The organism is Roseomonas acroporae (assembly GCF_023223525.1).
GTDB lineage: Bacteria > Pseudomonadota > Alphaproteobacteria > Acetobacterales > Acetobacteraceae > Roseomonas_E > Roseomonas_E acroporae.
In genome coordinates this window covers 57,672-113,515 of sequence record NZ_JALPRX010000006.1, presented here as the reverse complement: position 1 = coordinate 113,515, position 55,844 = coordinate 57,672, and the positions used below count along the sequence as shown (strand labels likewise).

The 55,844-nt window shown below is 75.9% G+C and carries 46 protein-coding genes and 1 riboswitch (1 of these 47 only partly in view); of the genes, 21 read left to right on the top strand and 25 right to left on the bottom strand.

Going from position 1 to position 55,844, the window contains the following annotated elements:
• Nucleotides 1-959 carry the 3' portion of an RluA family pseudouridine synthase gene (locus tag M0638_RS01635; RefSeq protein WP_248665202.1) on the top strand. Its footprint begins 19 nt before the window's first position, so only the last 959 of its 978 coding nucleotides appear in the window; the start codon falls outside the window, past its left edge; it ends in the stop codon at nucleotides 957-959.
• A gap of 327 nt (nucleotides 960-1,286) precedes the next feature.
• Here M0638_RS01635 and M0638_RS01630 read toward each other — a convergent pair whose 3' ends face one another.
• From M0638_RS01630 to M0638_RS01620, 3 genes are all read right to left on the bottom strand, one after another.
• Nucleotides 1,287-2,384: a TRAP transporter substrate-binding protein gene (locus M0638_RS01630; RefSeq protein WP_248665201.1), complete on the bottom strand. Its 1,098-nt coding sequence runs from the start codon at nucleotides 2,382-2,384 to the stop codon at nucleotides 1,287-1,289.
• Nucleotides 2,385-2,647: 263 nt separating this feature from the next.
• Entirely contained in the window at nucleotides 2,648-3,853 is a 1,206-nt protein-coding gene (locus M0638_RS01625; protein WP_248665200.1) for a pyridoxal phosphate-dependent aminotransferase, read from the bottom strand.
• Nucleotides 3,854-3,879: 26 nt separating this feature from the next.
• Entirely contained in the window at nucleotides 3,880-5,382 is a 1,503-nt protein-coding gene (locus M0638_RS01620) for a gamma-glutamyltransferase (RefSeq protein WP_248665199.1), read from the bottom strand.
• 446 nt (nucleotides 5,383-5,828) lie between these two features.
• On the opposite strand from M0638_RS01620, the gene M0638_RS01615 reads away from it, so the two are divergent.
• Together M0638_RS01615 and M0638_RS01610 are read left to right on the top strand one after the other, a co-directional pair.
• Nucleotides 5,829-6,650: a DsbA family protein gene (locus tag M0638_RS01615; protein ID WP_248665198.1), complete on the top strand. Its 822-nt coding sequence runs from the start codon at nucleotides 5,829-5,831 to the stop codon at nucleotides 6,648-6,650.
• Nucleotides 6,651-7,084: 434 nt separating this feature from the next.
• Nucleotides 7,085-8,068, top strand: coding sequence for a M14 family metallopeptidase (locus tag M0638_RS01610; protein WP_248665197.1), 984 nt, complete (start codon nucleotides 7,085-7,087; stop codon nucleotides 8,066-8,068).
• An 89-nt stretch (nucleotides 8,069-8,157) separates the two neighbouring features.
• On the opposite strand, the gene M0638_RS01605 is transcribed toward M0638_RS01610, so the two are convergent.
• Nucleotides 8,158-8,910, bottom strand: coding sequence for a competence/damage-inducible protein A (locus M0638_RS01605; RefSeq protein WP_248665196.1), 753 nt, complete (start codon nucleotides 8,908-8,910; stop codon nucleotides 8,158-8,160).
• A 383-nt stretch (nucleotides 8,911-9,293) separates the two neighbouring features.
• Complete coding sequence (locus M0638_RS28685; protein ID WP_282571776.1) at nucleotides 9,294-10,358, bottom strand: bifunctional GNAT family N-acetyltransferase/(deoxy)nucleoside triphosphate pyrophosphohydrolase; 1,065 nt, start codon at nucleotides 10,356-10,358, stop codon at nucleotides 9,294-9,296.
• Nucleotides 10,359-10,747: 389 nt separating this feature from the next.
• Between M0638_RS28685 and M0638_RS01590 the strand changes: the two genes are divergently transcribed.
• Entirely contained in the window at nucleotides 10,748-11,788 is a 1,041-nt protein-coding gene (locus M0638_RS01590) for a hypothetical protein (RefSeq protein WP_248665195.1), read from the top strand.
• A gap of 40 nt (nucleotides 11,789-11,828) precedes the next feature.
• On the opposite strand, the gene M0638_RS01585 is transcribed toward M0638_RS01590, so the two are convergent.
• The 4 genes from M0638_RS01585 to cobD form a co-directional block, all read right to left on the bottom strand.
• On the bottom strand, nucleotides 11,829-12,569 hold the full coding sequence (locus M0638_RS01585; RefSeq protein WP_248665194.1) for an SDR family oxidoreductase: 741 nt from the start codon (nucleotides 12,567-12,569) through the stop codon (nucleotides 11,829-11,831).
• A gap of 140 nt (nucleotides 12,570-12,709) precedes the next feature.
• Entirely contained in the window at nucleotides 12,710-13,756 is a 1,047-nt protein-coding gene (locus M0638_RS01580) for an ABC transporter substrate-binding protein (protein WP_248665193.1), read from the bottom strand.
• Between the two features lie 8 nt (nucleotides 13,757-13,764).
• Entirely contained in the window at nucleotides 13,765-16,023 is a 2,259-nt protein-coding gene (locus M0638_RS01575) for a TonB-dependent receptor (RefSeq protein ID WP_248665192.1), read from the bottom strand.
• Between the two features lie 476 nt (nucleotides 16,024-16,499).
• Nucleotides 16,500-16,746, bottom strand: a riboswitch (cobalamin riboswitch).
• Between the two features lie 240 nt (nucleotides 16,747-16,986).
• Complete coding sequence (gene cobD, locus M0638_RS01570) at nucleotides 16,987-18,024, bottom strand: threonine-phosphate decarboxylase CobD (RefSeq protein WP_248665191.1); 1,038 nt, start codon at nucleotides 18,022-18,024, stop codon at nucleotides 16,987-16,989.
• A gap of 89 nt (nucleotides 18,025-18,113) precedes the next feature.
• Between cobD and cbiB the strand changes: the two genes are divergently transcribed.
• Nucleotides 18,114-19,088: an adenosylcobinamide-phosphate synthase CbiB gene (gene cbiB, locus M0638_RS01565; protein WP_248665257.1), complete on the top strand. Its 975-nt coding sequence runs from the start codon at nucleotides 18,114-18,116 to the stop codon at nucleotides 19,086-19,088.
• A gap of 64 nt (nucleotides 19,089-19,152) precedes the next feature.
• On the opposite strand, the gene M0638_RS01560 is transcribed toward cbiB, so the two are convergent.
• Entirely contained in the window at nucleotides 19,153-20,157 is a 1,005-nt protein-coding gene (locus M0638_RS01560; RefSeq protein ID WP_248665190.1) for an inorganic phosphate transporter, read from the bottom strand.
• A 39-nt stretch (nucleotides 20,158-20,196) separates the two neighbouring features.
• Nucleotides 20,197-20,844: a DUF47 domain-containing protein gene (locus M0638_RS01555; protein ID WP_248665189.1), complete on the bottom strand. Its 648-nt coding sequence runs from the start codon at nucleotides 20,842-20,844 to the stop codon at nucleotides 20,197-20,199.
• Between the two features lie 283 nt (nucleotides 20,845-21,127).
• Between M0638_RS01555 and trxC the strand changes: the two genes are divergently transcribed.
• A complete protein-coding gene (trxC, locus tag M0638_RS01550; protein ID WP_248665188.1) occupies nucleotides 21,128-21,580 on the top strand; it encodes a thioredoxin TrxC in 453 nt (150 codons plus the stop codon).
• 146 nt (nucleotides 21,581-21,726) lie between these two features.
• On the opposite strand, the gene M0638_RS01545 is transcribed toward trxC, so the two are convergent.
• Entirely contained in the window at nucleotides 21,727-22,482 is a 756-nt protein-coding gene (locus M0638_RS01545; protein WP_248665187.1) for an SDR family NAD(P)-dependent oxidoreductase, read from the bottom strand.
• 756 nt (nucleotides 22,483-23,238) lie between these two features.
• On the opposite strand from M0638_RS01545, the gene M0638_RS01540 reads away from it, so the two are divergent.
• Nucleotides 23,239-25,719: a helicase-related protein gene (locus M0638_RS01540; RefSeq protein ID WP_248665186.1), complete on the top strand. Its 2,481-nt coding sequence runs from the start codon at nucleotides 23,239-23,241 to the stop codon at nucleotides 25,717-25,719.
• 266 nt (nucleotides 25,720-25,985) lie between these two features.
• Nucleotides 25,986-26,864, top strand: a complete 879-nt coding sequence (locus M0638_RS01535) for an NAD(P)-dependent oxidoreductase (RefSeq protein ID WP_248665185.1) — start codon at nucleotides 25,986-25,988, stop codon at nucleotides 26,862-26,864.
• Nucleotides 26,865-27,047: 183 nt separating this feature from the next.
• On the opposite strand, the gene M0638_RS01530 is transcribed toward M0638_RS01535, so the two are convergent.
• From M0638_RS01530 to def, 4 genes are read right to left on the bottom strand one after another with little or no spacing between them, the layout of a single operon-like run.
• On the bottom strand, nucleotides 27,048-28,175 hold the full coding sequence (locus M0638_RS01530) for a THUMP domain-containing class I SAM-dependent RNA methyltransferase (protein ID WP_248665184.1): 1,128 nt from the start codon (nucleotides 28,173-28,175) through the stop codon (nucleotides 27,048-27,050).
• Nucleotides 28,176-28,222: 47 nt separating this feature from the next.
• Nucleotides 28,223-28,984: a tRNA pseudouridine(38-40) synthase TruA gene (gene truA, locus M0638_RS01525; protein ID WP_248665183.1), complete on the bottom strand. Its 762-nt coding sequence runs from the start codon at nucleotides 28,982-28,984 to the stop codon at nucleotides 28,223-28,225.
• A gap of 38 nt (nucleotides 28,985-29,022) precedes the next feature.
• A complete protein-coding gene (fmt, locus tag M0638_RS01520; RefSeq protein WP_248665182.1) occupies nucleotides 29,023-29,943 on the bottom strand; it encodes a methionyl-tRNA formyltransferase in 921 nt (306 codons plus the stop codon).
• Nucleotides 29,944-29,986: 43 nt separating this feature from the next.
• The gene (def, locus tag M0638_RS01515; RefSeq protein ID WP_248665181.1) at nucleotides 29,987-30,514 is read right to left on the bottom strand and encodes a peptide deformylase; all 528 of its coding nucleotides are present in this window, start codon (nucleotides 30,512-30,514) and stop codon (nucleotides 29,987-29,989) included.
• A gap of 339 nt (nucleotides 30,515-30,853) precedes the next feature.
• Between def and M0638_RS01510 the strand changes: the two genes are divergently transcribed.
• Together M0638_RS01510 and M0638_RS01505 are read left to right on the top strand one after the other, a co-directional pair.
• A complete protein-coding gene (locus M0638_RS01510) occupies nucleotides 30,854-31,315 on the top strand; it encodes an Hsp20 family protein (protein WP_248665180.1) in 462 nt (153 codons plus the stop codon).
• Between the two features lie 113 nt (nucleotides 31,316-31,428).
• Complete coding sequence (locus M0638_RS01505; protein WP_248665179.1) at nucleotides 31,429-31,692, top strand: DUF1150 family protein; 264 nt, start codon at nucleotides 31,429-31,431, stop codon at nucleotides 31,690-31,692.
• 377 nt (nucleotides 31,693-32,069) lie between these two features.
• Here the strand turns inward: M0638_RS01505 and M0638_RS01500 are convergent, their stop codons facing one another.
• From M0638_RS01500 to gluQRS, 3 genes are all read right to left on the bottom strand, one after another.
• Entirely contained in the window at nucleotides 32,070-33,032 is a 963-nt protein-coding gene (locus M0638_RS01500; protein ID WP_248665178.1) for a DUF2076 domain-containing protein, read from the bottom strand.
• A 259-nt stretch (nucleotides 33,033-33,291) separates the two neighbouring features.
• Nucleotides 33,292-33,729 carry a CoA-binding protein gene (locus M0638_RS01495; RefSeq protein ID WP_248665177.1) on the bottom strand — a complete coding sequence of 146 codons (438 nt, stop codon included), beginning with the start codon at nucleotides 33,727-33,729 and terminating at the stop codon, nucleotides 33,292-33,294.
• A 161-nt stretch (nucleotides 33,730-33,890) separates the two neighbouring features.
• Nucleotides 33,891-34,742, bottom strand: coding sequence for a tRNA glutamyl-Q(34) synthetase GluQRS (gene gluQRS, locus M0638_RS01490; RefSeq protein WP_248665176.1), 852 nt, complete (start codon nucleotides 34,740-34,742; stop codon nucleotides 33,891-33,893).
• A 195-nt stretch (nucleotides 34,743-34,937) separates the two neighbouring features.
• Here gluQRS and M0638_RS01485 point away from each other — a divergent pair, with 195 nt between their 5' ends.
• Nucleotides 34,938-35,612, top strand: a complete 675-nt coding sequence (locus tag M0638_RS01485; RefSeq protein WP_248665175.1) for an alpha/beta hydrolase — start codon at nucleotides 34,938-34,940, stop codon at nucleotides 35,610-35,612.
• A 175-nt stretch (nucleotides 35,613-35,787) separates the two neighbouring features.
• The gene (locus M0638_RS01480; RefSeq protein ID WP_248665174.1) at nucleotides 35,788-36,360 is read left to right on the top strand and encodes an HNH endonuclease; all 573 of its coding nucleotides are present in this window, start codon (nucleotides 35,788-35,790) and stop codon (nucleotides 36,358-36,360) included.
• A gap of 35 nt (nucleotides 36,361-36,395) precedes the next feature.
• Here the strand turns inward: M0638_RS01480 and M0638_RS01475 are convergent, their stop codons facing one another.
• The 5 genes from M0638_RS01475 to flgE form a co-directional block, all read right to left on the bottom strand.
• Nucleotides 36,396-37,208, bottom strand: coding sequence for a DUF1217 domain-containing protein (locus tag M0638_RS01475; RefSeq protein ID WP_248665173.1), 813 nt, complete (start codon nucleotides 37,206-37,208; stop codon nucleotides 36,396-36,398).
• Nucleotides 37,205-37,648, bottom strand: coding sequence for a flagellar biosynthesis repressor FlbT (locus M0638_RS01470; protein WP_248665172.1), 444 nt, complete (start codon nucleotides 37,646-37,648; stop codon nucleotides 37,205-37,207). The genes M0638_RS01475 and M0638_RS01470 overlap by 4 nt, the downstream gene beginning before the upstream one ends.
• Nucleotides 37,649-37,790: 142 nt before the next feature.
• The gene (locus M0638_RS01465; protein ID WP_248665171.1) at nucleotides 37,791-38,852 is read right to left on the bottom strand and encodes a flagellin; all 1,062 of its coding nucleotides are present in this window, start codon (nucleotides 38,850-38,852) and stop codon (nucleotides 37,791-37,793) included.
• A gap of 3 nt (nucleotides 38,853-38,855) precedes the next feature.
• Nucleotides 38,856-40,388: a flagellar hook-associated protein FlgK gene (gene flgK / locus M0638_RS01460; protein WP_248665170.1), complete on the bottom strand. Its 1,533-nt coding sequence runs from the start codon at nucleotides 40,386-40,388 to the stop codon at nucleotides 38,856-38,858.
• A gap of 200 nt (nucleotides 40,389-40,588) precedes the next feature.
• Entirely contained in the window at nucleotides 40,589-41,920 is a 1,332-nt protein-coding gene (gene flgE / locus M0638_RS01455; RefSeq protein ID WP_248665169.1) for a flagellar hook protein FlgE, read from the bottom strand.
• Between the two features lie 1,925 nt (nucleotides 41,921-43,845).
• Here flgE and M0638_RS01450 point away from each other — a divergent pair.
• The 9 genes from M0638_RS01450 (at nucleotide 43,846) to M0638_RS01410 (ending at nucleotide 54,291) form a co-directional block, all read left to right on the top strand.
• On the top strand, nucleotides 43,846-44,907 hold the full coding sequence (locus tag M0638_RS01450; RefSeq protein WP_248665256.1) for a flagellar hook-length control protein FliK: 1,062 nt from the start codon (nucleotides 43,846-43,848) through the stop codon (nucleotides 44,905-44,907).
• 17 nt (nucleotides 44,908-44,924) lie between these two features.
• Entirely contained in the window at nucleotides 44,925-45,590 is a 666-nt protein-coding gene (locus tag M0638_RS01445; protein ID WP_248665168.1) for a flagellar hook assembly protein FlgD, read from the top strand.
• A gap of 188 nt (nucleotides 45,591-45,778) precedes the next feature.
• Nucleotides 45,779-47,410, top strand: a complete 1,632-nt coding sequence (gene fliF / locus M0638_RS01440) for a flagellar basal-body MS-ring/collar protein FliF (RefSeq protein WP_248665167.1) — start codon at nucleotides 45,779-45,781, stop codon at nucleotides 47,408-47,410.
• A gap of 37 nt (nucleotides 47,411-47,447) precedes the next feature.
• Nucleotides 47,448-48,461, top strand: coding sequence for a flagellar motor switch protein FliG (gene fliG, locus M0638_RS01435; RefSeq protein ID WP_248665166.1), 1,014 nt, complete (start codon nucleotides 47,448-47,450; stop codon nucleotides 48,459-48,461).
• Between the two features lies 1 nt (nucleotide 48,462).
• The gene (locus M0638_RS01430) at nucleotides 48,463-49,194 is read left to right on the top strand and encodes a FliH/SctL family protein (RefSeq protein ID WP_248665165.1); all 732 of its coding nucleotides are present in this window, start codon (nucleotides 48,463-48,465) and stop codon (nucleotides 49,192-49,194) included.
• Between the two features lie 2 nt (nucleotides 49,195-49,196).
• On the top strand, nucleotides 49,197-49,589 hold the full coding sequence (gene fliN, locus M0638_RS01425) for a flagellar motor switch protein FliN (RefSeq protein ID WP_248665164.1): 393 nt from the start codon (nucleotides 49,197-49,199) through the stop codon (nucleotides 49,587-49,589).
• Between the two features lies 1 nt (nucleotide 49,590).
• On the top strand, nucleotides 49,591-51,090 hold the full coding sequence (locus M0638_RS01420) for a sigma-54 dependent transcriptional regulator (protein ID WP_282571775.1): 1,500 nt from the start codon (nucleotides 49,591-49,593) through the stop codon (nucleotides 51,088-51,090).
• Between the two features lie 3 nt (nucleotides 51,091-51,093).
• Nucleotides 51,094-53,157 carry a flagellar biosynthesis protein FlhA gene (flhA, locus tag M0638_RS01415; protein ID WP_248665163.1) on the top strand — a complete coding sequence of 688 codons (2,064 nt, stop codon included), beginning with the start codon at nucleotides 51,094-51,096 and terminating at the stop codon, nucleotides 53,155-53,157.
• 144 nt (nucleotides 53,158-53,301) lie between these two features.
• Nucleotides 53,302-54,291 (top strand): flagellar biosynthesis protein FlhF, encoded by a 990-nt coding sequence (locus M0638_RS01410; protein ID WP_248665162.1) that lies wholly within the window; start codon nucleotides 53,302-53,304, stop codon nucleotides 54,289-54,291.
• Between the two features lie 98 nt (nucleotides 54,292-54,389).
• On the opposite strand, the gene M0638_RS01405 is transcribed toward M0638_RS01410, so the two are convergent.
• The gene (locus tag M0638_RS01405; RefSeq protein WP_248665161.1) at nucleotides 54,390-55,583 is read right to left on the bottom strand and encodes a methyltransferase domain-containing protein; all 1,194 of its coding nucleotides are present in this window, start codon (nucleotides 55,581-55,583) and stop codon (nucleotides 54,390-54,392) included.
• Between the last annotated feature and the right edge of the window lie 261 nt (nucleotides 55,584-55,844).

The window sequence follows — 55,844 nt, the reverse complement described above, 5'->3', positions numbered from 1 at the left end:
CCACCACCGCCGACGACGCCGATCTGCGCCTCGACCGCTGGTTCCGCCGCCACTACCCGCAGCTCACCCAGGGCGCGCTGCAGAAGATGCTGCGCACCGGCCAGATCCGCGTCGATGGCAAGCGGGCCGAGACCGGCACGCGCCTCTCCCCCGGCCAGGAGATCCGCGTCCCGCCGCTGCCCGCCGGCCCCGCCCCCACCCCGGCCGCGCCCCGTCCCGTCTCCGAGGAGGACGCCCGCGCGCTGGAGGCCATGGTGCTGTACCGCGACCGCAGCGTGATCGCGCTGGACAAGCCGCCCGGCCTGCCGGTGCAGGGCGGCCCGGGCATCCGCCGCCACCTCGACGGCATGCTGGACGCGCTGCGCCTCGACGCCGAGGAGCGGCCGCGCCTCGTCCACCGGCTGGACCGCGACACCTCCGGCGTGCTGCTGCTGGCCCGCACCGCGACCGCCGCCGCCCGCCTCGCCGCCGCCTTCCGCGGCCGCGACACCACCAAGATCTACTGGGCCGTGACCGTCGGCCGCCCCACCCCGGCCGAGGGGCGGCTCGACCTGCCGCTGGTGCGCCTGACCAGCTCCGGTGGCGAGCGCACCGCCGCCGCGAAGCCCGGCGACCGCGACGCCACCAGCGCCGTGACCGACTTCCGCACGCTGGACGCGGCGCAGAAGCGCGCCGCCTGGCTGGAGCTGCGCCCCGTCACCGGCCGCACCCACCAGCTCCGCGTCCACTGCATGGAGCTGGGCTGCCCGATCCTCGGCGACGGCAAGTACGGCGGCGCGGGCGCGCACATCGAGGGGCTCTCCCCGATGCTGCACCTCCATGCCCGCTCGCTGCGCCTGCCGCACCCGGAGGGCGGCGTGCTGGAGGTGGAGGCGCCGCTGCCGCCGCACATGCACGAGACCTTCGGCTTCCTGGGCTTCGACCGGCCGCGCACGCGGGCGCCGCGACGGGTGGGGTGACGTTCGGGGCGCCGCGCCCGACGGGGAAGGTGCCATTTCCCGGCCTCTGTCCGGCCCCCCCCCCTGAAGGCGCTGCCTTCCCCGGGCCCCATCCGCCCTCCGGGAAGGCGCTGCCTTCTCCGGGCCCAATCCGGCAGGAGGGCGAGGCCCTCCCGCACCTCTCTTCGCCTGGAGCCCGACTGTTGCGGCCGTCGGGCCGTCTCTTCGAAAAAGGGGCTTCCGAGGGGGCTTCGCCCCTTGGTGGGGGAGTGCAGAGAGGGCAAGGCCCTCTCTGCCGGGGTTCGGGGCAGCGCCCCGATGCCCCCGCGCCGGCCGCCGCGCTCCCCGTCAGCGCCGCAGCCGCCTGATCTGGTAGCTGTCGAAGGCGTATTCCGCGAGCTGGAGCCAGCGATAGGACTCCGTGCGGAAATTGCTCATGTCGCGGTACAGCTCGGCATAGACCGGATCGCGCGAGTACTCCTCGTGCAGCTTCACCGTCTCGTCGTAGCAGGCATCGAGCACCGTGTTCGGGAAGGGCCGCACCTGCGCCCCCTGCGCCACCAGCCGCAGCAGCGCCGGCGGGTTCAGCGCGTCGTAGCGCGCCATGGTGAGCTGCGTCGCGGTGATCGAGGCGTTGTGGACGATGCTGCGGTAGTCGGCCGGCAGCGCCTCCCAGGCCGGCTTGTTGACGAAGAGGTGGAGGATGCCCGTCCCCTCCCACCAGCCCGGGTAGTAGTAGTACGGCGCCACCTTGTAGAGCCCGAGCTTCTCGTCGTCGTAGGGCCCGATCCACTCGGCCGCGTCGATCGTGCCGCGCTCCAGCGAGGGATAGATGTCGCCCGCCGCGATCTGCTGCGGCACCGAGCCGAGGCGCTGGAACACGTGCCCGGCGAGGCCGCCGATGCGGAACTTCAGCCCGCGCAGATCCTCGGGGCTGCGTATCTCCTTGCGGAACCAGCCGCCCATCTGCGCGCCCGTCGAGGCGAGCGGGAAGCCCAGCACGTTGTGCTTCTCGTAGAGCAGCCGGTTGAGCTTCCCGAGCCCGTCCAGCTCGTACATCCAGGCGAGCTGCTGGCGGCTGTTCAGCCCGAACAGCAGCACCGTGCCGAACATGAAGGCCGGGTCGGTGCCGATCGAGTAGGAGGAGGCGGTGAAGCAGGACTCGACCGAGCCGTTCGAGGTCGCCTCGCGCGCCTGCAGCGCCGGCACCAGCTCGCCGGGGGAGAAGACGCGGATGGTGAACTCGCCCTGAGTCGCCTCGCTGACGATGCGCGAGAAGGTGGTGGCGGCGCCGTAAAGCGTCTCCAGGTTGCGCGGGAAGCTCAGCGTCAGCCGCCACGTGACCTTGCGGTTCGCCTGCTGCGCCACGGCGGGCGCCGCGAGGCCACCGGCGGCGCCGAGCGCGGCCGGCACCGCGCCCGCCTTCAGGAAATCGCGTCTTTCCATGTTCCCCCCACAGGCGCCGCGACGTGGCGGGCCGGTCGATCCGGCCCGGGGCGGCGCGTGTTTTCGTTGCGTACCGGGGAGACTAAGCGGATGAGCCCGGGCCTGAACACCCGTTAATGGTCAGGTTATCCGGGTCCGCCCCTGCGCGGACCCGCAGGAGCCGTCGGTCCGGCGCGCGGCCGCCCCGCCGACCGCGCGCGATACCGGCCCGCACAGGCCAGGGCTTGCGCGGGCCGGCATCAGGCGGCCGATCTCGGGCGTGTCTACCGCCCCAGCCAGCGGCGCAGCCGCCCCGGCACCGCCGCGATGTCGGCCTCCGGGCCGCAATAGCTGAGGCGCAGGAACCGCCCGCCGCGCCCGCTGTCGAAATCGACGCCCGGCGTCGCGGCGATGTCGGCCTCGGCCAGCAGCCGGGCGCAGAATTCCACGCTGTCGCCGGTCAGCGCCGAAACGTCGGCCCAGAGGTAGAAGGCGCCGTCGGCCGGCGAGAGCCGGTCGAACCCGGCGGCCGGCAATTCGGCCAGCAGCAGGTCGCGGTTGCGCCGGTAGCGGGCGACGTTCGCCTCCAGCTCCGGCGCGCAGTCGAACGCCGCCTCGGCCGCCACCTGCGAGAGGTGCGGGGCGCTGATGAACAGGTTCTGCGCCAGGCACTCGACGGGGCGGCACAGCTCCTCGGGCAGCACCATCCAGCCGATGCGCCAGCCGGTCATCGAGAAGTACTTGGAGAAGCTGTTGACGACGACGGCGCTCGGGCTGGACGCGGCCGCCGTGGCCTCGGGCCGGCCGTAGGAGAGGCCGTGATAGATCTCGTCCGAGACGAGGCGCACCCCGTTGCGGTCGCACCAGCGGGCGATGTCGGCCAGCTCGTCCGGCGTCAGCATGGTGCCGGCCGGGTTGCAGGGGCTCGCCACGATCAGCCCGTCGGGGAGCGGATCGAGCCGCTCCAGCATGGCCAGAGTCGGCTGGAAGCGCGTCGCCGCGTCGCAGGGCAGCAGCACCGGCCGCATGCCGAGCGCGGTCAGGATGTTGGCGTAGGGCGGGTAGTAGGGCGCCGCCATCGCCACCCGGTCGCCGGGGTCGAAGGCCGCGAGGAAGGCGAGCGGGAAGGCCCCCGAGGCGCCGAAGGTCACGGCGATGCGGCCGGGCGGGACGTCCAGCCCGTACTTCGTGCCGTAATGCGCGGCGATGCGGGCGCGCAGCGAGGGCAGGCCGAACGCCTCGGTGTAGCCGAGCGGGGCGCCCCCCTGCAGCGCGCGGATCGCCGCCTCGGCGGCGCCGCGCGGCGCGCCGGTGCCGGGCTGGCCGACCTCCAGCCGGATCACCCGGCCGCCATCCGGGCCCGTCGTGCCCGGCGGGGTCTCGGGCGGCATGCCGGCCGCCAGCGCCGCGGCACGGGCGTTGGCGGCGGCGATCACGTCCATCACCAGGAAGGGCGGCGCCTCGGCGCCGCGGCCGATCTTCAGCACCATGCTTCGGCTCCCCCCACCCGCGGGCCTCAGCGATCCACCGCGCCCAGCGCCACGCCGGCGCCGCGCGGGTCGGTCACGGCGACGCAGGAGGACTCGCCGCCCGGCAGGTAGCGGGTGCAGGCGGCGGCCTCGACGCGGCCCGGCTCCGCCGCCCCGCGTGCCACCGCATCGGTCAGCGGCAGATTCTGGCGCGTCTGCAGCATCAGCACGCCGGCCACGGCGGCCGGCGCCGCGAGCTGGCCGGTGCCGGCCGTCGCGAAGCGGAAGGCGCGGAAATTCGGGTTGTGCTGCAGCACCGCCGCCAGCAGCGGCGGCTCCACCGCGCCGATCCCCGGCGCCGCCGCCAGCAGGAAGCCGAGGCCGGGCGCCATGCGGCCGGTGCCGAACAGGTTGTTCATCGTGAAGGCGCAGGTCACGGCCTGCCCGCCGCGGTCGAACACGGTCAGCGCCGCCGAGGCCGGCAGGGCCGGCCAGCCGCCGTTGGGCGGCAGCGAGGCCGCGTTCAGCAGCGCCTCCGGCTCGCCGCGCCGGTCGCGCCAGGCGCGCGCGGCGGCGAGGCCGCGCTCGGCGGCCTGGTCTGTCGGCAGGCCGGCCAGCAGGGCACGGAAACCCACCGCGGCGGCGAGGCCGCCATCGGCCGGGGGCGGCAGGAAGCTCGCGATGTCGCCGCCGCCCGGCCGCACCTGCAGCGGCGGCACCACGCGCGGGAGCGCGGCGCGCAGCTCGGCCATCGTCAGGCCGCCGCCGGCCAGCGCCGAGGCCTCCTCGATGCGCCGCGCCAGCGCGCCCTGGTGGAAGTCGCCGATGCCGAGGCCGGAGGTGCGCAGCGCGGCCAGCGTGGTGGCGAGGTCGCCCTGCACCAGCGCGTCGCCCTCGCCCAGCACGTTGCCGCCACGGCCGGTGAACACGGCGCGGGCACCCGGATCGGCCAGCAGCGGCTGGCGCACGGCGGCGAGGTCCGCCGCCAGCGCCCGGCTCACCGGCGTGCCGAAGCGGGCGAGCTGCTCGGCCGGGGCCATCAGCTCCTCGAAGGGGCGCCGGCCGAAGCGCGCCTGGAGCGCGTAGAGGCCGCGCGCCAGCAGCGGCACCGCCGCCGGCCGGTCGGCGCCGGCCGGCACGGCGGCGCGGCCGCCGGGCAGGAACAGCACCGCCTCGGTGAGGTTGCGGCGCGGGTCGAAGCCGAGGCAGGCGCCGCCGCCGCCGAGCCCGACGCGGGAGGGCAGCGTCACCGCCATGGTCAGCGCCGCCGCCGTGGCCGCGTCGCCGGCCGAGCCGCCCGCCGAGAGCACCTCGCGCGCCACCAGCGCCGCGCGCGGCTCGTCCGCCGCGACGCCGCCGAGGAAGCCGGTGACGTAGCCGGCCTGGCCGGGCTGCGGCCCGGTGGTCAGCGGGTTGAGGGCGTTCAGCGTCTCGCAGCCGCCGAGCAGCAGGGCGGGAAGCAGCAGCGCGAGGGCGCGGGCGCCACGCCGGCGCCCCGGCGCGGCACGGCGGGGGGCGGCCGGGCCGCCCGTCGCGTCGGACCCCTTCATGCCGGGCCTCCTCATGTCGGCCCCCCTCATGTCGGGCAGGGCGTGCCGGGCGCCATGGCCGCCGGGAATGCCGCGCGCCGCCTCCATCGAGAGCCTGACCCGCACCGTGCTCAACCCCCTGTCACGCCGAAACAGCCCGGCGCCTTTCGTGGGCCGGGGATCGCGCCATAGACGCCTTCGCTCCCACCGGCAACCCGCCGGGCCGTGGCGGAACCGCCGCAAGGCGCCGCCGGCACGGGATGCGGTCCCGTACCGCCCCACACGCCACTCGGCGCTTGCGCACTCCCCCTCACCTGCCATCCTGGGCACCTTCGCCGGCACCGGCGCCGGCACCGGGCCGGCGACACCGGCCGGGCGTCTCCGCCCTGGCCCGATCCGGCCCGCGGCCCCATGTCGCGGCGGACACGGGCGGCACCGCCCGTCCCCACCACCGAGGAACCGACCGGATGCGCAAGCTGCTGCCGGCCACCGCCCTGCCCGCCGCCCTGCTGGGCACTCTGCTCGCCACCATGCCTCCGGCCCTGCCGGCCGCCGCCCAGGTCGCATCCCAGGGGGGCGCCTCCCAGGGGAGCACATCCCAAGGGGGCGCGCCCGAGGCACCGGGCGTCCTGACGCCGGCCCAGCGGGCCGAGGTGGTGGCGGTGCTGCGCCAGGCGCTGCGCGACGATCCCTCGATCCTGCGCGACGCCCTCGCCGCCATGGAGGTCGCCGCGCAGCGCGACCGCGAGCAGGCCTCCCGCGCCGCCATCGCCGCCAACCGCGACGCGCTGCTGCGCGACCCCGAATCCCCCGTGCGCGGCAACCCGCAGGGCAGCGTGACGGTGGTGGAGTTCTTCGACGCGCGCTGCGGCTACTGCAAGTCGATGCAGCCGGCGATGGACCAGCTCCTGCGCAGCAACCGCAACGTCCGGCTGGTCATGAAGGACCTGCCGATCCTCGGGCCGAACAGCGTGCTGGCCAGCCGCGCGCTGCTCGCCGCGCAGCGCCAGGGGAAGTACGACGCGCTGTACGACGCGCTGCTGCGCCTGCGCACCGACCCGAACGAGGCGGTGCTGCGCGCCGAGGCGGAGCGGGTCGGCCTCGACTGGGCGCGCCTGCGCCGCGACATGGACGACCCGGCGATCGCCCGCCGCATCGAGAACAACCTGCGCCTCGCCCGCAACCTCGGCATCGAGGGCACGCCGGCGCTGGTGATCGGCGACCGGCTGATTCCCGGCGCGGTCGATCTGGCGACGCTGGAGGCCGCCGTCGCCGAGGCGTCGCGCTGACGGGCCCTCGGGATGGCGCGCCACCGAGGCGGGGCGCCGTCCGACGGACCAGCCGGCGGGACGGCGGAAGGCGGCGGTAACGGCGCCTTCCGCGCGGCGGCGGCGCGCCCGGACCGCTGCCCCGAACTGCCGCCCCGGCCTGCCCTGCCCCGACCTGCCCTGCCCCAACCTGCCCAGCCTGGACCTCACGCCGGAACCGCGCGGCCGGCCTCCAGGTCATGTACCCCGGCGCCGTTTGCCCACCGGACCGATGCGTATAGGATGGCATCCGGGAGGCAGGGGATGAGACACGGGGCCCTCGCAGCCGTGATGCTTGCCGGCTCGGCGCCGCGCCGCGGCGGCCGTGAGCCCCGCCGCGTGCCCGCTCCGGGCCGCCATGCGGCCGCTTCCTTCCTTCCGATGGCGTGCCTCCCGATGGCGGGACCGCGGGCCCGATGAGCGAGCTGGAGCCGCCCCCGCCGGATCGGCGCGCCGGCCCGCCGCGCTTCGCGGTGCGCCTCGCGCCGCCGGATCTCGGCCCGTGGCTCGCGGGCAACGTGCTGCCGGGCGTGTGGAGCTTCGCCGCGCCCGAGCCCGGCCCGCATGTCGCCCTGGTCTCGCTGATGCACGGCAACGAGATCGGCGGCGCCATCGTGCTGGAACGCTGGCTGCGCGCCGGGCTGCGCCCGCGCCGCGGCCGGCTGACGCTGATCTTCGCCAACCTCGACGCCTTCGCCCGCTTCGACCCGTCCGACCCCACGGCCAGCCGCTACGTGGACGAGGACATGAACCGCGTCTGGTGCCTGCGCCAGCTCGACGGGCCGCGCCGCACCGCCGAGCTGCGCCGTGCCCGGGCGCTGCGCCCGGTGCTGGATTCGGCCGACATCGTGCTCGACCTGCACTCGATGCTCTGGCCGTCCGACCCGCTGGTCCTGACCGGCGAGGCGCCGCAGGCGGCGGACCTGGCGCTCGGCCTCGGCCTGCCGTCGCTGGTGGTGGCGGATGCGGGCCACGCCGCCGGGCGACGGCTGATCGACTACGCCCGCTTCCAGGAGCCGGGACGCGCCGCCATCCTGCTGGAGGCGGGGGCGCACTGGGAGCCCTCGACCACCGCCGTGATGGAGCAGGTGGCGGCGCAATTGCTGCGCCGCCACGGCCTGGCCGTCGACGGGGCGCCGCTGCCGCCCGCGGCCGAGGACGGTGCGGCGGCGCCCGTGCTGGCGCGCGTCACCCGCACCGTGACGGCCAACACCACGGCCTTCGGCTTCCTGCGCCCCTATCGCGGCGGCGAGGTAGTGGAGCGGCGCAACACGGTGATCGCGCTCGACGGCGAGACCGAGATACGCACGCCGCACGACGATTGCCTGCTGGTGATGCCGAGCCTGCGCACGCCGCGCGGCCACACGGCGGTGCGGCTGGCGCAGTTCGTGGCGCGCTGAGGCCGCCGACCGGGGCGGATCGCCCGAGCGGATTTGCCGGAGCGGATTTGCCCGAGCGGATTGCCGGGAGGCGGAGACGACCGGCGGCCTCAGACCGGCTCGCCCTCGACCGGCTCCAGCCCGATCCCGCGCACCAGCGCCGCGATCGCCTGCTGCGCCGCCGCCAGCGCCGCCGGGTCCGTGCCCTTGGCCACCAGCGCGACGCCGTTGCCCTCGGGCCGGTAGTAGGGGTAGCTGCCGATGTCGAGCGCCGGGAAGCGCGCCTGGATCGCCGCCAGCCCCTCCGCGATCCGTCCCTCCTGGAGCCTCAGCGCATGCACGGCGCGCGACTGCACCGGCGTGCCGGTGGGCAGGCTGGGCTCCAGCGCGTCGAACATCGCCTGCATGATGCGCGGCACGCCGGCCATGACGTGCACGTTGCCGATGGTGAAGCCGGGCGCCGTCGAGATCGGGTTGTCGATCAGCGCCGCGCCGCGCGGCATGGTCGCCATGCGCTGGCGCGCCGCGTTGAACTCGCCCGGCTTGTACTGGCGTTCCATGCGCGCCCAGGCCTCGGGGTGCGGCTCCCACGGCACGCCGAACGCCTCGGCGACGCATTCGCTGGTGATGTCGTCATGCGTCGGGCCGATGCCGCCGGTGGTGAAGACGTGGTCGAATTTCGCGCGCACCTCGTTCACCGTGGCGATGATCGTCTCGCGCACGTCGGGGATCACCCGCACCTCGCGCAGCGGCATGCCGATGGCGCCGAGGCGGGTCGCGAGGAACTGCAGGTTGGCGTCACGGGTGCGGCCCGACAGCACCTCGTTTCCGATGATCAGCAGGCAGGCGGTGGGATTGGTCACGCTCCGGGCTCCCTCGTTTGCGCGGGAGGATAGGGCGGATCGGCGGAGGCGGGTACGGCCGGCGTCACGAATCCGTGCCAGCTCCAGGGGAGCCGCGCCCGCCTCGGCCTCGGCGGGCCATGTCCGCCGTGGTGCTGGCGCGGCTCGGCCGCGAACCGCTACCTTGCGCGCCAGGGGCACGCGGCGCCGCCGGCCTGGAGCGATCCGTCCCGCCGGATCGGCGGGGACGCGCGGGCGGCAGGAGGACGGCCATGCTCGCCACCCGCCGCCACCCGTGCACACCCCGGTCGCGCTCCAGCGCGCGGCCGCGGCACCGATGCGCGGGGCGCCCGGCGCCGTCCGGACGATCGCCGATGGCGGCGGTCAGCCGGCGGCGCCCTCCGTCACAGGAAGTCCCGCAGCAGCGCCACCAGCGGCTTGTCGGCGGGCGGCATGGCGTAGTCGCCGAGGCGCTCCGGCCGCACCCAGGCCAGCGCCTGCCCCTCGCGCGGCGTCGGCCGGCCCTCCCAGCGGCGGCAGAGGTAGAGCGGCATCAGCAGGTGGAACCGTTCGTAGCCGTGGCTCGCGAAGGCGAAAGGTGCGAGGCAGCTCTCCGCCACGTCGATGCCCAGCTCCTCGTGCAGCTCGCGGATCAGCGCCGCCTCGGGCGACTCGCCCTGGTGCACCTTGCCGCCGGGGAACTCCCAGAGCCCGGCCAGCGGCTTGCCCTCGGGGCGGCGCGCCAGCAGCACGCGCAGGTCGGCATCGACCAGCGCGCAGGCGGAAACCAGCAGGACCGGCTTGCCGTTCGCGACGGCGGGCGGCGGCTCCGCCTCGGCCGCCGCGGCGGGCAGGTCCTCGCGCCGCGCCTCGAACAGCAGCACCGGCAGGGTGGCGTGGCGGGCGGGGAATTCGCGCTCGCCGGTGCCGGTCTCGCGGAAGCCGATCCGGCGCAGCACGGCGGCGGAGCGCGGGTTGTCCAGCAGCACGCCCGCCGTCAGCCGGTCGATCTCCAGGTTGGCGAGCGCCCAGGAGGCCATGCGCCGCGCCGCCTCGGTCGCGACGCCGTGGCCCCAGAAGCGGCGCCCGACCCAGTAGCCGATCTCGGCGTCGCGCTCGCCGTGCCGCTCGATGCCGATCACGCCGACCAGCATCTCCTGCCCCGCCTCCTCGCCGACGATGGCGAGGTCCCAGGCGCGGCGTGCCTGCAGCCGCTCGCGGGTCGAGGCGATCCACTCGTCGGCGAGGTCGCGCGGATAGGGAAAGGGCACCCGCGCCAGGGTCTTGGCCACCTCCCAGTCGTTCACCAGCCGGTGCAGCGCGGCGGCGTCGCCCGCGTGCAGCGGGCGGATGGTCAGCCGCTCGGTGCGCAGCGGCGCGAAGCCGGGCTCGGCGGAGCCGGCGGGATGATCGGCGGGCGTGCTGCCGAAGGGGAACGACGGGGCGGCTTGCGTGGAGTCGTCGGCCATGCGGGGGATGGGCATCCGCCGCGGCGACGGCGCAGCCTGCTTCGGCCAGGCCCGATTGCCCGGCGTGTCCACCGCTTGTACGCGTCCGGCGCGCGGCCTGTCGAGGCCGGGTCCGGCGCGGCGCCCCGAGGGGGATCTGCGCGCGGGTGGCATGCACGAGGGCGCCGTGCTCGGGGGCGCCATGGCCGCGGGCGCGGCGGCCGGGAGGCGCATCCGTGGCGGGGCGGTGGATGACGGATGCGGCGACGCCTTTCCCTGCCGCGCACGGCCGGCCGACGGGCGGCGCCTGCCGCCGCCGCACGCTGCTCGCCGCGTCGCTGGCCGCTCCCGTGGGCCTCGCGCCCGGAACGACGGCCTCCCGCGCTGCCGACGCCGCGCCAGCGCTTCGCATGGCTCCCGCCGCATCTCCCTCCGGCGCGGCTCCCGCCATATCTCCCTCCGGCGCGGCTCCCGCCACATCTCCCTCCGGCGCGGCTCCCGCCGCGACGCCGGGCCCACAGGCCCTCGCCCTGTCCGACACGCCGCTGCTGCGCGCGCATCGCGGCACCCAGCCGGACCTGATCCTGCTCTGGAACGACATCTCCGCGCCCCCCGAGGCGCTGCACGTCGTGCTGCACCTGCACGGCTGGAACGAGGCCGGTCCGCGCCTGCGGCTGGCGGAGGCGGTGCGCGAGAGCGGCCTCGGCTACGCGGTGCGCGCCAGGCCGCTGGACGGCTCGGCACCACCGCCTCTGCTCTGCGTCGTGCCGCGCGGCCACTGGCTGGGCGAACGGATCGCGCCCGACGGCCGGCCGCCCGAGGCGCGCGCCTACGCCTTCCCGGCCCTGCTGGCGCCGGGCGCCGTGCCGGCGCTGATCGGCCACGCGCTGCGCACCTTCGCCAGGGCGCGCGGCATGCCGGCCGACGCGCCGTTGCCGCGCGTCTCGCGCCTCACCCTGACCGCGCATTCGGGCGGCGGCGACGCGGCGCGGCTGCTGCTGGCACGGCCCGAATTCCAGCCCGACGCGGTGTTCCTGTTCGACGCGCTGTACGCCCCGCCGGACGCGGTCGCCGCCTGGGCGGCGCGGCGGATCAAGCGCGATGCGGCGGCGATCGCGGGCCTCGCCCCGGCGGCGGCGGAAGCGTGGCTGCGAAGCCGCGGCGGCGCGCTCTGCGCCGCCTTCCTGGAGCCAGGCCCGGGCGCACCGCCCGAGGCCGCCGAGGCGGCGCCGTTCAACGCGGCGCTGGCCGCGCGCCTCGCTGCCATGCTGCCGCCGGATGCGGCGCTGCGCCGGCGCTGGCGGGTGCTGCGCGCCGTGCCCTCCGCGCTGTGCCGCTCGCCGCGCTGCGCCGGCTGCCACGCGCATGGCTGCCTGCCCACCGTGCTCGCGCCGCTGCTGCTGGCCGATCCCGCCGTGTCGCTGGCGCCGATGGCCCTGGCGCTGCCGTAGCGGTGGCCGGGCGGCCGCGACGGGTCGCCACCGCGCCGGGTCAACGCCGGAGCAGGCCGCCATCCACCGCGTACTGGCTGCCGGTGACGTAGCTGGAATCCGGCGAGAGCAGGAACAGCGCCACCGCCGCCGCCTCCTCCGCCGTGCCGACGCGGCCGAGCGGCACCTGCCCGACCACGGAGCGCTCGAAGGCATCGCGCGCCGCATCCGGCAGGAAATGGCGGAAATTCGTCTCGATCGGCCCGGGCACCAGCACGTTGACCCGGATGCCGCGCGGTGCCAGCGCCGTGGCCCAGGAGCGGGCCATCGCCACGATCGCCCCCTTGGTCGCGGCGTAGAGCGCCGTCATCGCCGCCCCCTCGTAGGTGGAGCTGGACGAGGTGAGCACAACCGAGGCGCCCGGCTCCAGCAGCGGCGACAGCCGCGCGAGCTGCAGCATCGGCCCGCGGACATTGGCCGCCATCATCCGGTCGAAGGCGTCGGCGTCGATCTCCTCGGGCAGGCCGAGCGCGGCGTGGCCGGCGTTCAGCCACAGCCCGCCGAGCGTCCCCGCCGCCCGCACCGCCTGCGCCAGCGCCTCGGCGGCGGCCGGATCGGCGGCGTCGTTGCGCAGGACCGGCGAGCCGGCGGGCAGCATCCCGCGCGTCGCGGCGAGGCGTCCCTCGTCGAGGCCGGTGACGATCACCTCGCCGCCCTCGGCCGCGATGCGCCGGGCACCGGCCAGCCCCATGCCGCTGGTGCCGCCGGTGATCAGGACGCGCCTGCCGCGGAACCTGCCCATGCCCACCTCCTGCCCTGCCCGCTCCCTGGCCTGGCCGGCAGCCGGCCGGGCCGCGGCGAGCGTAGAGCATTTCAGGCTGGGCGTACTTGCCCGGCGACCCGGGAAATGCGCCGAATCAAAGGCCGGCGCCGCCCCGGCGCTCAACCCGCGAAGGCCGCCGGGTGCAGCAGCCGCGCCACCTGCTCGACGCCATCCGCCACGCGCGGCCCCGGGATCAGCAGGAAGGCGCGCGAGACCGGGTGGACCCGCCCCTCGCGCACCGCGCGCAGCGAGTCCCAGCCCGGCCGGCTCGCCACCTCGGCCGCCTGGTCGGGGCGGCCGGCGACCAGGATCACGTCCGGGTCGGCGCGCAGCACCGCCTCGCCCGAGACCTGCGCCGGCCCGCGGAAGGCGGGAAAGGCGAGGTCGCCGCCAGCCAGCCGCACCGCGTCGGCGGTGTAGGTGTCGGGCCGGACGGTGCCGTAGGTGCCGCGCCCGGTGTTGGAGGTCTCCAGGAACACGCGCGGGCGCGGCCGGCCGGCGAGGCGCGCCCGCACCGCCGCGAAGCGCCGCTCCATCGCCGCGACGACGGCCTCGGCCGCCGCCTCGCGCCCCGTGGCGCGGCCGAGCAGGCGCAGGTTGCCCAGGATGTCGGCCAGGTCCCGCCCCAGCACCACCAGCGAGGGGATGCCGATGCGCGCCAGCGGGTCGAGCAGCGTGCCCGCCGCCTGCCGCGCCGGCGTCATCACCACGAGGTCGGCGTCGAGCCGCGCGATCGCCTCGGCCGAGAAGCCGAGCCGGCCGCCCACCAGCGGCCGCCCCAGCACCTCGGGCGGGTAGCGCGTGTACGCCTCGATGCCGGCGATGCGGTCGGCGAGGCCGAGCGCCGCCAGCAGCTCCACGTTGGAGGCGAAGATCGCGACGATGCGGCGCGGCGGCGCCGGCAGCGCGACGGCGCGGCCGAGCGCGTCGGTGACGGTGCGCGGCCAGCCGGCCGGGGCGGTCCCGGCGGCGTCGGCGCTTCCCGTGGCAGGCCCGGCGGCGGCCGGGGAGCGCGCATCCTCTCCCGGCCCCGCCGCCCCCTGTCCTGTAGCCCCCTGTCCTGTAGCCTCCTGGCCCGTAGCCCCCTGGCCCGCCGCCACGCCGGGCAGCAGCGCCGCCGCGCCGGCGAGCAGGGCGCGCCGCGGAAGTCGCCCGCGCTGCGGCATCGCCCGGCTCAGAACCGCAATTGCAGCCCGGCCAGGAAGGCGCGCCCCGGCATCGAGGTGCCGTAGCCGCCATTCGAGAAGCGCTGGTCCAGCAGGTAGGGCGTGCGGTCCAGCCCGATGAAGATCGGGTGCTGGTTGACGTCGAGCAGGTTGTTGACCGCCCCCCACAGCGTGACGTTGGGCAGCACCCGCCAGTTGGCGCGCATGTTGACCACCCAGAAGGGCTTCTTCTCGTGGACGTACTCGCGCGTCGGCTCGGCCTGCGGGACCAGCAGGTTCTCCTCGGTGTTGTAGTACATCGGCCCGCGCAGGATGCCGGTGGCGGAGACGTCCCAGTCCCGCGCGCCGAAGATCATGCCGACGGCGCCCTGGTAGCGGTACATGCGCTCGACCACGTGCCGGTTGAGGGTGGCGACGGCGCCGCGGTCCTCCATGTCGAAATTCCAGGCCGCGTTGAGGTAGCCGGTCCAGCGCCACGGGCCGGGCAGCGCGAACAGCCGGGCGAGGTCGGTGTTGAACTGCGCCTCCACGCCGCGCACCACCACGTCGCCGGAATTGTTGACGTAGTCGGAGGTGTTGGCGACGCCGCTGCGCAGCCGCGTGGTGATGCGGTCCTGGATCACGTTCTGGAACAGGGCGAGGTCGAGGCTGGCGGGACCGCCGGAGGCCGTGGCGCCCACCTCCCACTGGTGGCTGGTCTCGGGCTTGAGGTTCGGGTTGCCGAAGGTGCGGCCGCCGCCCACGGCGGTGAAGTCGGCGGCCAGCTCCGTCGCGGTGGGCGCGCGGAAGCCGGTGCTGTAGCCGGTGCGCAGCGCCAGCCAGTCCAGCGCCTGGTAGGTGGCGCCGACCGAGAAGGTGGTGGCGTCGTAGTCGGCGGTGCGGGAGCGGAAATTGGCCAGGTTCGGCGTGCCGACGAACTTCGTCTCGCCCACCGTGTAGCGGATGCCGGCGCGCAGCGTCAGCCGGTCGTCGAACAGGCGCTGCGAATCCTCGGCGTAGAAGCCGAAGACCGTGTCGTCCTCGTTGTTGTCGTAGGGCGCCACCTGCCCGGCCGGACCGCCCGGCAGGGCGACGCGGGTGCGGGTGGAGCGCAGCTCGGAATACTCCGCGTCGAAGCCGAGCAGCAGCTCGTTGCCCTGCCACAGCCGCACCCGCGGCTGCGCGCGCAGGCCGATGATGTCGAGGGTGCGCCAGTTGTAGTCGCTCAGCGTGCCGGGCGCCGGGTTGTTGCCGGAGCGGATCACCGGCGAGGCCCAGCGGAAGATGTCCTGGTCGCGCACCGCGTAGCCCTGGAGGTTCCAGGACAGGCGCGCATCCGCGGTGGCCCCCGTCCAGGCGACGTCGAGGGAGGCGTTCTCGCGGTCGTCGCGGCTGATCGTGTTGGCGCCGGAGCCGCGGAAGCCCGCGTCGTAGATGCCGTCGGTGCGTGCCATCACGTCGATCCGGCCGAAGGGCGCGTCGCGCCCGCCGAGCGGCGCGCCGACCGCGGCGGTGGCGCCGCCGCGCTGGAAGCCCGTGTTCGCCTCCCGCCCGCCGCCGCCCACGCCGTAGTCGCCGCGCAGCCCGCCGGCGACGCCGAGATAGGCGGCGGTGCCGTCGCGCTCGTAGCCGTAGCGCGCGCGCGCGCCGAGCGTGGCGAAGGAGCCGGCCTCCATCTCTCCGAAGCCGCCGGGCGAGTTGCGGCCGTCGCGCATGATGATGTTGATGACGCCGCCGATCGCCTGGCTGCCGTAGATGACGCTGGCGGGGCCGCGCAGGATCTCGATGCGCAGCACGTCGGCGGGCGAGAGCTTGGAGAGGTTGGCCGTGCCGGCGCGGCGGCCGTTGATCAGCACCAGCACCTGCGAGCGGAAGTCGCGCCCCTGCCCGTCGGTGGCGCCGCCGCGGATGTTGATGCTGGTCTGGCCGGGCGTCCACTCGCTGAAGAAGCCGACGGCGTTCTCGGCCAGCAGGTCGGTGAGGCTGGAGGCGGTGGAGCGCAGGATGCGCGCCTCGTCGATCACCTGCACCGTGCCGGTGAGGCGCACGCGCTCCTCGGGCCGGGCCGTCGCGGTGGTGACCACCTCGCCGAGCGTGGCGCCCTGCGGCGTCGGCAGGCCGGCGCTCTGGTCGGCGGCGGCCTGGGCCTGAGCAGTCCGGGCCGGAACGGTCTGAGCCGGAACGGTCTGGGCTGGAACGATCTGGGCCGGAACGGCCTGGGCCGCCGCCTTGTGCGCCAGGGCGGGCGGCAGGGCGGCGAGCAGGCCGGCGATGGCGGCGCGCCGCATCCGGGAACGTCTGATGCCGACGGCGTCGCTCGCGGACGCTTCCGGGGCTCCGCCCCGGACCCCGCGAAGGGGCGAAGCCCCCTTCGAGACCCCCGTGCCGTCGGGAAGGTCGGGCAGCGCCGCCGCCCGCGCGACGGCGGGCCGGGCCGGCGCATGCGTCAGGGGCGGATGCGGGGGGAAGGAATGCCCGGCGCGGCGCGGGCGCGCGGGATGGCGTGGATTCATGTCCGATCGGTCCTCGGCGGAACCGGGGCGCCGCGCGCGGGCCGCCGGCACCGGCCGCGCGCCCGGCAGGGCGGCGGGGGCCGGAACTCGCACCGCACCGCCCCGGCGTGCACCGTCCAGGGCGTGGCGTCCCAGGGCGTGGCGTCTAGAGGCGGGCGTGGCGCGGCGGACCGCGCCGGTGCGGACCGGGACCGGGTGGCGGGAACAGCGGCATCGGAGACTCCTGACCGGGGGCACCCCGCCCCGTGAACTGGGTTGCACGGGTGCCGGCAGGTCTCCTGGCTCACGGGTCGTCGCCGGCGGCCCCTGCCTTCCCGGCGCCTCGCGGCGCCAGTGGCAGCCCCTCTGCGGGGCGGATGGGCCGTCAGCTCGCCGCTGACAGTTGCGGGGGCAGCCGCCGACTTGCCCCGGCCTCCCGGAACGGCTTTCGGGAAGGCGCGGGACGCACGGCGTTCCCTCTTGGCCCGCTCGCGCGGGACCGACACGCGCCCACCATGGCGGCTTCGTTGCCGGGCCGCAAGGCGATGCGACGCGGCAACGTGGCGGCGGCGCACCACTGTTGCCGGGACGCGGCACGCCCCATGGCCGGGTGTCCCGCCAGGCACGGCGGCCCGAGCGCACCGGCGCGCGACCCGGGCGTGCGGAACGCACGGCGTGGGCCGGGCCGTGCGGGACGCGCCGTGCGGAACGGGCGGCGCCGGGCCGGCGGCGCGAGGCCGGCCGACGCGCCGGCGGCGGTCAGCCGCGCAGCGCGGCTTCCAGCCGGTCCCAGGCCGCCGCGTCCCCCGGCAGGCCGAGGCGCAGCCAGCGCGGCCGCGCCGCGAACGGGCGCACCAGGATGCCGGCCCGGCCCAGCCGCTCGTACCAGCCGGCCGCGTCGCCCTCGGCGAGCCGGAACAGATGCGTGCCGCCGAGCGGGCGCAACCCGGCCGCCGCCAGCAGCCGGTCCAGCCGGGCGGTATCGCCGGCGAGCCGTGCCGCGGCGGCGCGCAGCCAGCCACGGTCGGCCAGGGCCGCCGTGCCGAGCGCCAGCGCCGGCCCCGACACCGCCCAGGGACCGAGCGCCGCGCGCAGCCGCGCCGCGAGCCCGGGCGCGGCCAGCGCGAAGCCGAGCCGCAGCCCCGCCAGCCCGTAGGTCTTGCCGAAGGAGCGCAGCACCACCAGCCCCGGCGCCGGCAGCGCGGGGGCGAGGCTGCGCCAGCCATCGCCCGCCGGCCCGCCCGTCGGCTCCAGGTCGGCGAAGGCCTCGTCCACCACGAGCAGACCGCCGCGCGCGGCGAGGCGCGCGGCGAGGGCGAGCAGCGGCGCGGCCGGGACGCGCCGGCCGTCCGGGTTGTTGGGGTTGCACAGCACGGCGGCGGTGCCCGCCTCGCCCGCATCGAGCGCCCCGGCTTCCGTCACCGTCGTCACCGCGGCGCCGGCCGCCTCCCAGGCCAGCGCGTGCTCGGCATAGGTGGGGCCGAGGATGCGGGCGGCCCGCAACGGCAGCAGGCGCGGCAGCAGGCCGATCAGGATCTGCGTGCCGGGCGACGCCACCACGCAGCCGGGATCGGCCACGCCGTAGGCCAGCGCGGCGGCGCGTTGCAGGGCCTCCAGCGCCTCGGGTTCCGGCAGCCGGGAGAAGGCGGCGGGCGGCAGGGCGGGCATCGGCCCGGGAAGCGGCCAGGGCACCGGGTTGATGCCGGTGGAGAGGTCGAGGAACGGCGCCGGCGCGTCCGGGAAACGCCGGCGCGCGGCCCCGAGCCGGCCGCCATGCTCCAGCGCGGCCGGGTCCACGCCCGACTCCCCTGCTGCCCCTGCCACCGCCTCGGCATCCGTGCTAGCGCCCGCCCCCGTCACCCGCCCCGCCCCTTACGGCCACGCCCCTGGACCATCTGCCACTCCTGCTCGGCGCCCTGCTGATCGAGGCCGCCCTCGGATATCCCGCGCCGCTGTTCCGCGCCATCCGCCACCCGGTGGTGTGGATGGGCGCGCTGATCGCGGCGCTGGACCGGCGGCTGAACCGCCCCGGCTGGCCCGCTTCGCGCCGCCGTGCCGCCGGGGTGCTGGCGCTCGCCCTGCTGCTGCTGGCCGCCGTGCTGCCGGCAGCGCTGCTGCAGGCCGGGCTGGCGCGGCTGCTGCCCGCGGTGCTGGCCCTGCCGCTGCTGGCGCTGCTCGCCGCCAGCCTGCCGGCGCAGCGCAGCCTGCACGACCACGTGCGCGCCGTGGCCGAGGGGCTGGAGCGCGAGGGGCTGGCGGGCGGCCGCCGCGCCGTCTCGCACATCGTCGGGCGCGACCCGGAGAGCCTCGACGCGGCCGGCGTGGCGCGCGCCGCGATCGAGAGCCTGGCGGAGAACTTCTCCGACGGCGTGGTGGCGCCCGCCTTCTGGGGGGCCTTGCTCGGGCTGCCGGGGATGGCCGGCTACAAGGCGGCCAACACCGCCGACAGCATGGTCGGCCACCGCACGCCGCGGCACGAGGCCTATGGCTGGGCCGCGGCGCGCTTCGACGACCTGGTGAACCTGCCCGCCTCGCGTCTCGCGGCGCTGTGGCTGGTGGTCGCGGCGGCGCTGCTGCCCGGCGCCGACCCGCGCGGCGCCATCCGCGCCGTGCGGCGCGACGCGCGCCGGCACCGCTCGCCCAATGCCGGCTGGCCGGAGGCGGCGATGGCCGGGGCGCTCGGGCTGCGCCTCGCCGGGCCGCGCGTGTACGGCGCGGTGCGGGTCGAGGATGGCTGGATGGGCGACGGCCGCGCCGGGGCCACGGCGGCCGATCTGCGGCGCGCGCTGGCGCTGTACCGGCTGGCCTGCGCGGTCCAGGTCGCCGCGGTGGCGGCGGGCGCCCTGCTCGTCGCCCTCTGACAGCCGGAGAAGCGACCGGAGGTTGGGCGACCGGGGTGGGCATCGCAGCCCCCCGGCCGCAGGCTCAGCCGAACAGCCCCGCCACGAAGTAGGCCAGCGCCGCGATCGCCGCCGCCGCCGGCAGGGTGACGATCCAGGCGACCACGATGTTGCTTGCCACCCCCCAGCGCACCGCCGAGGCACGGCGCGCCGCGCCGACGCCCACGATGGCGCCGGTGATGGTGTGGGTGGTGGAGACCGGGATGCCGAGATGCGTCGCCATGAACAAGGTGATGGCGCCGCCCGTCTCGGCGCAGAAGCCCTGCACCGGCGTCAGCCGCGTGATCTTCGAGCCCATGGTGTGGACGATGCGCCAGCCGCCGAGCAGCGTGCCCATCGCCATCGCCGCCTGGCAGGACAGCACCACCCAGAGCGGCACGTGGAAGCCGCCCTCCAGCCGCCCCTGGCTGAACAGCAGCACGGCGATGATGCCCATGGTCTTCTGCGCGTCGTTGCCGCCGTGCCCGAGCGAGTAGAGCGAGGCGGAGACGAATTGCAGCCAGCGGAAGGAGCGGTCCACCGCGAAGGGCGTGGCGCGCACGAACAGCCAGGAGACGACCAGCACCAGCAGCAGCGCCAGCAGCATCCCCACCAGCGGCGAGAGCACGATGGCGGCCGTGGTCTGGCCGAGGCCGGACCAGACGATGGCCCCCAGCCCGGCCTTGCTGGTGCCGGCGCCGACCAGCCCGCCCACCAGCGCGTGCGAGGAGCTGGAGGGGATGCCGAGCGCCCAGGTGATGACGTTCCAGGCGATGGCGCCGCTCAGCGCGCCGAAGATCACGCGCGCATCCACGATCGAGGCGTCCACGATGCCGGTGCCCACGGTCTGCGCCACGTGCAGGCCGAAGAACAGGAAGGCGATCATGTTGAAGAAGGCCGCCCACGCCACGGCGTAGTGCGGCCGCAGCACGCGGGTGGAGACGATGGTGGCGATCGAGTTGGCCGCGTCGTGCAGGCCGTTGAGGAAGTCGAACAGCAGCGCGACGGCGATCAGGCCGACGAGCAGCGGCAGGGCGAGGGCGGCGTCCATGGCGGCGGGGCCGTTGCGGGCGGGCTCGGGCGCGGCGTCTCAGACGTGCTCGATCACGATGCCCTCGATGGCGTTGGCCAGGTCGTCGAAGCGGTCCACCACGCGCTCGAGCTGGTCGAAGACCTCGTTGGCGGCGATGTAGCCCATGGCGTCGCCCTGCGCCCGGCAGCGGCGGAACAGCGCGGTCACGCCGCTGTCGTGCACGTCGTCCGCCTCGCCCTCGATCTGGCGGATCTGCTCGCACAGCGCGTTGATCCGCGCCGCGTTCGGCCCGATCCGGCCGAGCATCGGCACCACCTCCTGGGTGAGGTGGGCGCAGCGCACGATGGCGTCGCCCATCCGGCCCATGCCTTCCTCGAATTCGCGCGTCTCGAACAGGGCGATCGCCTTGGCGGTCTTCTTCATCTGGTCCACCGCATCGTCCATGTGGCTGATCAGCGCCTGGATGTCGCCACGGTCGAAGGGGGTGACGAAGGTGCGGCGCACCGCCTGCACCACCTCGCGCGTGATCGCGTCCGCCTCGTCCTCGCGTTCCAGCACGTCCCGGTAGTGGCGCTGCGCCGCCTCGCCGCCCTGGAGCATGCCGCTGAGCGATTCGGCGGCGGCGGTGATCAGCCTGGCGTGGCGGTCGAACAGGTCGAAGAACCGCTCCTCGCGCGGCAGCAGGCGCCGGAACAGACTGAGCATGCGAATTCCCTTCGGCGGCGGCCGGCCCCCGGCAGGCGGTCCGTGACGGATCGGTGACAGATTCGCGACACCCTACCGCCCGGCGGTGGCCGGCGACAGGCGGCACGCCCGGGCCGGGAGGCTGCCATGCAATCCCCGTGGCAATCGGGACGGTTCGATCGGTGGGCGGCTGCCGGCACCGCTTCCGGCACCCTGGCACCGGGCGCCGCGGCGCATACATGCAGCGAGACGGACCCGGGAACGCGCCCCGCCCCTTCCCGGCCCGCGATCCGGAGAGACGCCGATGGCCGAGGCCCTGCACATCGTCTGCCCGCACTGCGACGGCATCAACCGCGTGCCCCGCGCGCGCCTCGCCGACGCGCCGAAGTGCGGCCATTGCCACGCGGCACTGTTCACCGGTGCCCCGGTGGCGCTGGACGGTCCGCGCTTCCTGCGCCACGTCGAGCGTGGCGACCTGCCGGTGATCGCCGATTTCTGGGCGGCGTGGTGCGGCCCCTGCCGCGCCATGGCGCCGGTCTTCGAGCGCGCCGCCGCGACGCTGGAGCCCCGCGCGCGCTTCGTGAAGGTCGACGTGGACGCGAACCCGCAGCTCGCGGCGCAATTCGGGGTGCAGGGCATCCCGGCGCTGTTCGCGTTCCGGGGCGGCAAGGTGGTGGCGCGGCAGTCGGGGCTGGCGGATCTCGGCCTGCTGCGCGGCTGGGTGGAGCGGTTCGCGGACGGGCCGATCCCGGCATAGGCGCGGGCTGCGGCACCGTCCTTTTCCAGGGAGGGCGGAGCCCTCCCTGCCGGGGCGTAGAGCGGATCGCCGGCGGGCGGACACGCCCGGCGGCGTGAATCCGCGCCGGGAACAACGAGCTAGAGCGCACCGCAGCCCCGGACGGCTCACACGATCGTCGCGCCGCTGTCCACCGGCAGCACCACGCCCGTGGTGATGCGCGCCTCGTCGGAAGCCAGGTAGAGCGCCGCGCAGGCCACGTCCATCGGCTCGCCGAGGCCGAGCAGGTGGGAATTGGCGATGCCCTGCATCCCGGCGTTCCCGGCCAGCAGCGCCTCCACGCGCGGCGTCTTCGTGACCGAGGGCGCGACGGCGTTCACGCGGATGCGCTGCGGCGCGTACTCCACCGCCAGCGAGCGGGTCAGCGCCGCCACGCCGCCCTTGGCCGCCGTGTAGCAGTCGCGTCCCGGGAAGCCCATCAGCGCCACGGTGGAGGCGGTGTTGACCACCGCGCCGCCGCCGGCGCGGATCAGCGCCGGGATGCCGAAGCGGCAGCCGAGGAAGGTGCCGAACAGGTCCAGCCTGATGGCGCGCCAGAACTCCTCGATCGGCGCCTCGACGGCGGTGCCGTCGCGCGCGGTGGAGCCGCCGGCATTGTTGTAGAGCACGTCGAGCCGACCGAATCGCGCCTCGGCGCGCTCGATGGCGGCGGCGACGCTGTCGGGCTCGGTGACGTCGGCGTGGATGGCGATGGCCTCGCCGCCCGCCTGCGCGATGCGGTGGGCGGTCTCCTCGGCGCCGGCGCGGTCGATGTCGGCCACGGCGACGCGCGCGCCCTCGCGCGCGAACAGCTCGGCGGCGCTGCGGCCGATGCCGGTGCCCGCGCCGGTAATGAACGCGACCTTGCCGGCCAGACGCGCCATGGCTTCCCTCCCCCCGATGGATTTCGCGGAAGCATGGCAGCCGCGGCGCAGGGCCACAATGCGGGCCGCGGCGTACGCACCGCCCCGCCCGGGCGCAGGCGCGCGGGTGACCGCCGCAGGGGAGCCATGCAGCCCCGCCCCCTGCAAGGGCGCGCGGAAACCATCCATCTGTGGTACGAGTTACGGGAACGGAAGCGTCGGGGAGCGAACCCCGGCCCCGTCGCACGGTGGGATCGGCCCGGTGCCGCGTCCCGTGAATCCCCCGAAGATCGTCGATGCGCGGCGGTCCCGCCCCGGCCATCGCCGGGCGGCCGACCAGCGGCGCCGACCAGCGCGGCCTTCCCCGGAAGCGGGCGCGGCCGCGGAGTATGCCGCTTGGACGGAACCCACGGGCCACTGCCCGACACGATGCAACCCGATACCATTGACGAGGCCATGACGGCCGTGCCGCGCGCCGATGCGCCGGCACCCGGCGCCGCGAGTGCCCGGGACCGGCCGCGCCGCACCCGCCCGCGGGCGGCCGCAGGCACGACGCCTCCCGACGCCACGCCGGACACGCCACGTCCGGCGCGTCGCCGGCCCGCCTCGGCCATGGCGGCGCTGCCGGCCGAACCGGCGTCTGCCGCGCCCCGTCCGGCCCGGCGCCGGCGTCCGCCGGCCGGCGCGGCGGCCCCGGTCGAACCCGCGCAGGCCGAGGCCGATCCGGCAGCGCCCGCCGCGGCCGGGATGGGACCTGTCGGCCCGGAACCGGCCGGCATGGAACCGGCCGGCACGGGATTGGCCGACGCCGCCCCTGCAAATGCCGCCCTGGTCGATGTCGCCCTGGCCGACGCCGCGCCCTCCCGGGCCGCAGCGGCGGGCACGGCCCCGCCCGCCACCGAGCCCCCGCCCCGCCCCGCCCGGCACCGCCGCCCCGCCGCGCTCTCCACCCCCGCCGCCGAGGCGGCGATCGCCGCGAGCGGCCTCGAGGTCGCGACGCGCGAGCTGCCCATGCTCACCCGGCTGGTGGAGCGGCGCCTGCCGGCCGACGCCGCCACGGTGCGCGAGGCGCTCTGCGAGGTGCGCCGCCGCACCTGGTCCGCCCGGCTGCTCGACCAGGCGAACCGTGCCGGCGAGACCTGGGTGAAGCGCGCCGACGCCGCCTTCGCCGCCGGGACCGTCACCGACCCCGAGCCCGACGAGGCCACGCTGCGCGCCGCGCTGGACGAGGCGGTCGCCGCCCGCCTGCGCGCCGCCGGCGAGACGCCCGAGGCGGCGCTGCGCATCGTCGCGGCCGAGATCGCCGATGCCGCCGGCGGCGCCCTCTCCGCCGAGCGCCACGCGGCGCTGGCCGGGATCGTCGCCCGCGCCCACGGCCTCGCGCCCGAGGCCGCCGCCGCCTTCCGCGACGCCGCCGAGCGCGCCGAATCCCGCCGCCGACAGGACCAGCGCACCGCCGAGGCCCTGACCCGCGCCCGCCGCCGCGAGGAGGTGCAGCGCCTGCGCGACTGGGAGCGCAGCCTCGTCGAGTTCCGCGCGGTGCCGGAGCTGCTGGGCTGCACCTCCAAGGAGGCGCTGCGCTGGATCGCCGATGGGCGTATCCCCGTCGCCCGCCGCATCCCCGAGCGCGGCGGCCGCGAGCGCTGGGAGTTCGACCCGGCCGAGCTGGCGCCGCTGCGCGCCGAGGTCGCGCGCTGGCGCGAGGACGAGGCGCCGGCCGGCCGTCCGGGCAAGGCGCCCGCGCCCATGGTGCTGCGCCCCGGCAAGGCGGCCAACGCCGCCGTGGCCCGCGTCGCGGCGCTCGACCGCTACGCCGCGCACTTCGCGACCGCCCGCGCGCTGAAGCGGCGCATCACCCTCGTCACCGGCCCGACCAATTCCGGCAAGAGCCACACCGCGCTCGACCGTCTCGCCAAGGCGGAGAGCGGCCTGGCGCTGGCGCCGCTGCGCCTGCTCGCGCACGAGTTCCGCGACGCGCTGGGCCAGCGCGGCGTCGCCGCCTCGCTCTCCACCGGCGAGGAGCGCATGCCCGTGGAAGGCAGCCGCCACCTCGCCGCCACGGTGGAGATGTGCCCGTTCCAGAACCCGGTGGACGTCGCGCTGATCGACGAGGCGCAGATGCTCTACGACCGCGACCGCGGCGCCGCCTGGACCGCCGCCATCATGGGCGCGCCGGCGCGCGACGTGTTCGTGCTCGGCGCGCCCGAGAGCGCCGCCACCGTCCGCCGCATCGCCGCGCTGTGCGGCGACCCGCTGGAGGAGGTCTCGCTCGAGCGCAAGGGGCCGCTGGTCGCGGCGCGCAAGCCGGTGCCGCTCGGCGACCTGCACGCGGGCGACGCGCTGGTCGCCTTCTCGCGCCGCGACGTGCTCGACTTCCGCGCCGAGCTGGTCAAGCGCGGCCGGCGCGTCGCCGTGGTGTACGGCGCCCTGTCGCCCGAGGTGCGCCGCGCCGAGGCGGCGCGCTTCCGCAACGGCGAGGCCGACATCCTGGTGGCGACCGACGCGATCGGCATGGGGCTGAACCTGCCGATCCGCCGCGTCGTGTTCTCGGCGCTGCGCAAGTTCGACGGCGAGGGGCGGCGCGACCTGAACGCCCAGGAGGTCAAGCAGATCGGCGGCCGCGCCGGGCGCTACGGGCGCTACGAGGAAGGCGTGGTGGCGGTGCTGGCCGGCGCCGGCAACCCGGAATTCGTGGCGCGCCTGCTCGCCGCCCCGCCCGCCGAGCCCGAGGACAGCCGCCCGCTGGTGCAGCCAGACGCCGACATCGTCGCCAACGTCGCGGCCGAGATCGGCTCGGACAGCCTGTTCGGCGTGCTCGCCCGCATCAAGCGCGCCGTGCTGCGCCGAGACGACCCGAATTACCGCCTCGCCGACATGGAGGAGGCGATGGCGATCGCCACCGCCGTGGACGGCGTGCCCGGCCTCTCGCTGCTCGACCGCTGGACCTACGCCATGTGCCCGGTGGACCAGCGCGACCACGGCGTGCCGCGCCTCGCCCGCTGGGCGGTGGAGCACGGCGCCGGCCGCCCGGTCGATCCGCCCGCTGGCGGCCGCCTGCCGGCGCCCGAGCGCGCCAGCCGCGAGGAGCTGGAGCGGGCCGAGAAGCTGCACAAGCGTCTCGTCGCCTGGCGCTGGCTGTCGCTGCGCTTCCCCGAGGCCTACCCGGAGCGGGAGGCGGCCGAGGCGGAGACGGCGCGGCTCGACCGCTGGATCGAGGAGGTGCTGCGCCAGCAGCGGCGCGGCCGCGCCACGGCGTAGGACACTCCCGGCCGGACGGCCCCGTCCCGGCGGCGCCACGCCGCCCGGCCCGCCGCCGCCCGCCCGTTCCGCCCGGCGCGGCCATGCGGCCCCCTCGCGGGCCGGGCGGCTCCCGGCCATTCCGCCGCCCGTCTCGCCCGACGGCATGGACCCGTCTCGCCCGACGGCATGGAAAGGTGCGAAGAACGCCAGGCCGGCGCGGATCGGCGAGGCGCGCCGGCGGCGTGCCGCATCCCGCGGCGGGGCCACGAAGGGGGGAGGAGCACATGAGCGGCAAGCCTGCGGTCGGCATGATCGGCGTCGGCCTGATGGGGCAGGGAATCGCCTGGAACATCGCGCGGGCGGGCTATCCCCTGACCGTCCTCGACCATCCCGGCAACCAGCCGCTCGACGAGCTTCGCGCACGGGGCGTCCGGGTGGCGGGGCGGATCGCCGAGGTCGTCGCGGACGCCGACATCGTCCTGCTCTGCGTCACCGGCTCGCCGGAGGTGGAGGAGGTGCTGACCGGCCCCGGCGGCGTGGTCGCCCATCTGCGGCCGGGTGCCGCGGTGGTGGACTGCACCACGGCGCTGCCCGAATCCAGCCTGCGCATGGCCGGCGCGGTCGCCGCCGCGGGCGGGGCGTTCCTGGACGCGGCGATGACCCGGCTGCCGCAGAACGCCCGCGCCGGCACGCTCAACCTGCTGGTCGGCGGCGACGCGGCCCTGCTGGAGCGGGTGCGCCCGCTGCTCGCGACGTTCAGCGAGCACATCACCCATGTCGGCGGCGTCGGCGCCGGGCACCTGACGAAGCTGCTTCACAACTACGTCTCGCTCGGCTTCGTCACGCTGCTGGCCGAGGCGGCGGCGCACGGGAAGCGGGCGGGGCTGGAGATGGCGACGCTGGTCGAGGTGCTGGAGCGGGGCGGCGGCGGCGGCGCGGCGCTGCAGCGGATCGCCCCCTTCCTGCTGGAAGGCGACGCCGCCGCCATGCCGTTCTTCATCGCCAACGCCGCCAAGGATCTCGGCTACTACCGCCGGGCGGCGGAGGCGGGCTGGGTGCGCCACGACATCGCCGACGCGGTGGCGGGCACGCTGGACGCGGCGGTCGCCGGCGGGCACGGCCAGGAGTTCCTGCCCCGGCTCGCGGCGCTGCTGGAGACCTGATACCGGCCCGCACAAGTCCTGACTTGTGCGGGCCGGTATCGCGCGCGGGGTTGGTGGGGCGGCCGCGCGCCGGACCGACGAAGCATACGGGTCCGCACTTGTGCGGACCCGTATGAGCCGCCCCTGGCCAAAACCCTGGCCGACCGGGACCGGCCGGGAGCGGTCGGAACCCCGCCTCGCGGATCAGCCCAGCGGGGCGGTCCGGAACAGGGTGACGCGCAGCCCGCCATGCGGCACCGGCGGGCCGGGCGGCAGGAAGGGCAGGCCGGTGGCGTGCGCCAGCCGCGGCTCGTCGGTCACGAGGCCGACGCGCCAGCCGGCGAAGCGGTCGCGCAGCACCTGCCCGAGCGCCCGGTGCAGCGGCACCAGCGCCTGCCGGTCGCCGAGGCGGACCCCGTAGGGCGGGTTGACGATCACCAGCCCCGGCGCGCCCCCCGATGGCCCGCCAGGCGGCTGCAGCTCGCTGATCGTGGCGCGGTGGAATTCCGTGTGCGCGGCGACGCCCGCGCGCGCGGCGTTGGCCAGGCTCATGGCGATCGCGCCGGCGTCGCGGTCGCTGCCGTGGCAGGTCGCGGCGGGGGGGCGTTCGCTGCGCACCGCGCGCATGCGCGCCCAGGCCTCGGCGTCGAAGGTGGCGAGCTGCTCGAAGGCGAAGCGGCGGGCGCGCCCGGGGTTGAGCCGGGCCGCGATCTCGGCCGCCTCGATCACGAAGGTGCCGGAGCCGCACATCGGGTCCAGCACCGGCTCGCCGCCGTCGTAGCCGCATTGCCGCAGGAACAGCGAGGCCATGGTCTCGCGCATCGGCGCGGCGTTGACGGCCTCCTTGTAGCCGCGCCGGTGCAGCGCCTCGCCCGAGGTGTCGACGCTGACGGTGCACACGTCGTGCTCCAGGCGCGCCATCACCGCGATGCCCGCCTCGGGCGAGTACGGCGCCCCGAGCGTCTCGCGGACCGCGGTCGCGATGCGCTCGGCCACGGCGCCGGAGTGGTAGAGGCGCGAGCCGGCGCAGGCGGCCTCGACGCGGAACGGCACGTCGGGGCGCAGCACCGCGGCCCACGGCACGCGGCGCGCGCGGCCGTCGAGCTGGGCGAGGTGGACGGCGCGGAAGCGGTCGATCCGCGCCAGCACGCGCCCGGCGCCGCGCACCCAGAGGTTGGCGCGCCAGACCTCCGGCCAGCCGCCCTCGATCACCACGCCGCCGGGAACCGCGCGCGGCCGCCGGAAGCCCTTGCCGCGCACCTCGTCGTGCAGCACCGCCTCCAGCCCCGGCGGGGCCGCGAGGAAGATCTCGAACGTCCCGTCCGCCGCCATCCTCCCGCGCCCCCGGCTGTCGTGCTCCTGGCCGCCTTGCCCCCGCATCACCGCCAGTCCAGCGCCTCGGCGTAGCGCGAGAACAGGAAGCACAGCCCCTCGGCCGGCGCGGTCTGCCCGGCGCGGGTGCGGTCCCGCCCCTCCAGCACCGCGCGCGGCCAGGAGACCGGCCGCCGCCCCTGCCCCACCGCCAGCAGCGTGCCCACTATGTTGCGCACCTGGTGGTGCAGGAAGGAGCGCGCCTCGGTGCGTATCTCCACCAGCTCGCCGTGCCGGGAGACGTCCAGCCGGTCCAGCGTGCGCAGCGCGTCGCGCGCCTGGCAGGCGGCGGCGCGGTAGGCGGAGAAGTCGTGCCGCCCGAGCAGCCCCTGCGCCGCCGCGTGCATCGCCGCGACGTCGAGCGGGCGCGGCACGTGCCAGGCGTGGCCGAGCATCAGCGCCGGCCGCGCCGGGCGGTTGAGGATGGTGTATCGGTAGCCGCGCCCGAGCGAGGAGAAGCGCGGGTTCCAGCCCTCGGGCGCCCGCGCCGCGCCGAGCACCGAGACGGGATGCGGGCGGGAATGGAAGTTCAGCGCCTCGCGCAGCCGCTCCGGCGGCAGGTCGGCGGCGAGCTCGATCAGCACCACCTGCCCCTCGGCGTGCACGCCGGCATCGGTGCGGCCGGCGGCGGTGGTGGCGGGCGTGGCGCCGCCGTTCAGCGGCGCCGCCGCCTCCTCCAGCACCTGCTGCACGGAAAGCCCGTTCTCCTGCCGCTGCCAGCCGACGAACGGGGTGCCGTCATACTCGACCAGCAGCGCGTAGCGCGGCATCGGCCCGCCCCCTCCCTTCCGGCACGGCCCGGTCCGGCTCAGCCCAGCACCGTGCCCGGGGGCAGCTTCGTGCCCCGCAGGAAGGCATCGGCGTCGAGCGGCGCGCGGCCGGGGCGTTGCAGGCGCAGCAGCCGCAGCGCGCCCTCGCCGGTCGCGACCAGCCCGGCCGCGTCGAGCACGGTGCCGGGCACGGGCGGCGCGGTGCCGGCGGGCAGGGTCGCGGGCGCGGCGGCGAGCACGCGCAGGGCCTCGCCATCCAGCGCGCAGTAGGTGCCCGGCCAGGGGTTCAGGGCCCGCACGCGACGGTCGAGCGCCACGGCGGAATCGGTCCAGTCCAGCTTCCCGTCGGCCTTGGCGAGGCGCGCCGCGTAAGTGATGCCCTCGACCGGCTGCGGCTCGGGATCGGGCCATTCCGCCAGCGCGCGCAGGATCAGTCGGGCGCCGAGCGCGGCCAGCGCGTCGTGCAACCCGGGCGTGGTGGCGCGCGGGCCGAGCGGCACCGCCTCGCGCAGCAGCATCGGGCCGGTGTCGAGCCCTTCCTCCATCCGCATGATGGTGATGCCGCTCTCGGCGTCGCCGTGCAGGATCGCGGCCTGGATCGGCGCGGCGCCGCGCCAGCGCGGCAGCAGCGAGGCGTGGATGTTGAGGCAGCCGCGGCGCGGCGCGTCGAGCATGGCGGGCGGCAGGATCAGCCCGTAGGCGGCGACCACGGCGACGTCGAGGTCGAGGGCGGCGAAGGCGGCGTGCTCGGCCGCGTCGCGCCGCAGCCGGGCGGGGGTGCGCACCGGCAGGCCGAGTTCCAGCGCCGCGCGGTGGACCGGGCATGGCGTCTCGCGCTGGCCCCGCCCGGCGGGCCGGGGCGGCTGGGCGTAGACGGCAGCGATCTCGTGCCCCGCCGCGTGCAGCGCGCGCAGCGCCGGCACGGCGAAGTCGGGGCTGCCCATGAAGGCGAGCCTCATCGGCGGGCCCGCCTGCCCGGGAACGGCCGACCGCCCGCCCGGCTCATTCGCGGGCCTTCGCCTTCAGCTCCTTGGCCAGCTTGCGCAGGATCATGTTGCGCTTCAGCGCGCTGAGGTGGTCGACGAACAGCACGCCGTCGAGATGGTCCAGCTCGTGCTGCACGCAGGCGGAGAGCAGGCCGTCGGCCTCGATCTCGCGCCGCGCGCCCTCCAGGTCCCGGTACCGCACCTTGACCCGCGCGGGGCGGACGATGTCGGCGTACTGGCCGGGCAGGGACAGGCAGCCCTCCTCGCGCGTCGCCAGCTCCTCGCTGGCGGCGACGATCTCGGGGTTCACCAGCACCATCGGCTCGCGCCGCTCCTCCGGCTGGAGGTCGATCACCGCGAGGCGCAGCCCCACGCCCACCTGCGGCGCGGCGAGCCCGATGCCCGGGGCGGCGTACATGGCGACCAGCATGCGCGGCACCAGCCCGCGCACGGCATTGGCGTCGCCCTCCCCCACCGCGCGGGCCTTGGCGCGCAGGCGGGGATCGGGGACGAGCAGGATCGGGATCGGCGTGGCGTCGGACATCGGGCGGCAGGGACGATCATGATGCGGCCGGGACGGCCGGCGGGTCGCCCCGGCATGTAGACGTGGGGGCGGCGCTAGGCAACCGCCGTGCCGGCCGGCGCGGCGGCGGCCGGGGGCGCGGCCTTCCCGCGCCCGGCGGCCGGAGCGACCGGCCGTGCCGGACCGGCTGCGGGGGCCGGATGTGGCGGCAACCTTGCAGCAACCTTGCAACGGCGCGGCAGGCGCGCCACATCGGGAGGCGGCGGGATGCTTCGGGTCCCGCCCGCCGCGCGCTTCCCTCTCCCACCAACGGGGCCAAGGACGGCGCGGCGACCGCTTCGCTCGGACGAGGAGGCCCCCATGTCGCGCCAGCCGCTGTTCGGCTCGCCGTTGTTCCTCGGCTTCGACCACCTCGAGCAGATGCTCGACCGGGTGGCCAAGAACGCCGACGGGTATCCGCCCTACAACATCGAGCAGGTCAGCGAGAACGGCCTGCGCATCACGCTGGCCGTCGCCGGCTTCGCGATGGACGACCTGCAGATCACGCAGGAGGACAACCAGCTCGTGATACGCGGCAAGCAGAAGGACGACAGCGAGGGGCGCATCTTCCTCCACCGCGGCATCGCCGCCCGGCAGTTCCAGCGCGCCTTCGTGCTGGCCGAGGGCATCGAGGTGGAGGGCGCCTGGCTCGACAACGGCCTGCTGCATGTGGACCTGAAGCGTCCGCAGCCGGAGACGCGGGTGCGGACGATCCGCATCGTGACGAAGGGAAACGGCGTGACCCGCCAGGTCGTTGAGGGTCGGACGGACCATGGCTCCTGAGGTCGGGAGCCGTGGGAGGCCGAGCGGGGCGCCACGGGCTTGAACCGGCCGTGCCTCGCGAGGGCGGCCACAGGGATCCGCGGGCCAGCGTGCCGCGGAACGAGGAGAAGGTCATGAACAGTGATACGCACGGGGTGACGGGGCAGACGGAAACCCCCGAAGGCGCGCAGCGCCTCGCCCTCAAGTCCCTCTCGCCGCAGGATTTCGCGCGGCTCGGGGTGCAGCAGATCGCCTATATCCGCCCCGTCGTGGTGGACGGCAACCGGGCGATCGCGATCCACGCCGCCGATGGCACGCCGATCGGCGCGGCGCCGAACGCGGAACTCGCGGTGGCGGCGATCATCCAGCACGAGCTGGCGCCGGTCCTGGTGCACTGACTCCGTCCGGCCCGGTGCCGCCGTGGCATCGGGCCGGGGATCCGGCGATCGTGAAGACCGGGTGCCCGTGAAGACCGGGCGTCCCCGCGTGGCGGATCGCCGCGTGCCGCCCGACCCATACCGGCGGGCGATGCCCCGCCCCGTCGTACCGGGACCGTGCACGCCGCAGGACAGGCTTCTGCTCCCGGATGCGAGTGCTCCCGGATGCAAGCCGTTCGGCCCGGATGATGGGGCCGGAGGAAGGACAGCGGGGGAGACAGCCGGGGGGGGGGCAACCGGCCGGCGGGTGCGCCGCCTCCCCCTGGGAACCTGATGGCCCGACTGATGGCCCACCGGCCGCGCCGGCCGGTGGGTGAATTCGACTCGGTCGGGCCCGGTCAGGCCTGCTCGTCGTCCCAGCTGCCGCCGTCGTAGCCGGCATCGTGTTCGCCGCCGCCGCCGAAGGTGTCATCCTGGTACCCGCCCTGACCGGACCAGTCCGACGAGGCCGGGGTGGCGTCGCCGCCCCAGGGGGCCTTCTCCTGCCCGCCCACGGCAGCCGGGTCCGGCTGGCTCCAGCCACCGCCCGCGCCGCCCGGATCGGACCAGGGCGAGGAGACGTTGGTCGCGCTGCCCACGCCGCCCGGGTCCGTCCAGGACGAGGAGGCGAGGTTGGAATCCGCGCCCACGCTGCCGCCGGCACCGAAATTGCCCAGGCCGGCATCGGCCGCCGCGGTCTGGGCGCCGGCGGCGCCATGGCCGCCGTTGAACAGGTTCATCAGGGCATTGCCCGCCACCATGCCGCCGGCGACGCCGGCCGCGGTGGTCAGCGCGGTGCCCAGGAAGCCCATGCCACCCCGCCCTTGCTGCTGCAGCATGCCCGGCGTCACGCCGTTGGGGGGCGCCATGGGCTGCGGCGGCGGACCGCCGTAGCCGCCGGGCTGGCCGTACTGCCCACCGCCATAGCCCTGCTGCGGCGGCGCGGCCGGTCGGGAACCGCCGCCGAACAGGCCGCCCAGGAAGCCGCCGCCACGCTGCTGCGGCTGGGCGGCGGCCTGCTGCGCCTGGGCGCGAGCCTGCTGCACCTCCCACTCCAGCCGCTGGATGCGGTTCTGCGCCTCGGTCAGCGCCGCCTCCTGCACGAAGGCGGTCTGGGTGAGGCGGTAGCGTGCCTCGGGGTAGCGGTTGAACAGATCGGCGATGAAGGCGTCGGCCTCGCGGTCGATCGGCGGCAGCGGCGGGCGCGGCGGCTGGGTGGCCGGCACGCTGCCACCCCATGGCCCGGCCGGCGCGGCGGCCGGCTGGGCGCCGCTGACCCGCTCCACGAAGCCGGCGATGATCCGGCGTTCCTCGTCGGTCATTGTAGATCCTCTCCGTGGCCCGCCCTTCCCGGCGGCCGGCATTCCTCGATGCCGGCACGAGCGCGCCCGACCGCGACGTGGCCCGGATCGCAGCCGGTTTCAAGCGGCCTCCCCGGGACGCGGACGGGGAGCACGGCGGCACGCTCGCCGGGCGGCCGGACGGGAGAAGCAGTCCTGCGGAGGCAGCGCGGGGAGGGAACGCCCTTGGGAGATCGGCAAGCCGGACGCCCCTTGCCCGCCCGCCCCCGGCCGGGCCGGTTCAGGCGCCCAGGGGCAGGCCGAGCCGGCGCCACTCGATCACCGGGCAGCGGTCCATCACCACCTCGACCCCGGCGGCGCGGGCACGCTCGGCCGCCGCCCGATCGATCACGCCGAGCTGCAGCCAGACCGTGCGGGCCCCGAGCCGGATCGCCTCGTCCACCACCTGGCCGGCCTCGGCGGATCGGCGGAACACGTCCACCATGTCGAGCGGCGCCGCCTCCTCCAGCGTCGCGACCGAGGCCACGCCCTGCACGGGGCGCCCGTCGAGCGTCGGGTTCACCGGCGTCACGTCGAAGCCGCGGCCGACCAGGAAGCCGGTGACGCCGAAGCTCGGCCGGCTCGGCCGGTCGGAGGCGCCGACCACGGCGATTCGGCGGGTTTCCAGCAGGATGCGGCGGATCGTCGCGTCGTCGTTCAGCGGGGCGGTGACGGCCATCGTCTCTTGTTCCTTCTTCGCGCGTTGCCCGGATCCGGCGGCGGACCCTGCCGGGGCGTGCGCCCCGGCCTCCGCCGGCGCAGGCGGGCCGGACAGGCGATGAAACCGCGGCGGGGGGCGGCGTTGCATCCAGGAGGCACGGCCGGGATCGCGCGGGCAGGTCAATCCGGCCATCCCGCCAGGGCCCGCACCTCGGCCGGGCTGCGGCCCGCCTCGCGCAGCGCGCGCAGGGCGGGCGCGCCGTGCCGCTTGGCCAGCCGGCGGCCCGACGAATCGGCCAGCAGCCGGTGATGGGCGTAGGCAGGCTCCGGCCAGCCCTGCAACGCCTGGAGAAGCCGGTGCAGGTCGGTCGCCGGGCGCAGGTCCTCGCCGCGGGTGACCAGCGTGACGCCCTGCAGCGCGTCGTCATGCGTCACGCAGAGATGGTAGCTGGCCGGGGCGTCCTTGCGCGCCAGCACCGCGTCGCCGAAGCGGGCCGGGTCGCAGGCCTGCCGTCCGACGCCTGCCTCGTCGAAGGAAAGCGGCCCGGGCACCGCGGCCAGGGCGCGCGCCATGTCGAGGCGCAGCGCGTGCGGCTCGCCACGCGCCAGCCGCGCCGCGCGCGCATCGGGGTCGAGCCGGCGGCAGGTGCCGGGGTAGAGCGGCCCGTCCGGCCCGTGCGGCGCGTGCGCCGAGGCCGCCACCTCGCGCGCGATCGCGGCGCGGGTGCAGAAGCAGGGATAGAGCAGGCCGCGCCGCTCCAGCGCCGCCAGCGCGTCGCGGTACTCCCCGAGATGCGCCGATTGCCGCCGCACCGGCCCATCCCAGTCCAGCCCGAGCCAGTGCAGGTCGTCGAGGATCGCCTCGGCGAATTCCGGGCGGCAGCGGCCCGGATCGATGTCCTCCAGCCGCAGGAGGAAGCGCCCGCCCGCCTCCCGCGCCGCGCGCCACCCGGACAGCGCCGAATGGGCGTGGCCGAGATGCAGGAGGCCGGTTGGGCTGGGGGCGAAGCGGGTGACGGTTGCGTGCAGCATCCTCTGGCACGGAAAGTAGGTCGCGTCGCCGCGCGGCGGAACACCCTCCGCCCGCCGGAACGCGGCCGGCGCCGGCACGGCGGGTGGACGACGGCGCCCGGCCGCGGGCGCGTACCGGATCATGGCACCGGCGGGCCGGATCGTGCGACAGGTCGGGCCGGGCGGGATGCCGCCGGATGGCGCGGGAGACGGGCGATGGCGATCATTCAACTGGACGGGCCGCGCCGGGGCCCCAGGGGGGGCGGCGTGCCGGATTCGCTGGTGCTGCTGCTGCACGGCGTGGGGGCCGACGGCCGCGACCTCATCGACCTCGCGTCGCGCTGGGCGGACGCCCTGCCCGGGGCGCTTTTCGTGGCGCCCGACGCGCCCTTCCCGCACGACCAGGCGCCGCCGGGCTGGCCCGGGCGCCAGTGGTTCAGCCTGGCCGAGTGGTTCGCCCGCCCCGACCGCGACCCGGCGGTGCTGGTGCCCGGCCTGCGCCGCGCCGCCGACCTCCTGGATGGCTTCCTGGACGCGGAGATGGCGCGGCTGGCCCTGGCACCCGGCCGCTGCGCCCTGATGGGCTTCAGCCAGGGCGCGATGACGGCGCTGTTCGCCGGGCTGCGCCGGCCGGTGCCGCCCGCCGGCGTGCTGGCCTATTCCGGCGCGCTGGCCGGGGTGGCGGCCACGCCGCGCGCCGCCCCGCCGGTGCTGCTGGTGCACGGAGAGGCCGACGACGTGGTGCCGGTGGCGGCCAGCCGCGCGGCGGAGGCGGCGCTGCGGCGAATCGGCCTGCCGGTGGAGGCCCACTACACGCCGGGCCTCGGCCACGGCATCGACGAGGCGGGGCTGCTGGCCGGGGCGCGCTTCCTGCGCCGGGTGCTGGGGTGACGCAGGGCTGCCCGGGGCAGTCCTGTAACATGCAAATAATGCGACGCCGGGTTGCCCTGAACGCCCGGCGATGGCAAATAGGCGGCGGTCAATGCGGCGGCGCCACAGCATCTGGGGCCTATTCGTTGATAGCAGGCCCAGGATTTGTGTGGCACGTCGCTGAAGGGAGCGGCGCTTGCCTGACGGCGGTCAATCCTTCGGGGCTCATTTCCCCGCCCTGGTGCTGAACGCCGATTTCCGGCCGCTCTCCTACTTTCCCCTTTCGGTATGGAGCTGGCAGGACGCGGTGAAGGCCGTATTCCTCGACCGCGTCTCGGTGCTGTCCGAGTACGATGCCGCCGTCCATTCGCCGACCCTGACGCTGCGCCTGCCGAGCGTGATCGCGCTCAAGGAGTACATCCCGGCGGCGCGGCGGCCGGCCTTCACCCGGTTCAACGTCTTCCTGCGCGACAGCTTCGACTGCCAGTACTGCGGCAGGGGCTTCCCGGCGCCGGAGCTGACCTTCGACCACGTGATTCCGCGCAGCCGCGGCGGCCGCACCACCTGGGAGAACGTCGTCACCGCCTGCGGCCCCTGCAACCTGCGCAAGGGTTCGAAGCTGCCGCGCGAGTGCCAGATGATGCCGCGCCAGACGCCGCGCCAGCCGACGAGCTGGGAGCTGCAGGAGAACGGCCGCAGCTTCCCGCCCAACTACCTGCACGAGAGCTGGCGCGACTACCTGTACTGGGACATCGAGCTGGAGAGCTGAAGGCGGCCGGCGGCGGCACGGCCCGTCGGGAAGGCTCACGCCGACCAGCCGAACTGGGCGAGCAGGTTGGTGCCGCTGTCCGTGCCCGACTGGTTCTGCGCCGCGTGCATGACGTAGCGCTCGGCGAGCCGCTTCACCGCGGCGCTGTCCGAGAAGGTGGCGAGGTTCAGGCGCGAGGTGACGGCCGTCGCCTGCGTCTCGATCGGCTGCACGGCGATCTGGTCCGGCAGGCCCAGCGCGCCGGTCACCACCCGCCGCAGCACCGCGTTGCCGAGCACGTTGTAGACGTTGGTGTTGTCGGCCGCGTTCTCGGAGAAGTAGAGCGCATCCGAGATGCCCGGGCTCTCCTTGTCCAGGCTCTGCCGGTACTGGTAGCGGACGAAATTCTCCTCGATCGTCGTCAGCGTGGACGATTTCTGCAGACCGGCCAGGCCGCTGCCGGCGAGGCCGAGCGTCTTGGTGGCCTCGGTCCAGGTCGAGTTCGCGAGCTTCGAGACGGTGCTGTTCTCGTCGGATGGATCCGAGGCCAGCACCTTCGCCGCCAGCGCCGGGTACTTCACCTGGTCGGCGAGGCCGAGCGAGGGCAGCAGCACGGCCAGCACCCGCGGGTCCTTCAGCGCCGCGTCGAGGCTCTTGGCGCTCGCGACGGCGGTGCGGAACTGCGCGATCTGGCGGATCGTGGCCGGATCCTTGCCCTGCCGCGCCATGCCCTTGGTCTCGGCGCCGTCGGCCGTGGCGCGGCGCAGGGCGGCGACCGCCGTGGCCGGGTTGCTCGCGGCGCTGCCCGTGCCGCTGCTGCTGCTCCCGAACAGCGCGGTCACCATGGAGGCGCTCAGGATCGCGCTCATGCGGGGGCTGCCGTCACGGCATGCCGCCCTACCGGCCGCTCCGGCAACGGAAGGTCGAGCACCGCCGCCTCGTGCGCCACGACGCGGCGGATCAGCTTCAGGGCGCCGTAGCAGTCGTCCGATTCGGCCATGGCGAGCGCCCGGTCCAGCGCTTCCTGCACCAGGGCGGAGGTGGTCGCGGCGGCGAACTCGCCGATCAGCGCGCGCGCCTGGGCGAGGCCCTGCTCGCGCTCGTCCTCCTCGCCGATATAGGCGGTCTGGAGGGCGAAGTAGATGCGCCGGGCGGGGGTGGAGGCATCCTCGGGCGGCATGATCTGCTTGCCGAAGAGGAAGCGGGCCTTGGCGGCCAGCTCGATCCGCACCCGGTTGCGGAAGCGGATCGGGGCGCCGTTGATGATCATCAGGTCGCCCTGGCGCAATTCGAGGACGAGGGTGGACATGGCGGATCTTCCTGGTTCCGCGGCGGCCGTTTGTGGCGCCGACTGTTTCCGTCCGCCGCGGGGACGCGCTTGCGACGGACGGGCATGATGCCGGGGCAGGCTTTAACGGGGGCTGAAAGGCGGCCCGACACCGCGCGCCCCGCTACAGGAAGGAGGCGAGGGTCAGGCCCGACACCTTGGCGATGACCTGGTAGCTGCTCTGGAGCTGGGTCTGCGTGTTCTGCAGCCTGGTCAGCGTCTCGGCCATGTCCACCTCGGTCAGGTCGGAGAGCTGGCTCTTGAGCGTGATCGTCACCGCGGCATGGTCGGTCGTCAGCGTCTTCATCCGGGCCTGGGTGTCGCCCAGCACGCCGGCCTCCACGCCGAGCGCGCCGACGGCGCTGCGGAAGGTGTCGGTCACCGAGCCGACCAGGGTGCTGAAGTCGCTGCTCTCGCCGATCTTGTCGGCGGTCAGGCCGGACAGGGTGGCGAGGCCGCGCAGGAGATCGCGCGACCAGGAACCGGTGGTCTCGCCGTCGGACACGACGGCGGTGTTGCGGTTCGCGAACAGGCCGTAGGGCACCGACTGCCCGTCACCGGTCGGCACGCTGCGCGGCGACTCGCTGCCGCCCGCCGCAGGGTCCGAGAGGAAGGCGGAGAACACCGTGGTGCCCGCCGCGTCGCTCTGCGCCGCCGCCTTGGCCGTGGCCAGCACCGACGCCGCGTTGCCGCCGCCGAGGCCCGCGACCGCCGCCCTGATCTGCGTGACGAGGCCGCTCGAATCGATGTCCGCCGCGTCGGGCACGGGTGGATTCGCGGTGTCCGAGCCGCCGAACACGTAGGTCTCGCCGCTGCGCGTGTTGAGCAGCGCGCCGACCTCCTTCAGCGCCTGCCTCGCCTGCTCGGCCACTGCCTCGACCGCGGTCGCGTCGCCGGGCAGCAGGCTGGTCGACTGGCTCAGGAAATCCTTCGCGATGGTGGCCAGCCGGCCGAGCGCCGTCTGCGTCGTGGTGGCGACGGCGCCGGCACGGGCCAGGTTCGTGGCGTAGGTGTCACGCCGGGCGATCTCGGCGCTGAGGTCGAGGGAGCGGCGGGCGCCGACGGCGATGTCGCCGAAGCGCTCGCCGATCAGGCCGCTCGAACTCTGCGCGGTCAGGGTCTGCAGGCGCGACTGCAACGGCTTCGAGGCGGTGTAGAGCGCCAGCGCCAGTCCGGTGATGGCCATGGCTCAACGCACCGCCGCGAGCAGCGCGTCCCACATGGACTGCACCGTGGTCATCACGCGGGCATTCGCCGCATAGGCGTTCTGGAGCTGCACCATGGTCGCCATCTCCTCGTCCGAATCGACGCCGGAGCGCGTGCTCACCCGGCCCTGCAGGTCGTCGCGCTGCGTCGTGGCGCTCTCCTTCGCCGCGGAGGCGTCGGCGCGGCTCGCGGTCTGCGTCGTGGTGAGCTGCGCCGCGTAGCCCTCCAGCGTGCCGGAGGCGGTGAAGCCGGAGTGCAGGCTGCCGTCGCCGCCGAGGCCCGCGGTGGCGATCGGCGGCCAGGTGACGCCCGCCGCCATGGTCGTGCCGAAGGTGCTGTCGAGCACCCGGTCGATCAGGGCGGTGAAGCCGGCCGGCCCACCGTCCGGATTGGGCGTGAAGCCCGCCGCCACGCCGCTCGTCGCCTGCGTGCCGTCGCGCACCAGGGAAGGCTTCTCCCGCACCGCCGGATTGACCGCGATCGTGGCGGCAAAGCCGCCCTGCCCGCCCGCCGGATAGGGCTGGGTGACGTCGGGCACCGTCACGCCGCCGGCGCCGTCCGAGGCGCCGAACAGGTTCAGCCCCTGCTGGCCGAAGCGATAGGCGGTGTTGGCGGCGACGAGATCGAGTTCCGACTGGTACTGCGGCAGCACCGTGTCGCGCAGCGAGACGTACTCGGCCAGCCTGCCGCCGCGCAGGTTGCCGGTGATGTCCACGCCGCCCAGGGTGACGCCGGGCAGCGTGCCGCCGCTGCCGTGATAGGTGCCGGAAGCGGCGCTGGCGGAACCGGTCGCGAGGGCGTCGCCCGTCTCCTGCAGGGGCAGGACGAGGCCGTTGCGCCCGATCAGGGTGATGCCGCCATCCTCGGCACGCACCGCCTTCACCTCGATCGCCTCGGAGAGGGCGGAGATCGCCTGGTCGCGCTGGTCCTCCAGCTCGGCGGTGGAGGCGCCGCCGGACTGCGCGGTCTGGATCTGCCGCGTCAGCTTCGCGATGCCGTTCAGCCCGCGGTTGATCGCCTCCACCTCGGTGACGATGCCGTCCTGCGCCTGCTGGCGGGCGGAGTCGAGCGCGTCCGAGACCGTGTGCACGCGATCGACGAAATCCTGCGCCGCCTGCACCACCCCGCTCTGGAGCGTCTGGTCCGAAGGGCTGGCGGCGAGGGCGGAGAAGGAATTGCGCAGGGCGGAGACCAGGCTGCCGAGCGAGTTGCCGCCGCCGGTGGTGCCGTGCGCGGCCTCCACGCCGGTCAGGAGCCGCTCGCGCACCGTGGCGGCGGCGACGCCGGCCGACTGCGCGTCGAGCTGGGTCTTGAGGGCATCGTCCACGTCGCGCGTGGCGACCCCGGTGCGCACGCCGGAGCCCAGGGAGCCCGCGACCATGGTCTGCGCGGCGACCTGCTTGCGCGAATACCCCGCCACGTCCGCGTTGGCGACGTTGTTCGAGGTCTGGACGAGCGCGCGCTGCACGTAGGACAGGCCGCTCTGGGCGATCGAGAGGGCTGCGTTCAGGCTCATGGCGGGACCATCCTGCGGCGCCGAAGGTTAATTCCGACTTGCCGCCGGTCGTGGCGGCCCGGCCCCGCCGCCCGGCGCCCCCGTGCGATGCGGCCAGCCTGCCGGGCCGGTTCCGGCCCGCCGGCAGCGCGTGCCTCCGGCGCCGCGCGTCGCCCGCCGCTGCCGCCCGCCCCGGCCGTCCGGGGCGTCGGCGGGCCGCGTCAGCGGCGCATGTTGATGGTGTCCTGCAGCATCTCGTCGGTCGCGGTCACCAGCTTGGTGTTGGCCGTGTAGGCGCGCTGGGCGACGATCAGCTTCGAGAATTCGCTGGCCATGTCGACGTTGGAGCCTTCCACGGAGCCCACCACCAGCTTGCCGGCACCGTTCACCGAGTTGTCGGTCACGCGCGCATCGCCGCTTTCCACCGAGCGCAGGAAGGCCTGGCCGTCGAGGCGCTGCAGCTTGTCCGGGTCGGCGAAGGTCACGATCGGCACGCGGCCGATGATGCGGGACTGGCCGTTGTCGTAGTTGATCGCGATGTCGCCGTTGTCGCGCATCGAGACCGAGGAGAAGGCGCCGGGCGCCGAGCCGTCGGCCGAGACGCTGCGCACGTTGTACTCGGTGCCCGTGGTCTGGGTCAGGCCGGAGCTCTGGGCGAAGCGGCCGAGGTCGAGGGTCAGCGACTGCGTGCCCGCGCCCGAGTAGTCCGCCGCGAAGCTCAGCGTGGCGGGGCTGCCCGCGGTCTGGGTGGTGGTCACGCCGCTGCCCGCGGTCGAGCCGGTCAGGGTGAGCGAGGACAGCGTGCCGTCGGTGCCGAACGTCACGTCGTAGGTGCCGAGCGTGGCGGGCGAGGCGGCCGAGGCGCCGGTGACGTCGCTCGACGTGAGGGAGAGGTGCCAGGTGTTGGCGGCCGACGTATCCTTCACCCAGCTCATGGTCACGTTGTGGCTGTTGCCGAGGCTGTCGTAGATCTGCGCCTGGCCGGTCAGGGGCGAGGTGGCGGTGGCGGTGCTGTCGGTCGGGCTGGTCGGCAGGTTGGCGGCCAGGGTGATGGTGGACGAGGCGACCGGGTTGTACACGCCCTCCTCGATGCGGATCGGCGACAGGTTGGTGCGGTCGATGGTGCCGTCGCCGTTCACGCTCCAGCCCTGCAGGTAGTAGCCGGCGCTGTTCACCAGGTAGCCGTCGGAATTCTGGCTGAAGTCGCCGGCGCGCGTGTACATGTCGCGCGAGTCGAAGGTGGTCTGGCCGTTGCTGGTGTCGACGGCGCGCGAGACGGCGAAGAAGCCCTGCCCGGCGATCGCGGCGGCCAGGGTGTTGTCGGTCTGCGTCACCGTGCCCTGGACGGTGTTGACGTAGTCGGGCCGCGCCACCACGGAGCCGGACAGGTTGTCGCGCTGGTTCGACACCGTCAGGTAGCTGCTGAAGCTGGTATCCGTGCGCTTGTAGCCGACGGTCTGGCTGTTCGCGACGTTCTCGGAGACGTTGCCCAGCGCCTTGCTCTGGGCGGTAAGGCCGCTGATCGCGGTGGTCATGGCGCCGAACAGGGACATGCGGTCCTCTCTGGGGTGGGTGGCGAAGGAAGTGCCGCCCCTTCCGCAACCGCCATGCCAGGACTGCGGCCGGGGATTTCCGTCCGGCCGCGGCAGCTTCTGCCGGTGCCGCGGCCGAAACTGCCTGCGACGGCCGCGTTGCTGCCTGCCGCGCGCCGGCGTGGCGTGGCCCGGCGCTTGCCCTGGGCCTTGGCGCACGAGACCGAATGGAAATCCGCCTCATGGAGTGCTCCGCCGGCGCCGCCCCGACGCTGCCGTCCGCGACCCGGGTCGCCGCGCCGCCCGGCGTCGCCGCCGCGTCGCCCGGCAACGCCTTCGCCGTGCTGATGGCCGGCACCCAGGCGCCCGAGGCCGCCACGCCGGCCGGCGGGCCGCCATCCGCTCCTGGCGCGGCCGGACTGGGCGCGGCCGGACTGGGCGTGATCCGACAGGGAGCGACCGGGCCGGGCGCGGCCGTGGCGGAGGATGCCGCGGGCCCGCGCGGCGACCGGCGCGTGCCGCCTGCCGGCACCGGGATGCCGGACAGCACCACGCCGCGTCGCGATCCCGACGCGAAGCCGGAGACATCGGCAACGCCGCCGCGGCACGAGGCCGGGCGGGAGGCGGCCGCGTCGCCGGGCGGCGGGACGGCGGCGGAGATCGCGGCCATGCCCGATGCGCCGTCGGCATCCCGCCACGGCGGGGCGCGGGCACAGGGCGCGACGCGGCGCTGGCCGGACGGCGCCGCGACCTCGGCCGACGCGGCCGCGCCCGCCGGCAGCGCCGCGATCGCGCCGGCGACGCCGCCCGAGTTGGCCGCCATGGCCGTCATCGCGGCGCCCATCGCCGACGCCGCGCCATCGGCCGCCACCGCGCCGGCGACACCCTGGCGCAGACCCGCCGCGGGCAACGCGGCCGCCGTGCCTTCCGACGCGGCGCGACCGCTTCCGGCGGCGGAAGAAGACATGGCGGCCGCGCCGACGGCGCCCGCGACGACCGGCAGCGGACGGCACATGGCGCGCGCGGCGACGCGGGCCGAGGAGCGATCGGTACCGGAAGCATTCGAGGGCGCAAGCACCGGCTGGCCCACCGGCCGGCCGCAACCGGTGCGCGGGCTGGTGCCCAACGATGCGAAGGCTGGCCCCGGCCTCGCGCCCGCGACGCGGCCGGACGGCGCGAAGGCCGAGTGTGGGGCGGCGTCGGCCCCGTCGGAACCGGCCGCGGCGCCGGCATCGGCGCCGGTTCCGGTCATCCCCGGCGGCAGGCCGCTCGCGGACGCCGCCCGGCCACCGTCGCCCCGCCCCGTCGCGCCGGGCGGCGCATGGCCACCGGCTGCGATCCCGGAACCTGCGCGCGGGTCCGGGGAGGCACGACCTCCCGCTGCCGCCACCGGTATCGGCACGCCGTCCACGGTGCCGACGGCGCTTCCCGCCCGGGGCACGATCCCGGGGCCGGCGGCAGCCGACGCGGCGGGCGCGACGGGCGAGGCGGCCGGCACGGGCACCGCCGCGCGCACCATGTCGGCGACGACGGTCGACGGCCCGGCCATCGCGCCGGAGCCCGGCACCCCATCCGAGACCGCCCCGCCAGCCACCGCCGCCGGAAGGACGGTCCCGTCATCCATGGCCGCGCCGCGACGGGCGGTCGCCGGCGTCGCGGATGTCCCGGCGGCGCCACGGGCGGCGGCCGGTGCGGTTCGTGACCTGCCACGGCAGACCGGCGCCACCATCGCGCCGGAAGACGCGCCCGGGCCGTTGCCCCTGGACGCGCCCGCCGCACCACCCGTTCCCGGTGTCGCAGACGGCGCCGTGCCGGTGGCGGGCATGGCTGCCGGCGTGGCGATCCCGGCCGGCGTGCCGCCGCTGGCCGGCACGATCCCGAACGGGAGGGCCGACATCCGGCATCGCCCGGATGCCCGGGACGGTTCGGCGCCGGCGACGGCATCCATGCCGGACGGCAGCGGGGATCGTCCAGCGACCCTTCCATCGGCCGCCATCGCCGGGCTGCCGGGCGTCGGCACGGCGATGGCACGGCCGGAGGGCACCGCCCCGGGCGACGGCGCGGCAACGTGGCGCATCGTGCCGATGCGGGCCCGGCCCTCCGTCACGGCGGCGGTCGATCCGGCGGCGAGCGACCGGGGCGCGCCGGCCGCGACCGACGCGGCAGGCCCGACCGGGATCGCCGCCCCCGCGACGCCTGCGTCGCCCGACGCCGGACGCCAGGCGACGACCGGGGGCGGCGCGGTCGCCGGCACTCCCTGGCACGCCGGCCCGGCCCGGCCGGCCGCCTCGCCGCTCGGCGCCGCCCTCGTCGCGCAGGAGCAGGCCGACCGGCCCGCCACGACGGCGGACGCGGCCCCCGCGCTGCCGGTGCCGGCCGGCGTCGTGGCGCCGGAAGCCGCCACGCCACGCCCGGTCGATGCGGCCGCGACGGCGACGCGCGCCACCCCGCCCCCGCCGATCGCCCAGCAGGTGGCGCCGATGGCGGTGGCCCTCGCCCTCGGGCCGGGCAGCTCGCCGCGGCTGACCCTGTCGCTCGCGCCCGCCGAGCTGGGCCGGGTCGAGATCAGCATCCACCGCGCCGCCGACGGCAGCAGCGTTGCCGTGCACGTCTCGGCCGAGCGGCCGGAAACCCTCGCCCTGCTGCAGCGCGATGCCCCGGAACTCGACCGGACCCTGCAGCAGGCCGGGCTCGGCGGCGCCGGCGAGCGCAGCCTGAGCTTCTCGCTGGGTGGCCAAGGGGGGGGTGGCCAAGGGGGGGGTGGCCAGGGGTGGGACGGCCCGCCCCCGGATCAGGGCCAGGGGCGCGTCGGCTGGGAAAACCAGGATGGCGTCCGGTCGGGAGCGGGCGGCGACCCCGGCGGCAATTCCGGCGGCGACTCCGCCGGGGGCGGCCAGGGCCAGGGCGCGCGCGCCCCGCGCGGCGGCCCGCCCCGCGCCGCCTTCCCCGCCGCCCGCCCGGCCGCCGCGCCGGAGGCGGCGCTCACCGTCCTCGACCTCTCGATCTGAACAGGGAGTCCCTTCCGATGACCGTCACCTCGGCCACCAGCGCGACCACGACCGCCGGCACCGCCAGCTCCAGCGCGCTGGCCTCGCTCAGCACGAACATGAACACCTTCCTGACGATGCTGACGACGCAGCTCCAGAACCAGGACCCGACCGCGCCGGTCGATTCCAACCAGTTCACGCAGCAGCTCGTGCAGCTCACCTCGGTGGAGCAGCAGATCGCCACCAACACCAACCTGCAGCAGCTCGTGGCGTTGCAGCAGGTGGCGCAGGTCACCTCGGCCTCCGGCCTGGTCGGCAAGGCGGTGGAGGTCGAGTCGGACCAGCTCTCGCTGCAGGACGGAGTCGGCCAGGTGCGGCTGCCGGCGGCCGGCACGGCGACGCAGGCGCAGGTGCAGGTGCTGGGCGCCTCCGGCGAGGTGCTGCGCACGGCCACCGTGGCGCTCGGCTCGGCTTCGACCACCTGGAGCTGGGACGGGCGCGACAGCAGCGGCACCCGGCACGCGGACGGCGCCTACGGCATCAAGGTGACCGGCCTGACCGGCACCGGCAGCACCACGGCGCTGAGCCACACCGTGGTCGCCAACGCCACCGCCGCCGAGCGGGTGAACGGCACCGCGCAGCTCGTGCTCGGCGGCCTCACCGTCGGCTTCGACAAGGTGCGCGGCCTGGCCGGCGGCGGCTGATCCGCCCGGCGCCGTCCCTCCGGGCCATGCCCTCCCCGTGCCGCCGGAGCGTCCGGCGGGGGATGCCGCGGGCAACGCCTCGCGATTAACAGGGCCGAAAGGAGAAGCGGAACAGAGTCCCCTCACCCGCAGGACGCGGGTTGGAGAGATGGACGGATGCGCCTGGCGCACAACCTTCCGGGCCGGCCATGGGCGGCCTGATCGCCCAGATCAGATCGCTCGGCACGCTGCGCCTCGCGGCACTCGGCGGTGTCGGCGCGGCCATGCTGGGCCTCTTCGCATGGCTCGCCCTGCGCGCGGGCGACGCGCCGATGGGCGTGCTCTACGCCGAGCTCGAGGCGCGCGACGCCGCGCAGGTGGTGGCGGCGCTCGACCGCCAGCGGGTGCCCTACCGGCTGACGGCCAACGGCACCCAGATCCTCGCCCCGGAGGACCAGGTGCCGCGCCTGCGCCTGCTGCTGGCGCGGGACGGGCTGCCCGCGGGCGGCGGCGTCGGCTACGAGCTGTTCGACCGCGGCGAGAGCCTGACCACGACGCCCTTCCAGCAGGACCTCAACCGGGTCCGCGCCATGGAAGGCGAGCTGGCGCGCACGATCCGCAGCCTCTCCGGCGTGCGCGCGGCGCGCGTCCATCTCGTGCTGCCGCGCCGCGAGGCCTTCTCGCGCGAGCGCGGCGAGGCGCAGGCCTCGGTGGTGCTGACCATGCAGGGCGCGCAGCGCCTCGACCGCGAGGGGGTGCAGGCGGTGCTGCACCTCGTCGCGACGGCGGTGCCGGGGCTGCGGCCGCAGCACGTCTCGGTGGTGGATTCGCGGGGCGAGCTGCTGGCGCGCGGCGGCGAGGCGCTGAACGGCCCGGTCGCGGCGCAGAGCCAGGAGGAGATGCGCCGCGCCAACGGCCTGCGCATCGCCCGCGCCGTGGAGGAGATGCTGGAGCGCGTGCTCGGCCCCGGCCGGGTGCGCGCCGAGGCGGCGGTGGAGATGGACTTCGACCGCGTCCAGACCACCGAGGAACGCTTCGACCCCGAGAACCAGGTGCCGCGCTCGCAGCAGTCCAACAGCGAGAACAACCGCAACAGCGAGCCGGCCAACGTCTCCGTCGGCAACAACCTGCCTAACGCCGAGGCCGCGAACGGCAACGGCGGCACGCAGGAGAACCGGCAGGAGGAGACCACGAACTACGAGATCGGCCGCACCACGCGCAGCGTGACGCGCGAGCTGCCGGTGGTGCGGCGCATCTCGGTCGCCGTTCTGGTGGACGGCGTCAGCGAGCCCGGCGAGGGGGGCGCCGCGCGCTGGCGGGAGCGCACGCCGGAGGAGCTGCAGCGGCTGACCGCGCTGGTGCGCGGCGCGGTGGGCTACGACGAGCGCCGCGGCGACCAGGTGCAGGTGGTGAGCATGCGCTTCGCCGCCCCCGAGGACGAGGCGGCGGCGCCGGCGGGCGGCCCGTTCGGCCTGCCCCTCGGCCCGGCGACGGTGGCGCGGCTGGCCGAGACCGGGCTGCTGGCGCTGGTGGCGCTGGCCGCGATCCTGCTGGTGGGCCGGCCGATCGCCGGCCGCCTCGCCGCGAGCCTCGCCCCGCCCGTCGCGCTGACCGAGTCGGCGGCGGCCGGCGCCCTGCCCTCGCCCGATGGCGGCCAGTCGGGCACGCCGGCGCTGCCCGGCGCCTCCGGGGGCGAGGACGAGAGCATGGTGAGCCTCGCCATGGTGGAAGGCCAGATGCGGGCCTCCTCGATCAACCGCATCGTGGAAATGGTGGAGAGCCATCCGGAGGAGGCGCTGAGCGTGCTCCGCCGCTGGCTGTCGCCGGAAGGGGCTTCGTGAGGGGCTGCGAGGGTTGGCTTAGGGGATTGGCATGATGATGACGGGCACGACGACGCGCCTGACCGGGCCGCAGAAGGCGGCGACCCTGATGCTGGCGATGGGCGAGGACAACGCCTCCAGGCTGTTCGCGCGGATGCACGAGGACGAGATACGCGACATCTCCGTCGCCATGTCGAACCTCGGCACCGTGACGGCGGCGCAGGTCGAGGCGCTGTGCCAGGAATTCGCGGCCTCCATGGGCCGCGCCGGCGGCCTGACCGGCAGCTTCGAGAGCACCGAGCGGATGCTGCTGAAGTCGTTGCCGCCGGAGCGGGTCGCGCAGATCATGGAGGAGATACGCGGCCCCGCCGGCCGCACCATGTGGGACAAGCTGGGCAACGTGAACGAGACGGTGCTCGCCAACTACCTCAAGAACGAGTACCCGCAGACCGTCGCCGTGGTGCTGAGCAAGATCAGGGCCGAGCACGCCGCCAAGGTGCTGGCGCTGCTGCCCGAGGGCTTCGCCATGGAGGTCGTCATGCGCATGCTGCGCATGGAGACCGTGCAGAAGGAGGCGCTGGAGGGTGTCGAGCGCACCCTGAAGGCCGAGTTCATGAGCAACCTCGCCCGCGCCTCGCGCCGCGACGCGCACGAGATGATGGCCGAGATCTTCAACAGCCTCGACCGCCAGTCGGAGTCGCGCATCCTCTCGGCGCTCGAGGAGCGCAACCGCGAAGCCGCCGAGAAGATACGCGCCCTGATGTTCACCTTCGACGACCTCGCCCGCCTCGATGGGCCGGGGGTGCAGACGCTGCTGCGCAGCGTCGAGCGCGACAAGCTGCCGCTGGCGCTGAAGGGCGCCTCGGACGGGATCCGCGACATGTTCCTGCGCAACATGTCGGAGCGCGCGGGGAAGATGCTGAAGGACGACATCGCGTCGCTCGGGCCGGTCCGGCTGCGCGAGGTGGACGAGGCGCAGGCGGCGATCGTCTCGACCGCCAAGGAGCTGGCGCAGAGCGGCCAGGTGCGGCTGCGCGACGCCCGCGAGGCCGCCGACGAGATGGTGTACTGAGTTGCCCGCCGCCCACCTCGCCGACTTCCGGCCACTGGCGCCGCCGCGGCATCGCGGCGCCCTGGCGATCCTGCTGCCCGACCTGGACGCGCCGCCCGAGGCGCCGCCCGCCGCCGCGCCCGGGCCCGCCCCGGCGGCGCTGGCCGCCGCACTGGCCGCCGAGGAGGCGGCCCGGGAATCGGCGCTGCGCATCGCCGAGCAGGAGGCGGCCGTGCTGGCCGCCCGCCGGGAAGGCGAGGCTTCGGGGCGCGCCGCCGCCCTGGCCGAGGCCGCCGCGGACGCCGCCGCCCGCGCCGCCGAGGCGCTCCGCCACATCGCCGCGGCGCTCGACGGCGCGGCGGAGGCCGGGCGCGAGGCGGCGTCGCGGCAGGCCGAGGCGCTGGCCGGCCTGCTGCTCGCCGCGCTGGAGGCCGCCCTCCCCGGCGCCGCCGCGCGCGATGCCGGCGCCCTCTCGGCGCGCCTCGTGGAATCGCTGCTGCCCGGCCTGGCGTCCGAGCCCGGCCTGCGCGTGCACGTCGCGGCCGGGCTCGAGGCGACGGTCGCGGCGCGCCTGCAGGATCCGCGGATCGAGGTGCTGGCCGACGCCGCGCTGCCGCCGGGCGATGTCCGCGTGGCCTGGCGGCACGGCATGGCCGAGGGACGGCTGGCGGCACGCCTCGCGGCGATGCGCGGGGCGCTGCGCGATGCCGGGCTCGCACCGCCCGGCGAAACCACACGAGACCAGGAGGGCTGAGCATGTCCGCAACCCAGGGCTTCGAGGCGCTCGGCGGCGCCGAGGCGGCCGAGCCACGCGGCGTCGGCACGCTGGCGACGACGATCGGTCCTTCGGGCGGCCCGTCGGGTAGCCCGCCGGGCGGCCCTCCGACCGGCCAGCCCGCCAGCGATCTCGGCGCCGTCTACGACATCCCGGTGCAGGTCAGCGCCGTGCTCGGGCGCACCACCATGCAGGTCAGCCAGCTCCTCAAGCTCGGCCGCGGCGCGGTGGTGGAGCTGGACCGCAAGCTGGGCGAGGCGGTGGACATCTACGTCAACAACCGCCTCGTCGCGCGCGGCGAGGTGGTGATGGTGGACGACAACCGGCTCGGCGTGACCATGACCGAGATCGTGAAGGCGGACCGGAGCGCGTGACATGCGCGTGCTGATCATCGGATCGCTGGAAGGCGAGCTGGGCCAGGCGGCGCGCATCGCCGCCGCGCGCGGCGCGCAGCTCGCGCAGGCGGAGGGTGCGGCGGCCGGGCTCGACCGGCTGCGCCATGCCGGTGCCGAGCTGGTGCTGTGCGACCTGCGCCACGACGTCGCCTGGCTGGTGCAGGCCATGGCGCAGGAGCGCATCAACTGCCCCGTCATCGCCTGTGGCCGCAACGCCGACGCCGCCGCCGCGGTGCGCGCGATCCAGGCGGGCGCCAAGGAATTCCTGCCGCTGCCGCCGGACGCCGCGCTGATCGCGGCGATGCTGGAGGCGGCCTCGGGCGAGCCGGAGGGGCCGATCTGCCGCGACCCCGCCATGGTCGGGCTGCTCGACCGCGCTACGCAGATCGCGCGCTCGGAGGCGAGCGTGCTGATCACCGGCGAGAGCGGCACCGGCAAGGAGGTTCTGGCGCACCACCTGCACCGGCATTCGCGCCGCGCCCGCGGCCCGTTCGTGGCGCTGAACTGCGCCGCCCTGCCGGAATCGCTGCTGGAGAGCGAGCTGTTCGGCCACGAGAAGGGCGCCTTCTCCGGCGCCGTGGCGCAGCGCAAGGGCCGCTTCGAGCAGGCGCAGGGCGGCACGCTGCTGCTCGACGAGATCGGCGAGATGGACCTGCGGCTGCAGGCCAAGCTGCTGCGCGCCATCCAGGAGCGCGAGATCGACCGGCTGGGCGGCAACGCGCCGGTGCGCGTCGACGTGCGCATCCTGGCCGCCACCAACCGCGACCTCGCCGCCGAGGCGCGCGCCGGGCGCTTCCGCGAGGACCTCTACTTCCGCCTCAACGTGGTGCCGCTGCGCATCCCGCCGCTGCGCGAGCGGCGCGGCGACATCCTGCCGCTGGCCGAGCATTTCGCCGCCCGCTTCGCCGATGCCAACGGGCTGCCGCGCCGGCCGCTCTCGGCGCCGGCCGCCGCGGCGCTGCTCGCGCATCCCTGGCCGGGCAATGTGCGCGAGCTGGAGAACGCGCTGCACCGCGCCGTGCTGCTCGCCTCGGGCGACGTGATCGGGGCGGAGGCGGTCGAGCTGTCCCCAACGGCGGCACCCGCACCGGCGGCCCAGCCGGGCGACCACGTCCCCGCCGGCCCCCTCCCGGTGCCCGCCGCCGGCGGCGTCGCCGCGCTGGTCGGGCGGCGCGTCGAGGAGGTGGAGCGCGACCTGATCCTGGAGACGCTGACGCACTGCCTCGGCAACCGCACGCGCGCCGCCGAGATCCTCGGCATCTCCATCCGCACGCTGCGCAACAAGCTGCACGAGTACCGCGCGCTCGGCGTCGCCGTGCCGGCGGTGCCGGGGCAGGTCCCGCCCGGCCCGCTGCCGGCCGGCGCCGCGGCGATGCCCGGCGGGGGCCCGGGCATGTTCCCAGGCGTTGTCCCCGGCGTGGCCCCAGGCGTGGCCCCTCCGGGCGGCCTGCCGCCCGGCGCCCATCCGGCCGGGGGCTGAGCCATGGCCGCCACCGCCCTTCCCGGCTGGGTGAAGTCGGCGCGGCCGGCGCCCGACGTCGCCTTCGCGCTCGGCGTCGCCGCGCTGCTGGTGGTGCTGGTGGTGCCGCTGCCCGTGGCGCTGCTGGATCTCGGCCTCGCCGTGTCCATCACCGCCTCGGTGCTGGTGCTGATGACGGCGCTGTTCCTGCAGCGGCCGCTCGACTTCACCTCCTTCCCCACCGTGCTGCTGCTGACCACGCTGCTGCGCCTCTCGCTCAACGTCGCCACCACGCGCATCATCCTGACGCACGGGCACGAGGGGCCGAACGCGGCTGGGCACGTGGTCGCGGCCTTCGGCGGCTTCCTGATGGGCGGCGACGTCGCGGTCGGGCTGATCGTGTTCGCGATCCTGCTGGTCGTGAATTTCATGGTGGTGACCAAGGGCTCCGGCCGCATCGCCGAGGTGGCGGCGCGCTTCAGCCTCGATGCCATGCCCGGCAAGCAGATGGCGATCGACGCCGACCTTTCCGCCGGGCTGATCGACGAGGCGACGGCGCGGCGGCGGCGGCGCGAGCTGGAGGAGGAGAGCGCCTTCCACGGCGCCATGGACGGCGCCGCGAAATTCGTGCGCGGCGACGCCATCGCCGGCCTCATCATCACGGCGATCAACCTCGTCGGCGGGCTCGCCATCGGCGTGGTGCGCAACGGCCTGCCGCTCTCCGAGGCCGCCACCACCTTCTCCATGCTCACCGTGGGCGACGGGCTGGTCTCGCAGATCCCGGCGCTGCTGGTCTCGGTCGCCGCCGGCATCGTGGTGACCAAGGGCGGCGCCGAGGGCTCGGCGGACAAGGCGCTGATCGGCCAGCTCGCCTCGGGGCCGAAGCCGCTGGCGCTTGTCTCGGGGGCCGCGGTGCTGATGGGTCTGCTGCCCGGCATGCCGCTGCTTCCCTTCCTGTTCCTCGCCGGCGCCGCCGGCACGGCCGCCTGGGCCCGGCGCAAGGCGGAGGCGGCGGCGAGGGAGGAGCCGGCCACCCTGCCCGCCGCCCCCACCGAGGCGCCGATCCACGACGCCATGCGCATCGACCTGCTGCGGCTGGAGCTGGGCTACGGCCTGCTCTCGCTCGCCGCCGGCGACGCGGCGCGGCTGACCGAGCAGATACGCGGGCTGCGCCGCTCCATCGCCCTGGAGGTGGGCTTCGTGCTGCCGAGCGTGCGCATCCAGGACAACCTCCAGCTCGCGCCCGACACCTACGTGATCCGCGTCAAGGAGATCGAGGCCGGTCGCGGCACGCTGCGGCCGCCGCTGCAGCTGGCCATCGATCCCTCCGGCGGCGTGCCGGACCTGCCCGGCGAGCGCACCACCGAGCCCACCTTCGGCCTGCCCGCGCTCTGGATCGAGGAGTCGCGGCGCGAGGAGGCCCTGGCGCGCGGCTGCACCGTGGTGGACGCGGCCGGCGTGATCGCCACCCACCTGACCGAGCTGGTGCGCGACCACATGGCCGAGCTGCTCTCCTTCGCCGAGACGCAGAAGCTGCTCGACGAGCTGCCGCGCGAGCAGCAGAAGCTGGTGGCCGACCTGATCCCGGCGCAGCTCAGCGTCGGCGGCGTGCAGCGCGTGCTGCAGGCGCTGCTGGCCGAGCGCGTCTCGATCCGCGACCTGCCGACCATCCTGGAGGGGCTCCAGGAGGCCTGCGCCGGCGGGGCGCGCACCGTGCCGGGCCTCGTCGCCGTGGTGCGCACGCGGCTCGCGCGCCAGATCAGCGACGCGGCGCGCGGCCCGGGCGGCTACGTGCCGATGATCGTGCTTTCCGGCGAGTGGGAGCTGGCCTTCGCCGAATCGCTGATCGGCCCCGCCGAGGAGAAGCAGCTCGCCATGGCGCCCTCGCGCCTCGGCGAGTTCATGCAGCGCCTGCGCGACGTGTTCGACAACGCCGCCGCCAACGGCGAGGCGGCGGTGCTGGTGACCTCGCCCGCCATGCGCGCGCACGTGCGCGCCATCGTCGAGCGGTTCCGGCCCGCCACCGCGGTCCTGTCCCAGGCCGAGATCCATCCGCGCGCCCGGATCCGGACCGTCGGCAGCATCTGAGCCCGCTCGGCGGGAGCCGGTGCCGCGCGGGGCGGCCGCGGCGACGGCATCCGCCGCCGCGTCGTTCCGGCCGAGGGAGGAACCGCCCCGCCGGCCGATTCGCCCTTAACGAGGCCGACACTCCACGCGGAGCAGGATCCCGTCATGCGTCCCAAGCAGTTTCAGGCGGCCAGCATGGCCGAGGCGATGGCCCTGGTCCGCGCCGAGTTCGGCGCCGACGCGATCATCCTTTCCTGCGAACGGCGCGGCGATCTCGTCGAGCTGGCGGCGGCGGCGGAGCCGGAGATCGAGGATCCGGCACCCCCTTCCCCATCGGCCGCCGGCAGGCCGTCCGCCGAGGCCGTGGCGCTGGCGCTGCGCCGCCACAACCTCCCCGCCGCCCTGGCGGCCCCCCTGGCGGCCCGCTGCGCCGCCCTGCCGCTGGAGGCGGGCCTGGCCGACTCCTTCGCCTTCATGCCGCTGCCGGACGGCATCGGCCGGCCCTTGCTGCTGGCCGGGCCGCACGGCGCCGGCAAGACCCTGAGCTGCGCCAAGCTCGCCACCAGGATGGTGCTGTCGGGCGTGTCGCCGCTCGTGATCTCGGCGGACGGCATGCGCGCCGGCGGCCCCGAGCAGCTCGCCGCCTTCACCCGGCTGCTTGGCCTGGACCTGGCGGTGGTCCGGCATCGGACGATGCTCGCCTCGGTGCTGGCGCAACGGCCGGGCGGTGGCACGCCGGTGCTGATCGACGCCGCCGGCTGCGACCCGGCCGATCCGGAACAGGCGGCGGCCCTGCGCAGCCTGGTCGCCACCGCCGGCGCCTCGGTGCTGCTGGTGCTGCCCGCGGGCCTCGATCCGGACGAGGCCGCCGAGCTAGGCACCGCCTTCGCCGCGCTGGGCGCCACCCACCTGCTGCCCACGCGCCTCGACGCGGCACGCCGCCTCGGCGGCGTGCTGGCCGCCGCCGCGGCGGGCGGGCTGGCCCTGACCGAGGCCGGGATCGGCCCCGGCGCCGCGCATGGCCTGCTGCGGCTGTCCCCGGCGGTGCTGGCGGAGCGCCTGCTCGCCATGCCGGCCCAGGGCGGCGCCGGCGTCGCCCCCCTCGCACCCCGGCCGGCCTTCGCGGCGCCTTCGGTCGAGGAACAACCGCGCTGACCCCGTGGCGCCATCGGTCCGGTTCCGTTCCCCCGGTGCCGGCGATGCGCGCCGGCGTCAGAGCCGTTCCGGCCTGATACAGTCAGGCTGGAACGGCTCTAGCGGCGCAGCACGAACAGCGCCCCGGCCACGTCCCGCCCCTTTTCCCGGCGCAGCACCGCCGCCTCCCGCGCCAGGACGACGAAGCCGGTCGCCGCCGCCAGGGCCTCGACATGGCCCGGGTCGTGCCGGAAGCGCAGCGCCTCGCCGAGCGCGTAGGGGGCCTCCTCCCCCGCCTCCACCGAGAAGGCCGCGATGCCGCCCGGCACCAGCGCCGTCGCCATCGCGCGCAGGGCCGGCCCGAGATCGCCGAGGTAGTTCAGCACGTCCGCCGCCGCGACCAGATCGAAGGCGGCAGGGTGGACCGGCAGCCACTCCAGCAGGTCCGCCTCGTGCAGCGCGTCGTAGAGGCCACGCCGGCGCGCCTGCGCCAGCATGCGCGGGCTGAGGTCCAGCCCCTCCAGCCGCCCGGCGAAGCCGGCCAGCGCCGCCCCGGACAGGCCGGTGCCGCAGCCGAGGTCCAGCACGGTCCGGGCACGGTCCTGCGCCAGCCCCGACCGCTCCAGCAGCGCGGCGAGCAGCGCCGGCGTGCGGTAGCCGAGCGGGCCGGTCAGCTCCGCCTCGAAGCGCGGCGCGAAGCCGTCGAACAGGTCGCGCACGTAGTCGGCCGGCGCCCGGTCCGGCACCGCCTGCGGCCCGCCCAGCGCGGCCAGCAGGAAGCGCGCCTGCGCGGCGAGCGGCGGCGCGATGCCGGCGCAGCGCAGCGCCGCCTCGGCCGCGCCGGCCGCCTCGGCCGCCTCGCCCGCGTCCCGCCAGGCATGCGCCAGGGCCAGCCAGGCCTCGGCGGCGTCCGGTGCCAGCGCCACGGCCCGGCGCAGCGGCGCCAGCGCGTCCACGGCCTGCCCCAGCGCGCACAGCGCCTGGCCGAGGTTGCGCAGCGTCACCGCGTCGTCGGGGCGTGTCGCCAGGGCGTGGCGCAGCGCCGCCACCGCTTCCGGCAGCCGGCCGCACTCGGCCAGGGCGGCGCCGAGATTGGCGTTGAACACCGCCGAGTCCGGCCGCAGCGCCAGGGCCTGCCGGATCGGCGCCAGCGCGGCCTCGGGCTGTCCGCGCTGGCGCGCCACCACGCCGAGCAGGTTGAGCGCGTTGGCCTCCCGCGGCTGCTGCCGGAGCACGCGCCGATAGAGCCGTTCCGCGCCGTCAAGGTCGCCGGCGGCGTGCCGCGCCGTGGCGTCCCGCAACAGATCGGACATGCAGCCTCCTTCCTCGCCCCGCCCCCGCCGCGCCCTCCGCCCGCCGGGTCGGCGCCGCGCCGCGTCCGCGGCCGCCGGGGTCCGATCCGGCCAGGCGACCCACCGGGACGACTCACGGGGCCACCCACCGGGACGGCGCATCAAGGCGCGCGGGACGCCCGGTGTCGATGTCCTCGCCCGCCGCCGGGCCGCGCGTGCCGCCCGGCCACGCGACACGGCGGCCGCCGGGGCCGCGCGCGATCCCGGATCGTTGATGGCGCC

Bases quoted from the DNA above. Each gene is read 5' to 3' on its own strand.
- M0638_RS01630 (WP_248665201.1), bottom strand. From the start codon at position 2,384: ATGGAAAGACGCGATTTCCTGAAGGCGGGCGCGGTGCCGGCCGCGCTC.
- M0638_RS01625 (WP_248665200.1), bottom strand. From the start codon at position 3,853: ATGGTGCTGAAGATCGGCCGCGGCGCCGAGGCGCCGCCCTTCCTGGTG.
- M0638_RS01620 (WP_248665199.1), bottom strand. From the start codon at position 5,382: ATGAAGGGGTCCGACGCGACGGGCGGCCCGGCCGCCCCCCGCCGTGCC.
- M0638_RS01615 (WP_248665198.1), top strand. From the start codon at position 5,829: ATGCGCAAGCTGCTGCCGGCCACCGCCCTGCCCGCCGCCCTGCTGGGC.
- M0638_RS01610 (WP_248665197.1), top strand. From the start codon at position 7,085: ATGAGCGAGCTGGAGCCGCCCCCGCCGGATCGGCGCGCCGGCCCGCCG.
- M0638_RS28685 (WP_282571776.1), bottom strand. From the start codon at position 10,358: ATGGCCGACGACTCCACGCAAGCCGCCCCGTCGTTCCCCTTCGGCAGC.
- M0638_RS01590 (WP_248665195.1), top strand. From the start codon at position 10,748: ATGGCTCCCGCCGCATCTCCCTCCGGCGCGGCTCCCGCCATATCTCCC.
- M0638_RS01585 (WP_248665194.1), bottom strand. From the start codon at position 12,569: ATGGGCAGGTTCCGCGGCAGGCGCGTCCTGATCACCGGCGGCACCAGC.
- M0638_RS01580 (WP_248665193.1), bottom strand. From the start codon at position 13,756: ATGCCGCAGCGCGGGCGACTTCCGCGGCGCGCCCTGCTCGCCGGCGCG.
- M0638_RS01575 (WP_248665192.1), bottom strand. From the start codon at position 16,023: ATGCGGCGCGCCGCCATCGCCGGCCTGCTCGCCGCCCTGCCGCCCGCC.
- M0638_RS01560 (WP_248665190.1), bottom strand. From the start codon at position 20,157: ATGGACGCCGCCCTCGCCCTGCCGCTGCTCGTCGGCCTGATCGCCGTC.
- M0638_RS01555 (WP_248665189.1), bottom strand. From the start codon at position 20,844: ATGCTCAGTCTGTTCCGGCGCCTGCTGCCGCGCGAGGAGCGGTTCTTC.
- trxC (WP_248665188.1), top strand. From the start codon at position 21,128: ATGGCCGAGGCCCTGCACATCGTCTGCCCGCACTGCGACGGCATCAAC.
- M0638_RS01545 (WP_248665187.1), bottom strand. From the start codon at position 22,482: ATGGCGCGTCTGGCCGGCAAGGTCGCGTTCATTACCGGCGCGGGCACC.
- M0638_RS01540 (WP_248665186.1), top strand. From the start codon at position 23,239: ATGGAACCGGCCGGCACGGGATTGGCCGACGCCGCCCCTGCAAATGCC.
- M0638_RS01535 (WP_248665185.1), top strand. From the start codon at position 25,986: ATGAGCGGCAAGCCTGCGGTCGGCATGATCGGCGTCGGCCTGATGGGG.
- M0638_RS01530 (WP_248665184.1), bottom strand. From the start codon at position 28,175: ATGGCGGCGGACGGGACGTTCGAGATCTTCCTCGCGGCCCCGCCGGGG.
- truA (WP_248665183.1), bottom strand. From the start codon at position 28,984: ATGCCGCGCTACGCGCTGCTGGTCGAGTATGACGGCACCCCGTTCGTC.
- fmt (WP_248665182.1), bottom strand. From the start codon at position 29,943: ATGAGGCTCGCCTTCATGGGCAGCCCCGACTTCGCCGTGCCGGCGCTG.
- def (WP_248665181.1), bottom strand. From the start codon at position 30,514: ATGTCCGACGCCACGCCGATCCCGATCCTGCTCGTCCCCGATCCCCGC.
- M0638_RS01510 (WP_248665180.1), top strand. From the start codon at position 30,854: ATGTCGCGCCAGCCGCTGTTCGGCTCGCCGTTGTTCCTCGGCTTCGAC.
- M0638_RS01505 (WP_248665179.1), top strand. From the start codon at position 31,429: ATGAACAGTGATACGCACGGGGTGACGGGGCAGACGGAAACCCCCGAA.
- M0638_RS01500 (WP_248665178.1), bottom strand. From the start codon at position 33,032: ATGACCGACGAGGAACGCCGGATCATCGCCGGCTTCGTGGAGCGGGTC.
- M0638_RS01495 (WP_248665177.1), bottom strand. From the start codon at position 33,729: ATGGCCGTCACCGCCCCGCTGAACGACGACGCGACGATCCGCCGCATC.
- gluQRS (WP_248665176.1), bottom strand. From the start codon at position 34,742: ATGCTGCACGCAACCGTCACCCGCTTCGCCCCCAGCCCAACCGGCCTC.
- M0638_RS01485 (WP_248665175.1), top strand. From the start codon at position 34,938: ATGGCGATCATTCAACTGGACGGGCCGCGCCGGGGCCCCAGGGGGGGC.
- M0638_RS01475 (WP_248665173.1), bottom strand. From the start codon at position 37,208: ATGAGCGCGATCCTGAGCGCCTCCATGGTGACCGCGCTGTTCGGGAGC.
- M0638_RS01470 (WP_248665172.1), bottom strand. From the start codon at position 37,648: ATGTCCACCCTCGTCCTCGAATTGCGCCAGGGCGACCTGATGATCATC.
- M0638_RS01465 (WP_248665171.1), bottom strand. From the start codon at position 38,852: ATGGCCATCACCGGACTGGCGCTGGCGCTCTACACCGCCTCGAAGCCG.
- flgK (WP_248665170.1), bottom strand. From the start codon at position 40,388: ATGAGCCTGAACGCAGCCCTCTCGATCGCCCAGAGCGGCCTGTCCTAC.
- flgE (WP_248665169.1), bottom strand. From the start codon at position 41,920: ATGTCCCTGTTCGGCGCCATGACCACCGCGATCAGCGGCCTTACCGCC.
- M0638_RS01450 (WP_248665256.1), top strand. From the start codon at position 43,846: ATGCCGGACGGCAGCGGGGATCGTCCAGCGACCCTTCCATCGGCCGCC.
- M0638_RS01445 (WP_248665168.1), top strand. From the start codon at position 44,925: ATGACCGTCACCTCGGCCACCAGCGCGACCACGACCGCCGGCACCGCC.
- fliF (WP_248665167.1), top strand. From the start codon at position 45,779: ATGGGCGGCCTGATCGCCCAGATCAGATCGCTCGGCACGCTGCGCCTC.
- fliG (WP_248665166.1), top strand. From the start codon at position 47,448: ATGACGGGCACGACGACGCGCCTGACCGGGCCGCAGAAGGCGGCGACC.
- fliN (WP_248665164.1), top strand. From the start codon at position 49,197: ATGTCCGCAACCCAGGGCTTCGAGGCGCTCGGCGGCGCCGAGGCGGCC.
- M0638_RS01420 (WP_282571775.1), top strand. From the start codon at position 49,591: ATGCGCGTGCTGATCATCGGATCGCTGGAAGGCGAGCTGGGCCAGGCG.
- flhA (WP_248665163.1), top strand. From the start codon at position 51,094: ATGGCCGCCACCGCCCTTCCCGGCTGGGTGAAGTCGGCGCGGCCGGCG.
- M0638_RS01410 (WP_248665162.1), top strand. From the start codon at position 53,302: ATGCGTCCCAAGCAGTTTCAGGCGGCCAGCATGGCCGAGGCGATGGCC.
- M0638_RS01405 (WP_248665161.1), bottom strand. From the start codon at position 55,583: ATGTCCGATCTGTTGCGGGACGCCACGGCGCGGCACGCCGCCGGCGAC.